This is a genomic window from Pseudomonas sp. GD03875, assembly GCF_029840585.1.
Lineage (GTDB): Bacteria > Pseudomonadota > Gammaproteobacteria > Pseudomonadales > Pseudomonadaceae > Aquipseudomonas > Aquipseudomonas paralcaligenes.
The window spans coordinates 1-55,349 of sequence record NZ_JAOCCV010000023.1; the positions used below are offsets into that span (position 1 = coordinate 1).

At 67.6% G+C, this 55,349-nt stretch carries 52 protein-coding genes, 1 pseudogene and 1 riboswitch (1 of these 54 running past the window's edge); of the genes and pseudogenes, 13 read left to right on the forward strand and 40 right to left on the reverse strand.

All coding sequences use genetic code 11. From position 1 onward, the window contains the following. Positions 1 to 28: 28 nt before the first annotated feature. From N5D30_RS18270 to N5D30_RS18370, 21 genes are all read right to left on the reverse strand, one after another. Entirely contained in the window at positions 29 to 1,612 is a 1,584-nt protein-coding gene (locus N5D30_RS18270; RefSeq protein ID WP_279910097.1) for an aldehyde dehydrogenase (NADP(+)), read from the reverse strand. 94 nt (positions 1,613 to 1,706) lie between these two features. Continuing rightward, the gene (locus tag N5D30_RS18275; RefSeq protein WP_279910099.1) at positions 1,707 to 2,642 is read right to left on the reverse strand and encodes a dihydrodipicolinate synthase family protein; all 936 of its coding nucleotides are present in this window, start codon (positions 2,640 to 2,642) and stop codon (positions 1,707 to 1,709) included. A gap of 216 nt (positions 2,643 to 2,858) precedes the next feature. Continuing rightward, positions 2,859 to 3,896 carry a proline racemase family protein gene (locus N5D30_RS18280; protein ID WP_279910100.1) on the reverse strand — a complete coding sequence of 346 codons (1,038 nt, stop codon included), beginning with the start codon at positions 3,894 to 3,896 and terminating at the stop codon, positions 2,859 to 2,861. Between the two features lie 70 nt (positions 3,897 to 3,966). Beyond that, positions 3,967 to 4,689 (reverse strand): amino acid ABC transporter ATP-binding protein, encoded by a 723-nt coding sequence (locus N5D30_RS18285; RefSeq protein WP_220812619.1) that lies wholly within the window; start codon positions 4,687 to 4,689, stop codon positions 3,967 to 3,969. Next, positions 4,682 to 5,332 (reverse strand): amino acid ABC transporter permease, encoded by a 651-nt coding sequence (locus N5D30_RS18290; RefSeq protein ID WP_220812618.1) that lies wholly within the window; start codon positions 5,330 to 5,332, stop codon positions 4,682 to 4,684. The genes N5D30_RS18285 and N5D30_RS18290 overlap by 8 nt, the downstream gene beginning before the upstream one ends. Before the next feature lie 13 nt (positions 5,333 to 5,345). Further along, positions 5,346 to 6,011: an amino acid ABC transporter permease gene (locus N5D30_RS18295; protein WP_220812617.1), complete on the reverse strand. Its 666-nt coding sequence runs from the start codon at positions 6,009 to 6,011 to the stop codon at positions 5,346 to 5,348. Between the two features lie 3 nt (positions 6,012 to 6,014). Continuing rightward, positions 6,015 to 7,784: an aconitase family protein gene (locus N5D30_RS18300; protein WP_279910101.1), complete on the reverse strand. Its 1,770-nt coding sequence runs from the start codon at positions 7,782 to 7,784 to the stop codon at positions 6,015 to 6,017. Between the two features lie 13 nt (positions 7,785 to 7,797). Then, complete coding sequence (locus N5D30_RS18305) at positions 7,798 to 8,616, reverse strand: transporter substrate-binding domain-containing protein (protein WP_220812615.1); 819 nt, start codon at positions 8,614 to 8,616, stop codon at positions 7,798 to 7,800. A 250-nt stretch (positions 8,617 to 8,866) separates the two neighbouring features. Then, positions 8,867 to 9,619: an AraC family transcriptional regulator gene (locus N5D30_RS18310; RefSeq protein ID WP_279910103.1), complete on the reverse strand. Its 753-nt coding sequence runs from the start codon at positions 9,617 to 9,619 to the stop codon at positions 8,867 to 8,869. A 77-nt stretch (positions 9,620 to 9,696) separates the two neighbouring features. Beyond that, the gene (locus N5D30_RS18315; protein ID WP_279910104.1) at positions 9,697 to 10,938 is read right to left on the reverse strand and encodes an FAD/NAD(P)-binding oxidoreductase; all 1,242 of its coding nucleotides are present in this window, start codon (positions 10,936 to 10,938) and stop codon (positions 9,697 to 9,699) included. Further along, on the reverse strand, positions 10,935 to 11,171 hold the full coding sequence (locus N5D30_RS18320; RefSeq protein ID WP_279910105.1) for a (2Fe-2S)-binding protein: 237 nt from the start codon (positions 11,169 to 11,171) through the stop codon (positions 10,935 to 10,937). The genes N5D30_RS18315 and N5D30_RS18320 overlap by 4 nt, the downstream gene beginning before the upstream one ends. Next, positions 11,164 to 12,273, reverse strand: a complete 1,110-nt coding sequence (locus N5D30_RS18325) for an FAD-dependent oxidoreductase (RefSeq protein ID WP_279910107.1) — start codon at positions 12,271 to 12,273, stop codon at positions 11,164 to 11,166. Before N5D30_RS18325 ends, N5D30_RS18320 begins: the two co-directional genes overlap by 8 nt. Further along, entirely contained in the window at positions 12,270 to 13,205 is a 936-nt protein-coding gene (locus N5D30_RS18330) for a 4-hydroxyproline epimerase (RefSeq protein WP_279910108.1), read from the reverse strand. Before N5D30_RS18330 ends, N5D30_RS18325 begins: the two co-directional genes overlap by 4 nt. Positions 13,206 to 13,328: 123 nt before the next feature. Beyond that, positions 13,329 to 14,444: a glycosyltransferase family 4 protein gene (locus N5D30_RS18335; protein WP_279910109.1), complete on the reverse strand. Its 1,116-nt coding sequence runs from the start codon at positions 14,442 to 14,444 to the stop codon at positions 13,329 to 13,331. Next, positions 14,444 to 15,574, reverse strand: a complete 1,131-nt coding sequence (locus N5D30_RS18340) for a glycosyltransferase family 1 protein (RefSeq protein ID WP_279910110.1) — start codon at positions 15,572 to 15,574, stop codon at positions 14,444 to 14,446. The genes N5D30_RS18335 and N5D30_RS18340 overlap by 1 nt, the downstream gene beginning before the upstream one ends. Next, entirely contained in the window at positions 15,555 to 16,952 is a 1,398-nt protein-coding gene (locus N5D30_RS18345) for a glycosyltransferase family 1 protein (RefSeq protein WP_279910111.1), read from the reverse strand. The genes N5D30_RS18340 and N5D30_RS18345 overlap by 20 nt, the downstream gene beginning before the upstream one ends. A 17-nt stretch (positions 16,953 to 16,969) precedes the next feature. Further along, a complete protein-coding gene (locus N5D30_RS18350; protein WP_279910113.1) occupies positions 16,970 to 18,208 on the reverse strand; it encodes an ABC transporter ATP-binding protein in 1,239 nt (412 codons plus the stop codon). Next, a complete protein-coding gene (locus tag N5D30_RS18355; RefSeq protein WP_279910114.1) occupies positions 18,208 to 19,005 on the reverse strand; it encodes an ABC transporter permease in 798 nt (265 codons plus the stop codon). The genes N5D30_RS18350 and N5D30_RS18355 overlap by 1 nt, the downstream gene beginning before the upstream one ends. Then, positions 19,005 to 20,432 carry a mannose-1-phosphate guanylyltransferase/mannose-6-phosphate isomerase gene (locus tag N5D30_RS18360; RefSeq protein WP_279910116.1) on the reverse strand — a complete coding sequence of 476 codons (1,428 nt, stop codon included), beginning with the start codon at positions 20,430 to 20,432 and terminating at the stop codon, positions 19,005 to 19,007. The genes N5D30_RS18355 and N5D30_RS18360 overlap by 1 nt, the downstream gene beginning before the upstream one ends. Positions 20,433 to 20,435: 3 nt before the next feature. Then, positions 20,436 to 21,410: a GDP-mannose 4,6-dehydratase gene (gene gmd, locus N5D30_RS18365; RefSeq protein WP_279910117.1), complete on the reverse strand. Its 975-nt coding sequence runs from the start codon at positions 21,408 to 21,410 to the stop codon at positions 20,436 to 20,438. After that, positions 21,407 to 22,321, reverse strand: coding sequence for a GDP-mannose 4,6-dehydratase (locus N5D30_RS18370; protein WP_279910118.1), 915 nt, complete (start codon positions 22,319 to 22,321; stop codon positions 21,407 to 21,409). The genes gmd and N5D30_RS18370 overlap by 4 nt, the downstream gene beginning before the upstream one ends. On the opposite strand from N5D30_RS18370, the gene N5D30_RS18375 reads away from it, so the two are divergent. Beyond that, positions 22,316 to 22,474, forward strand: coding sequence for a hypothetical protein (locus tag N5D30_RS18375; RefSeq protein WP_279910119.1), 159 nt, complete (start codon positions 22,316 to 22,318; stop codon positions 22,472 to 22,474). The two genes, N5D30_RS18370 and N5D30_RS18375, sit on opposite strands and share 6 nt — an antisense overlap. An 84-nt stretch (positions 22,475 to 22,558) precedes the next feature. Here the strand turns inward: N5D30_RS18375 and N5D30_RS18380 are convergent, their stop codons facing one another. Continuing rightward, positions 22,559 to 22,972: a divergent PAP2 family protein gene (locus N5D30_RS18380; protein ID WP_279910120.1), complete on the reverse strand. Its 414-nt coding sequence runs from the start codon at positions 22,970 to 22,972 to the stop codon at positions 22,559 to 22,561. Positions 22,973 to 22,985: 13 nt separating this feature from the next. Continuing rightward, a pseudogene (locus N5D30_RS18385) lies at positions 22,986 to 23,867 on the reverse strand (decaprenyl-phosphate phosphoribosyltransferase); the annotation flags it as partial. Between the two features lie 21 nt (positions 23,868 to 23,888). On the opposite strand from N5D30_RS18385, the gene N5D30_RS18390 reads away from it, so the two are divergent. From N5D30_RS18390 to aroE, 6 genes are all read left to right on the forward strand, one after another. Further along, positions 23,889 to 24,296, forward strand: coding sequence for a GtrA family protein (locus N5D30_RS18390; RefSeq protein ID WP_279910121.1), 408 nt, complete (start codon positions 23,889 to 23,891; stop codon positions 24,294 to 24,296). Further along, positions 24,290 to 25,591 (forward strand): FAD-binding oxidoreductase, encoded by a 1,302-nt coding sequence (locus tag N5D30_RS18395; protein WP_279910122.1) that lies wholly within the window; start codon positions 24,290 to 24,292, stop codon positions 25,589 to 25,591. The genes N5D30_RS18390 and N5D30_RS18395 overlap by 7 nt, the downstream gene beginning before the upstream one ends. A gap of 5 nt (positions 25,592 to 25,596) precedes the next feature. Then, positions 25,597 to 26,334 (forward strand): SDR family oxidoreductase, encoded by a 738-nt coding sequence (locus N5D30_RS18400; RefSeq protein ID WP_279910123.1) that lies wholly within the window; start codon positions 25,597 to 25,599, stop codon positions 26,332 to 26,334. Between the two features lie 5 nt (positions 26,335 to 26,339). Further along, complete coding sequence (locus N5D30_RS18405; RefSeq protein WP_279910124.1) at positions 26,340 to 27,776, forward strand: hypothetical protein; 1,437 nt, start codon at positions 26,340 to 26,342, stop codon at positions 27,774 to 27,776. Positions 27,777 to 27,846: 70 nt separating this feature from the next. Continuing rightward, positions 27,847 to 28,761: an oxygen-dependent coproporphyrinogen oxidase gene (hemF, locus tag N5D30_RS18410; protein ID WP_220812640.1), complete on the forward strand. Its 915-nt coding sequence runs from the start codon at positions 27,847 to 27,849 to the stop codon at positions 28,759 to 28,761. Between the two features lie 64 nt (positions 28,762 to 28,825). Continuing rightward, on the forward strand, positions 28,826 to 29,644 hold the full coding sequence (gene aroE / locus N5D30_RS18415) for a shikimate dehydrogenase (protein ID WP_279910126.1): 819 nt from the start codon (positions 28,826 to 28,828) through the stop codon (positions 29,642 to 29,644). A 104-nt stretch (positions 29,645 to 29,748) separates the two neighbouring features. On the opposite strand, the gene N5D30_RS18420 is transcribed toward aroE, so the two are convergent. The 4 genes from N5D30_RS18420 to N5D30_RS18435 all read right to left on the reverse strand — a co-directional run bounded on the left by N5D30_RS18420 (position 29,749) and on the right by N5D30_RS18435 (position 32,149). After that, the gene (locus N5D30_RS18420) at positions 29,749 to 30,975 is read right to left on the reverse strand and encodes a spore maturation protein (RefSeq protein ID WP_279910127.1); all 1,227 of its coding nucleotides are present in this window, start codon (positions 30,973 to 30,975) and stop codon (positions 29,749 to 29,751) included. A 365-nt stretch (positions 30,976 to 31,340) separates the two neighbouring features. Beyond that, complete coding sequence (locus N5D30_RS18425) at positions 31,341 to 31,502, reverse strand: DUF1328 domain-containing protein (protein ID WP_192313808.1); 162 nt, start codon at positions 31,500 to 31,502, stop codon at positions 31,341 to 31,343. A 17-nt stretch (positions 31,503 to 31,519) separates the two neighbouring features. After that, complete coding sequence (locus N5D30_RS18430; protein ID WP_220812637.1) at positions 31,520 to 31,672, reverse strand: hypothetical protein; 153 nt, start codon at positions 31,670 to 31,672, stop codon at positions 31,520 to 31,522. 33 nt (positions 31,673 to 31,705) lie between these two features. After that, positions 31,706 to 32,149, reverse strand: coding sequence for a PA2169 family four-helix-bundle protein (locus N5D30_RS18435; protein WP_279910128.1), 444 nt, complete (start codon positions 32,147 to 32,149; stop codon positions 31,706 to 31,708). Between the two features lie 233 nt (positions 32,150 to 32,382). Between N5D30_RS18435 and algB the strand changes: the two genes are divergently transcribed. Together algB and N5D30_RS18445 are read left to right on the forward strand one after the other, a co-directional pair. Further along, positions 32,383 to 33,735 carry a sigma-54-dependent response regulator transcription factor AlgB gene (gene algB, locus N5D30_RS18440; RefSeq protein ID WP_220812635.1) on the forward strand — a complete coding sequence of 451 codons (1,353 nt, stop codon included), beginning with the start codon at positions 32,383 to 32,385 and terminating at the stop codon, positions 33,733 to 33,735. A 13-nt stretch (positions 33,736 to 33,748) separates the two neighbouring features. Beyond that, a complete protein-coding gene (locus N5D30_RS18445) occupies positions 33,749 to 35,545 on the forward strand; it encodes an ATP-binding protein (RefSeq protein WP_279910129.1) in 1,797 nt (598 codons plus the stop codon). Between the two features lie 152 nt (positions 35,546 to 35,697). Here N5D30_RS18445 and N5D30_RS18450 read toward each other — a convergent pair whose 3' ends face one another. The 6 genes from N5D30_RS18450 to N5D30_RS18475 all read right to left on the reverse strand — a co-directional run bounded on the left by N5D30_RS18450 (position 35,698) and on the right by N5D30_RS18475 (position 42,479). Then, positions 35,698 to 35,883: a PA3371 family protein gene (locus N5D30_RS18450; RefSeq protein ID WP_220812633.1), complete on the reverse strand. Its 186-nt coding sequence runs from the start codon at positions 35,881 to 35,883 to the stop codon at positions 35,698 to 35,700. Positions 35,884 to 35,910: 27 nt separating this feature from the next. Continuing rightward, positions 35,911 to 36,213 (reverse strand): hypothetical protein, encoded by a 303-nt coding sequence (locus N5D30_RS18455; protein ID WP_220812632.1) that lies wholly within the window; start codon positions 36,211 to 36,213, stop codon positions 35,911 to 35,913. 173 nt (positions 36,214 to 36,386) lie between these two features. Continuing rightward, a complete protein-coding gene (locus N5D30_RS18460) occupies positions 36,387 to 37,574 on the reverse strand; it encodes a hybrid sensor histidine kinase/response regulator (RefSeq protein WP_279910130.1) in 1,188 nt (395 codons plus the stop codon). After that, on the reverse strand, positions 37,568 to 38,182 hold the full coding sequence (locus tag N5D30_RS18465; RefSeq protein ID WP_279910131.1) for a chemotaxis protein CheB: 615 nt from the start codon (positions 38,180 to 38,182) through the stop codon (positions 37,568 to 37,570). The genes N5D30_RS18460 and N5D30_RS18465 overlap by 7 nt, the downstream gene beginning before the upstream one ends. Then, positions 38,179 to 38,988: a protein-glutamate O-methyltransferase CheR gene (locus N5D30_RS18470; RefSeq protein WP_220812629.1), complete on the reverse strand. Its 810-nt coding sequence runs from the start codon at positions 38,986 to 38,988 to the stop codon at positions 38,179 to 38,181. Before N5D30_RS18470 ends, N5D30_RS18465 begins: the two co-directional genes overlap by 4 nt. Next, positions 38,988 to 42,479, reverse strand: a complete 3,492-nt coding sequence (locus N5D30_RS18475; protein WP_279910132.1) for a response regulator — start codon at positions 42,477 to 42,479, stop codon at positions 38,988 to 38,990. The genes N5D30_RS18470 and N5D30_RS18475 overlap by 1 nt, the downstream gene beginning before the upstream one ends. 126 nt (positions 42,480 to 42,605) lie before the next feature. On the opposite strand from N5D30_RS18475, the gene N5D30_RS18480 reads away from it, so the two are divergent. Together N5D30_RS18480 and N5D30_RS18485 are read left to right on the forward strand one after the other, a co-directional pair. Then, positions 42,606 to 43,001, forward strand: a complete 396-nt coding sequence (locus N5D30_RS18480; RefSeq protein WP_220812627.1) for a response regulator — start codon at positions 42,606 to 42,608, stop codon at positions 42,999 to 43,001. Between the two features lie 68 nt (positions 43,002 to 43,069). After that, complete coding sequence (locus N5D30_RS18485) at positions 43,070 to 43,726, forward strand: DUF3313 domain-containing protein (RefSeq protein ID WP_279910133.1); 657 nt, start codon at positions 43,070 to 43,072, stop codon at positions 43,724 to 43,726. Positions 43,727 to 43,802: 76 nt separating this feature from the next. On the opposite strand, the gene N5D30_RS18490 is transcribed toward N5D30_RS18485, so the two are convergent. The 4 genes from N5D30_RS18490 to N5D30_RS18505 all read right to left on the reverse strand — a co-directional run bounded on the left by N5D30_RS18490 (position 43,803) and on the right by N5D30_RS18505 (position 47,152). Next, positions 43,803 to 44,573: an N-acetylmuramoyl-L-alanine amidase gene (locus tag N5D30_RS18490; protein WP_279910134.1), complete on the reverse strand. Its 771-nt coding sequence runs from the start codon at positions 44,571 to 44,573 to the stop codon at positions 43,803 to 43,805. Between the two features lie 24 nt (positions 44,574 to 44,597). Continuing rightward, positions 44,598 to 45,191: a MarC family protein gene (locus N5D30_RS18495; protein WP_220812624.1), complete on the reverse strand. Its 594-nt coding sequence runs from the start codon at positions 45,189 to 45,191 to the stop codon at positions 44,598 to 44,600. Between the two features lie 283 nt (positions 45,192 to 45,474). Next, positions 45,475 to 46,146, reverse strand: a complete 672-nt coding sequence (locus N5D30_RS18500; RefSeq protein ID WP_279910135.1) for a GntR family transcriptional regulator — start codon at positions 46,144 to 46,146, stop codon at positions 45,475 to 45,477. 64 nt (positions 46,147 to 46,210) lie between these two features. Further along, complete coding sequence (locus N5D30_RS18505; RefSeq protein WP_279910136.1) at positions 46,211 to 47,152, reverse strand: LysR family transcriptional regulator; 942 nt, start codon at positions 47,150 to 47,152, stop codon at positions 46,211 to 46,213. A gap of 189 nt (positions 47,153 to 47,341) precedes the next feature. Here N5D30_RS18505 and N5D30_RS18510 point away from each other — a divergent pair, with 189 nt between their 5' ends. Next, positions 47,342 to 48,757 (forward strand): acetyl-CoA carboxylase biotin carboxylase subunit, encoded by a 1,416-nt coding sequence (locus tag N5D30_RS18510; RefSeq protein WP_220812607.1) that lies wholly within the window; start codon positions 47,342 to 47,344, stop codon positions 48,755 to 48,757. Between the two features lie 10 nt (positions 48,758 to 48,767). Further along, a complete protein-coding gene (gene oadA, locus N5D30_RS18515) occupies positions 48,768 to 50,573 on the forward strand; it encodes a sodium-extruding oxaloacetate decarboxylase subunit alpha (protein ID WP_279910137.1) in 1,806 nt (601 codons plus the stop codon). Between the two features lie 902 nt (positions 50,574 to 51,475). Here oadA and N5D30_RS18520 read toward each other — a convergent pair. Genes N5D30_RS18520 through N5D30_RS18530 form a run of 3 tightly spaced genes read right to left on the reverse strand, consistent with a single transcriptional unit; the run spans position 51,476 to position 54,997 of the window. After that, the gene (locus tag N5D30_RS18520; RefSeq protein ID WP_347881220.1) at positions 51,476 to 52,393 is read right to left on the reverse strand and encodes an ABC transporter substrate-binding protein; all 918 of its coding nucleotides are present in this window, start codon (positions 52,391 to 52,393) and stop codon (positions 51,476 to 51,478) included. Continuing rightward, the gene (locus N5D30_RS18525) at positions 52,390 to 53,103 is read right to left on the reverse strand and encodes a (2Fe-2S) ferredoxin domain-containing protein (protein WP_279910138.1); all 714 of its coding nucleotides are present in this window, start codon (positions 53,101 to 53,103) and stop codon (positions 52,390 to 52,392) included. Before N5D30_RS18525 ends, N5D30_RS18520 begins: the two co-directional genes overlap by 4 nt. Positions 53,104 to 53,110: 7 nt before the next feature. After that, positions 53,111 to 54,997, reverse strand: coding sequence for a TonB-dependent receptor (locus N5D30_RS18530; protein WP_279910160.1), 1,887 nt, complete (start codon positions 54,995 to 54,997; stop codon positions 53,111 to 53,113). Between the two features lie 146 nt (positions 54,998 to 55,143). Further along, positions 55,144 to 55,349: riboswitch (cobalamin riboswitch) on the reverse strand; it runs 4 nt beyond the window's last position.

A 55,349-nucleotide genomic window follows, 5' to 3' on the forward strand; every position in this document is an offset into this window, starting at 1 on the left:
GTCGCTGGTTGCTGAGCCGACACACTTTTCAGGCCAGCGATTCCCGCGTGGTGATGCCGTCGACCAGCCGGGCCAGGCCCAGCGGGTTGGCGTTCTTCAGGGCGTCCGGCAGCAGCGCGTCCGGGCAGTTCTGGTAGCACACCGGGCGCAGGAAACGGTCGATCGCCAGGCTGCCGACCGAGGTGCCGCGGGCGTCCGAGGTGGCCGGGTAGGGGCCGCCGTGGACCATGGCGTCGCACACTTCCACGCCGGTCGGGTAGCCGTTGAACAGCACCCGGCCGACCTTCTGTTCGAGCAGTGGCAACAGGTCGCCGTGGGCTTCCAGGTCGGCCGGCTCGGCGGTCAGGGTGGCGGTCAGCTGGCCGCGCAGGCCGTGCAGCGCGCGGACCAGCTCGGCCTTGTCGGCCACTTCCACCACCACGGTCACCGGACCGAACACCTCCTCCTGCAACAGCTCGTCGCCGCCCAGCAGCAGAGAGACGTCGGCCTGGAACAGTTGCGGACGCGCCTGGCGGCCTTCCTGTGGCTGGCCGGCCAGGTGCTTCACGCCCGGGTGGGTGTGCAGCGCGGCCAGGCCGTGCTGGTAGCTGGCCAGGGTGCCGGCGTTGAGCATGGTCTGCGCCGGACGCTGGCCGATCTCGGCGATCAGGCTGGCGGTGAACACGCTGAAGGCCGGCGAGGCGATGCCGATGACCAGGCCCGGATTGGTGCAGAACTGGCCGCAGCCGAGCACCACCGAGTCGGCCAGTTCGCGGGCGATCTTCTCGCCACGGGCTTCGAGGGCGGCGGGCAGCACCAGCACTGGGTTGATCGAACTCATCTCGGCGAATACCGGGATCGGCTGCGGTCGCGCGGCGGCCATGTCGCACAGGGCACGGCCGCCCTTCAGCGAGCCGGTGAAGCCGACCGCCTGGATCGCCGGGTGCTTGACCAGCCATTCGCCGACCCCGCCGCCGTAGACCATGTTGAACACGCCGGCCGGCATGCCGGTTTTCTCTGCCGCCCTGATGATCGCCTGGGCTACCAGCTCGGCGGTGGCCATGTGGCCGCTGTGGGCCTTGAACACCACCGGGCAGCCGGCCGCCAGCGCGGCGGCGGTGTCGCCGCCGGCGGTGGAGAAGGCCAGCGGGAAGTTGCTAGCGCCGAACACCGCCACCGGGCCGACGCCGGTGCGGTACTGGCGCAGGTCCGGGCGCGGCAGCGGCTGGCGCTCGGGCAGGGCGCGGTCGATGCGAGCGCCGAGGAAGTCGCCACGCCGCAGCACCTTGGCGAACAGGCGCATCTGCCCGCTGGTGCGGCCGCGCTCGCCCTGGATGCGCGCGGCCGGCAGAGCGGTTTCGCGGCATACCAGTTGGACGAAATCGTCGCCGAGGGCATCGATCTCGTCGGCGATGGCGTCGAGGAAAGCAGCGCGGCGCTCCGGGCTCAGCTGGCGATAGGCCGGGTAGGCGGCCTCGGCGGCGCAGGCGGCGGCGTCCACCTCGGCCTCGGTGGCCTGGTGGAAGCGGTAGGGCAGCACCTCGCCGGTGGTGGCGTCGAGGCTCTGCAGGATGATCTCGCCGGCGGCGCTGCGGCCGCCGGCGATGAAGTTGTGGCCGATGGTGGCGGGCATTGTTAGCTCCTGTCGGGGGCCTGTGAACAGATCAACGTGGCCATGGCATGCCAACGGCCGGATGCACTGGAAGCATCCGGTCGCAGTACAGCGATCAGGCGGCCGACCAGTTGGCGTACCACTGGCGGAACAGCGCGTACTGGGTTTCGGCGTAGTGGCGCTGGGCGTCGCTGAGCACATCGGTTTCGTTGAAGTGCAGGGTGTATTCCTGGTCGCCGTTGAGCACCATCAGGTACTTGTAGTAGAGGACCAGGTCGCAGCCTTCGTCGAAGGACGACAGCACGTTCAGCGCCTCGGACAGCTCCAGGGCGCGGCGGCGGGCAACGGCGTCGCCCTTGGCGGCCTGCTTGCTCAGTTCGACCAGTTGCAGCACTTCGCGCGGCAGGGCGTTGCCGATACCGGTGATGGCGCCGGTCGCGCCGCAATTGACGAAACCGTGCACCACCTGGGTATCGACGCCGGCCATGAGAATCACATCGTCATCCTGCGAGGTGATGTGTTCGGCGGCGTAGCGCATGTCGGCGGCGCCGCCGAATTCCTTGAAGCCGATCAGGTTGGGGTACTTGCGGCGCAGCTTGAAGAACAGGTCGGCGCGGGTGGCGAAGCCGTAGTACGGGCTGTTGTAGATCACCGCCGGCAGCTTCGGCGCCGCTTCGAGGATGGCAGAGAAGTGCGCTTCCTGGGCGGCCGGCGAAGCGCCACGGGACAGCACGCGCGGGATGACCATCAGGCCATGGGCGCCGACCTTGGCTGCGTGGGCGGCGTGGGATACCGCTTCGCGACTGTTCACCGCGCCCGTGCCGACGATGGTGGGGATGCCGGCGGCGACCAGGCGCGCCACTCCTTCCTGGCGTTCGGCCTCGGTGAGCAACGGCCAGTCGCCCATGGAGCCGCAGTAGACCACGGCGCTCATGCCGGCCTGGATCAGCTCGTGGCCCTTGCGCACCAGGGCGTCGAAGTCCGGCTTGCGCTCGGCGGTGCAAGGGGTCATCAGGGCGGGGATGGTGCCGGTGAAGATGTTGCTGCTCATGGTGTTGCCTCCTGGGCAGGGTCAAAGTATTTCGTATACGAAAACAAATGGCCGTTATAAGCCCTTGTTTCCATGGGTTGGGCCTGGGCCCGGTTCATAGCGCCGGCGAGGCGGCGGTTTTCAAGTTTTTCCGAGCATCTGTGGGGATGCTTGCGCCTGAAAGATCGCGGACAAGTCCGCTCCCACGATGATTGGCTCAGTTTTCCTGGCGCATTCCTACAGCTTCAACTCCACCGGCCAGGTATCCGAGAGGCGGTAACCGGTCGGCCACGGGTCGCTCGGGTCGAGCAGGTGCTGGTGGGTGCCGGTGATCCAGGCGCGCCCGGACAGGCAGGGGTAGATGGCCGCGCGCCCAGCGACTTCGGTCAGCGAGTCGATGCGGCAATGGAACTCCGAGCCGATGATCGAGCGGCCGATGAAGCGCTCGCCCACCGCCAGCTGGCCCTTGGTGTGCAGTACCGCCATGCGCGCCGAACAGCCGGTACCGCAGGGCGAACGGTCGATCTTGCCGGGGCGGATCACCACCGCGTTGGCGGCGGTCAGCACGCCGTCGATGCGCTCCACCGGCGCGGCGATCTGGCAGAACGAAATATGCGCCCAGTCCTTGTTCAGCGGATGCACGAAGCCGAGCTGCTCGTTGGCCGCGCGGGTGATCTTCAGGCCGGTGGCGACCAGGTCGGCGGCCTCGTCGGCGGTCAGGGCGAAGCCCAGGGTGCGCGCGTCGGCGATGACGAAGCTGTCGCCGCCGTAGGCGGTGTCGACCTTGAGGCTGCCGAGGCCTTCGACCTCGATCATGGCGTCCAGCCTGTCGGCGAAGGACGGCACGTTCTTCACCTCCACCCGCTGCACCTTGCCGTCGCGGCACTGGGCCACGGCCTCGATCAGGCCGCCCGGCGCCTCCAGCACCAGGCGGGTCTCCGGCTCGGTCATCGGCAGGATGCCGCTGTCGAGCAGCACGGTGGACACGCACAGCGAGTTGGAGCCGGACATGGGCGGCGTGTCGGCCGGCTCCATGATGATCCAGGCCATCTGCGCGCGCGGGTCCTTGGCCGGCACCAGCAGGTTGACGTGGCGGAATACGCCGCCGCGCGGTTCGTTCAGCACGAAGTTGCGCAGCTCCTCGTCGCGGGCGATCCAGCGCGACTGTTCCCAGACAGTGTCGCCCGGCGGCGGGGCGACGCCGCCGACGATGACGTCGCCGACCTCGCCCTCGGCGTGGCAGCTGACCACGTGGATGATCTTGCTCGAACGCATGTGTTTCTCCTGTATCGCGAGGGCCTGTAACACCCTCACCCCATCCCTCTCCCACAAGGGGAGAGGGGGCTTAAAGCACCGACTTCAGGAAGTCCGCGGTCTCCGGCTTCTGCGGGTTGCCGATGACCTGGTCGGGCGAGCCGATCTCGTGCACCAGACCGTTGCGGAAGAACGCCACGCGGTCGGACACGTCGCGGGCGAAGCGGATTTCGTGGGTCACCAGGATCATGGTCATGCCCTCCTCGGCGAGCAGGCGCATGGTGTCCAGCACCTCGCCCACCAGTTGGGGGTCGAGGGCGCTGGTGGCCTCGTCGAACAGCATGTAGTCCGGGCTCATGGCCAGCGCGCGGGCGATCGCCATGCGCTGCTGCTGGCCGCCGGAGAGCTTGCCGGGGAAGACCTTGAGCTTCTCCGCCAGGCCCACGTGGGTGAGCTGCTTGACGGCCATCGCCTCGGCCTCCTCCTTGCTCAGGCCGAGCACCTTGCGCGGCGCCAGCATGACGTTCTCCAGCACGGTCAGGTGGGGGAAGGCGTTCCACTGCTGGAACACGATGCCGATCTTCTGCCGCAGCTTGTTCAGGTCGGTGCCCGGGGCGTGCACCTCGGTGCCGTCGACGCGGATGCTGCCCTTCTGGATCGGTTCCAGGCCGTTGATGCACATCAGCAGGGTGCTCTTGCCGGAGCCGGAGCCGCCGATGATCGACACCACTTCGCCTTTTTCCACCGTCAGGCTGACGCCCTTGATGACTTCGAGGTCGCCGAAGGATTTATGGACGTTGTCGATCTCAATCATTTTCCTGCCACCTTTTCTCCAGCCGGGCGCCCAGCTGGGCCACCACCAGGCTCATGACGTAGTAGATGAGGCCGGCGATGCACAGCACCAGCAGCGGCTCCTGAATACGGGTAACGATGGTCTGCGAGGCGCGCAGCAGCTCGACGATGCCGATCCACATGACCAGCGCGGTGTCCTTCATCACGCTCAGCGCCAGGTTGAGCCAGCCGGGGAAGGCCACCCGGGTAGCGATCGGCAGCACGATGTAGCGCAGGTCCTGGAAGTAGCTCAGGCCCAGCGAGCGCGAGGCGCGGCGCAGGTTCGGCGGCACCGCCAGCACGCCGCTGCGGACCACTTCGGTGCAGAAGGCCGCGGCGTACACGCCGAGCACGACGCAACCGACGGTGAAGGCGCTGATGTTCAGCCCGGCGATGCTCTTGAGCGCGTTGAACAGGACGAACTGGATCAGCAGCGGTACGCTGCGGAACACATCGAGCACCCAGGCCAGCGGCAGGGTGAGGCGCGGCAGGGTGGCGCGCAGCAGGCCGAAGAGGACGCCGGCGACGGTGCCGATCAGCATCGCGCCGACGGTCAGCTTGAGGGTGATCCAGGCGCCCTGCAGCATGAACAGCAGGTCGTTGGAGGTGAGGCTGGTTTCGAACATGCCCGGCCCTCCCTCAGTAGCGGAACAGACGCCAGGCCATCAGGCGCGCGACGAGCACGATGGTCTTGGCGATCAGGTAATAGAGCACCGCCGCCATGGCGAAGTACTCGAAGGTGCGGAAGGTCTTCACGTTGTAGTCCTGGGTGACGCCGGTGAGGTCGTTGTTGAGGCCGACGATCACGCCCAGCGAGGTCATCAGCACGGCCCACACCATCTGGTTGGAAAGCGGGTGGAAGACGATGCGCAGCAGCTGCGGGACGATGATCATGCGGTAGGCCTGGAAGGCGCTCATGCCCAGCGAGCGGGCCGCCTTCATCTGCGTCTCCGGCACTGCCTTGAGGCCGCCGCGGAAGTTCTCCGCCAGGTAGCCGGCGTTGTTGAAGGTGATGCCGGCGAGCAGGGCGACCCAGGAGCTGACGTGCAGGCCGAAGCTGCCGAGGCCGAAGTAGAGGATGTAGATCTGGAACAACGAGGGCGTGTTGCGGGCGATGGAGACCCAGGTGTTGGCGAAGTGCCGGGGCACCGGGTTCTTCATCTGCCGCATCACCGTCAGCAGCAGGGCGATCAGGGTGCCGAGGAGCATTGACAGGGCTGCCGTCTCCAGGGTGACCCAGGCGCCTGCCAGCATGTCGGGCAGTGCCTTGAACGCCGAGCGCCAGTGGAAGGTGTAATCGAACATCGATCAGCGATTCCCTTGGGGTTGATGTTGACCCAGCCAGGCCGGGAGTTGTCCCTGGTTGCGCCCGGTGCAGGCGGCCTCGACGCAGGCGGCGAGGCTGCCGAAGTGCACGCGCCGGCCGACCAGGCCGGGGGCGTAGTGGGCGTACTTGCCCGAGTTGGTCATCAGGGTGGTGCTGCCCGGTGGCACCACCGGCTCGCCGAGCATGCACCAGCAGGTGTCGGTCACCAGGCGCGCGCCGAATGCTTCCAGCGTAGCCACATGGCCGGCCGCCGTTGCGCGCTCGTGCACGGCGCGCCCGCAGGTGATCACCAGGTGCGTGTCCGGGTGCCGGCGGCGGCCTTCGCAGAGCTGGGCCAGCACGGCCAGCTCCGCGGCGGAACAGTGCGGGTTGCCCAGGGCCACCAGCTGCACGCCGGGTGATTCGGCGCTGTTCAGTTCCCACCAGCTGTCGAGCAGGTCGGCGATGGTCACCCGCAGGTGCTTGGCTGGTGCCTTGCCGCCGAGGGCGCTGGCCACGTCCGGCGCCTCCGGGGTGATCCCGGCGATATGGAACATGGACGCCGCCGAGGTGGTGGCGAAGGCGGCGCCGAAGGCCTTGAGCGCGTCGGAGTCGGCGGCGCTCAGCTCCAGCCCGCAGAGCAGCGGGATGTCGCTGCCGGCGAGCAGGCCGACGTGGTAGCCGAGCAGCGGCCAGAAGCTGTCGTCCACCTGCCGGGGCGCCTCGACCTCGATCAGCAGGCTGGCGTGGCGGCCCTCGTCCAGGTGGCTGCCGCTGCGCGGCGCGCGGCCGGTGAGGGCGATGCAGATGTCCAGGTAGTCCGGGTACTTGAGGGTGCGCGCGCCGAGCACGCTGTTGGCGTAGACCACGGCGTTGGATTCGGCCCAGACGATCTGCTCGCCCAGCGCCGGCGCGCTGTCCAGCAGGTAGGGCGCGCAGGTGTAGCTGAGCGCCGCGCCCATGGCCATGTACACGTCGCCGAGGGCACTGGCCGGCTCGCCGAACGCCGGGTCGATGCCGAGGGCGCGCCATTGGCGCTGGTCCACCGAGATCGAGTTGAGCGTGGTCGGCACGCAGACCCTGGCGCTCCAGTCCAGCAACTGCTGGGCGAAGCGCAGGCAGGCCGGGCCGGTGTAGATGCAGCCGTCGATGTGCGCCTGGGTCACGTCGATCAGCTCGCGGGCGCCCTGCAGCTCGGCCATGCGCAGCACCAGCTGCATCGCCACCTGGGCGGCCCTGCCGTGTGCGCCGGCGAGGATGGCGCGGTCGCGCTCGCTCAGGGCGATGCTGCTCGGCTGGGTGTGGTCATGGGCGATCGGCTCGGCGCGCCAATCGTCGTCCGGCGTGTTAGGGAACAGTTGCAGATGCTCGCCGTCGACCCGGGCGATGGTGCCGGCGTGGCGCTCCAGCTGGGCGAAGGCCGCGTGGCCGATGCACAGCACCGGCAGCTGGACGTCGAACACGTGCTCGGCGACCAGGGCGCCGAGGGTGAGGATCTCGTCGGGTTCGGCCAGCACCAGCGCCGCCGGTGCCGGGCCGTTGAGGATCAGTTCCAGCAGGACGCTGCTGCCGGTGCAGGAGCCGCGTCCGCTGGGAATGGCCAGGACGCGCCCGGCCAGGGATTGCCCGCTCAGCGGGTGGTGACGGTCGATCACCTCGCCGCTGAACGGATCGACGCCGCCCCAGAAGCTGAGGCCCAGGTCGGCGTACAGCAGAGGCCCCTGGCCCCTGCCCGCCACCAGGCTGCGGCCGTCGATCCGGACTGCGGTCATCGTCATCGGCCTGTCAGTAGTACACGCCGGGAACGGTCAGGTTGGCCGGCTTGATCTCGTCGCCGACCCACTTCTTCCACAGCTCGTCGTAGCGGCCGTTGCGCACCTGCTGGTTGACGAACAGGTTGAGGTAGTTGATCAGGCCGTACTCGTTGCGCTTGGCGGCCAGGGACACGTAGTCGACCACATAGGGCGCGTCGCCGGCGACCTTCAGGCCCTTGTACTTGCCGGACTTGAGGGTGGCGGCGGCCACGGTGTTGGTCACCACGGTGGCGTCGATGTGGCCCTGGGCCACGGCGAGGATGGTGTCGTTCTGCGACTGGTAGGCGCGGAAGCTGCCCTCGCCCCAGGCCTTCTGGTCCTTCTCCAGGGCGATGGCCTCGTAGGTGCCGCTGGTGTTGCCCAGCTTCTTGCCCTTGAGGTCGGCGTAGCTGTTCACGCCGGCGTCCTCGCGGGTCAGCACGACCATCTGGAAGGCGAAGTAGGGCACGGTCATGCCCACGGTCTTGGCGCGCTCCAGGGTGTCGGAGGTGGAGGCGACGATCACGTCGGCGCGGCCGGAGACCAGCGCGGGGATGCGGTCCGGGAACGGTGTCTCGACCACTTCGGCATCGACGCCGAGGACCTTGGCCAGGTCGTTGCAGTAGTCCACATCGAAGCCGGCCGGCTTGTTGCTCTCGTCGCGGAAGCCCATGGGCGGGAAGTCGAGGGTCACGGCGCAGCGCAGCTTGCCGGATTCGATGATGTCGTCGAGCTTGTCGGCCTGGGCGGTGGCGGCGAGAGATGCGCTTAGGGCAGCGCCCAGGGCGATGGCGAGGGTCTTTCTATTCATGTGCAGCCTCATGATGTGATGGTTGGCAGATGAAACAGAGGTATCTTGAATTTCGTATACGATATTTACTTTGCAAGCCCTATGCCGGATCGCTCGCCGCAGGCGCGCGAATGTTCCAGCCCCCGCCGCGCCGGGCCGGGGCATCATGCGAAGGGGTGAGAATCAGACTAGTCGGGCGCTTTCGTGACCGCTCGGTGTTACATAACGAAGCATGGGCGCACCCGCGTGCCCCCAAACGGAACACGCAGGCTCAGCGGGTGCGGTGGGAGTCGCGGTACTGGCTGGGAGAGAGGCCGGTGAGGGCCTTGAACTGGCGGCTGAAGGCGCTGTGGTCGGTGTAGCCGCAGCGCAGGGCGATCTCGGTGATCGGCAGCTCGCCCAGCAGCAGCTGCGAGGCGGCGCCGAGGCGTGCCTTGTGGATCATCTGCCGCGGGGTGAGCTGGAAGATGCGCTTGCAGTGGCGTTCCAGCTGCGCCACCGAGAGCCCGGCGATGGCGGTCAGCTCGGCCAGGCTGATGGGCTGGGCGTAGTGGCGGCGGATGTGCTCGTCCACCGCCGCCAGCTTCTGGTAGGCCGGGTGCGCCGCCTGGGCGGCCTGCAGGTCGCAGGAGATGCCGGCCATGCCGATGATGGTGCCGTCGGCATCGCGCAGGGCCAGCTTGTGGGTCAGGCACCAGCCGGGCTGGCGGCCGGGATAGAGGTGCAGCTCCAGCTGGTCCTCGAGGCCGCCGCCCTCGCCCAGCACCTGCAGGTCCTGGGCGGTGTAAAGCGGGCCGAAGCGCGAGGGGAAGACGTCCTCGGCGGTGCGTCCGAGCAGTTCGCGCTTGTCCTTGAAGCCGCAGCGGGTGGCCAGGGTCTGGTTGACCAGCACGTAGCGCGCCTGCGGGTCCTTGACGAAGAACACCACGCCGGGCATCGCGTCGAGCAGCGGCGCGATGGCGCCGAGGCTGGCGAGCAGGCTGGGCAGGTCGGCGGGGGCGGATGGCGGCAGCAGGTCGAGCATGAGGTGGTCGCGTGCGGGCCCGGGGCGCCCATTGTGCGCAGCGCGGTGGACAGCGGACAAGCGCCCCGCCCGCCGCCTCATTCTCCGCCGAGCCGCAGCAGGGTCTCGATGCGCGTCGGGCTGAACGGTGGGCGCGGCGCCGGCGGTTGCCAGCCGAACAGGACCTGGGCGGCGGCGCCGCAGACGCGGCCCTGGCAGGCGCCCATGCCGCAGCGGCTGGCCATCTTCGCCTGGCTCCAGCCGCCATGATCGGCGAGGGCGGCCAGCGGCACGTCCTCGCAGCGGCAGATCAGGGTGTCCGGCCGGGCCAGTCGCTTCACCTCGTCGCCCAGGGCGAAGGCGGCGTTCAGTGTCTTCGCGAAGCCGTGCCAGCGCCTGCGCTGTGGCCACAAGCGCTGCGCCGCCTTGCGCTCGCCGACCGCCGCGTGGCCGGCGATGGCGCCTTCCACCAGGGCCTTCTCGCTGCCGCCGAAACCGGTGCTCTCACCGGCGGCGTAGACCCCGTCCAGGTCGGTGGCCTGCCAGGCGTCGACGGCGATAGCGCTATTGGTGATGCGACAGCCCAGGGCCTGGCCGAGCTGCAGGTTGGGGACCAGGCCGAAGCCGCAGGCCAGGCGCTCGCAGGCAATTTCCCTGATCGTTCCGCCGATGCTCAGGCGCACCGCTTCGAGATGGCCGTCGCCCAGCGCTTCGACAACATGGCTGCCGACCCGGTAGCCGGGATGGAACAGGCCGAACGACTGCAGCAGCTTGTTCGGCCAGCGCGGTAGTTGCGCGGCGAAGCCGGCCACGGCCGACCAGCTCGCCTGTTCGGCGATGTGCAGTACCCGTGCGCCGTTGTCCCTCGCCGTGGCGGCGCTGGCCAGCAGCAGCGGGCCGCTGCCGGCGATGACGATACGCTCGCCCGCCACCGGCATGCCGCCCTTGATCAGCGCTTGCAGGCCACCGGCACCGGTGACGCCGGGCAGGGTCCAGCCGGGAAAGGGCAGCAGCAGCTCGCGGGCGCCGGTGCAGAGGATCAGTGTGTCGTATTCGATGACGCGGCCCTGCTCGGGGTCTTCCACCAGCAGCGCCCGAGGCCCGGCCAGGGCGACCACGCGGGTGGCCGGCAGCAGCTCGATATTGGCCTGCGCCTCCAGGCGCCGGCGATGCTCGCGGGCCAGCGGTGGCAGGTGCGCCTGCGGGCCGTCGCGCCAGATCTGCCCGCCGGCGGCGGGGTTGTCGTCGAGCACGGCGATGCGCGCGCCGCTCGGCGCGGCGGCCAGCGCCGCGGCCATGCCGGCGGGGCCGGCGCCGACGATCAGGATGTCCACCTTCATGGCCGGCTCTCCACGCGCATGCCGTCGCGGCACAGGGTCTGGCAGGCCAGGCGGCGCTGGCCGTCGATGGTCACCCGGCACTCCTGGCAGATGCCCATGCCGCACACCGGTGCGCGGCGCTGGCCGCTCACCGAGGTGCGGCTGGTGCCGTCGCCGCCGAGCATCAGCGCGGCGGCCACCGTGGAGCCCTCGGCCACCCGCAGCGAGCGGCCGTCGAGAATCAGTTCAGGCATGCGCGCGCACTCCTGGGAAGCGTTGCGGCAGGTAAGGCTCCGGCGCCAGCGGCGCGGCTTCGCCGAACAGTTGGGCGACCAGCAGGTCGGCGCTGCCCGGCGCGGTGGTGACGCCCAGGCCCTCATGGCCGACCGCCAGCCACAGGCCCGGCCGCTGGGGATGCTCGCCGAGCAGCGGCAGGCCATCCGGGCTGGCGGCGCGAAAGCCGGTCCAGGCGCGGATGCCGTTGAGCCTGGCCAGCCCCGGCATGTAGTCGACGGCGCGCTGCAGCAGCTTCGCCAGCATCCACGGCTCGACCTCGGGGTCGCTGGTGCCGAACTGGCGTGAGGCGCCGATGAACAGTTGGCCCGTCGGCCTGGGCTGGATATTGGCGGCGGTCGAGGGGCCGCTGGCGTTGTGCGCGCTGGTCACGTAACCCAGCTCGACCAGGGTGTGGTCGATGCGCCCGGGATAGCGGTCGGTGATCAGCAGGTGGCCCTTCTTCGGTTCGATGGGCAGTTCGGGGCACAGCTCGTTGGCATGGATGCCGCCGGCCAGGATCACCGCCTGGGCGCTCAGCCAGGCGCCGTCTTGCAGACGCACGCGGGTGCCATCGACCTCGGTCGCGCGGCCCTGGCGGACTTCGATAAGCGGATGGTCGAGCAGCCAGCGCGCGGCGTTGGGTGCGTAGAGGATGCCGTCGCCGATCACCCGCAGGCCGCCGTGCAGGCCGTCGCGCAGCTCCGGCTCGGCGCTGCGCAGGGCCTCGGCGCCGAGCAGCTCGCAGTCCAGGCCGTGCTCGCGCAGCACCTGGTACTTGGCCTCGGCCACCGCCATCTCCTCGGCGCTGGCGGCCAGCCACAGGGTGCCGTTCTGCCGGTAGGCGCAGTCCTCCGGCATGTCGCGGGCCCAGTCGCGCCAGCGCTGCACCGAGTACTGGCTGAGTGCGAGCTCGGCCGGGTTGTCGTCGAGCACGATCAGGTGGCCCATGCCGGCGGCGGTAGCGGCGCGCAGACCGGCGTCCAGCACCAGCACGCGCTGGCCGCGCAGGGCCAGCTCGTGGGCGCAGGCGGCGCCGACGATGCCGGCGCCGATGACGATGACGTCGGCGCCGTCACTCACAGGCGGATGCCCCAGGCGAAGGGGTCGTCTGCCTCGATCAGCAGAGTGGCCTCGGCGCTGATGTGCGCGCGGCCGCGGATGGTGGGGATGATGCGGCCGCCTTCGGCGTGCTCGTAGCTGCCCTCGAACTGGCTGCCGATCACGCTGGCCTGGCGCCACAGCTGGCCCGGCTGCAGCTTGCCGTCGGCCGCCAGGCAGGCCAGCTTGGCGCTGGTGCCGGTGCCGCAGGGCGAGCGGTCGTAGGCCTTGCCGGGGCACAGCACGAAGTTGCGGCTGTCGGCCTCGGTGTCGTCGGCGAACAGCTCGATGTGGTCGATCAGGCCGCCGTCCTCGCCGCGGATGCCCTGGTCTTCCAGCGCCTGCTGCACGGCCACCGAGTAGGCGGTGAGCACGTCCAGGTTGTCGCCGGCCACGCGCAGGCCGTGGTCGCTGATCAGGAAGAACCAGTTGCCGCCCCAGGCGATGTCGCCGACCACCTTGCCGTGGCCCGGCACCTCGACTGCGACCGCCTTGCGGTAGCGGTAGGCCGGCACGTTGCGCACGCTCACCGAGCGGTCGTCGTGCAGGGTCGCCTCGACGGTGCCGACCGGCGTCTCGATCCGGTGCACGCCCGGGCCGATACGCCCGAGGTGGGCCAGCGACACCACCAGGCCGATGGTGCCGTGGCCGCACATGCCGAGGTAGCCGGTGTTGTTGAAGAAGATGACTCCGGCACAGGCGCCCGGGTCGACCGGCTCGCACAGCAGGGCGCCGACCAGCACGTCGCTGCCACGCGGCTCCAGAACGCTGGCGGCGCGCCACTGATCGAAGCGTTCGGCCAGCAGCTGGCGGCGTTCGGCCATGTTGCCCTTGCCGAGGTCGGGAAATCCTTCGAGGACCAGGCGGGTGGGTTCGCCGCCGGTGTGCGAGTCGAGTACGCGGATGCGCTGCATGGGAGCTGTCCCTCGGAGCCTGGATGATGGCTAAGGGTGCGACTCAGGGGAGGGGCTAGGCTTGAGGTATTTCCGTCTTCGCCATGACGATATCGGCACAGCGAGGGGCTGAGCGCGAGGTTCTCAGCGGCCCTGCAGCAGCGAGCGATAGAGCTCCGCCATCTGCCCGCCCATGCGATCCGCGGTGAACAGCGCCTGGTAGCGCTCGGCGGCGCGCTGCCCCATGACCGCGGCGCTTTCGGGGTCTTCCCAGATCGTGCGCATGGCCTCGCGCAACGCCTTGGGATCGCTCGGCGGCACGACCAGGCCGGTTTCCCCGTGCAGGTTGATGTAGCTGGTGCCGCTGCCGATTTCGCAGGAGATCAGCGGTTTGCCGTACATCGCCGCTTCCAGCAGGGAAACCCCGAAGGACTCCGAGCGCAGGTGCGAGGGAAACACGAACGCGGTGCACAGCTGCAGCAGCGCGGCCTTGTCCTCTTCGTCGATGCGTCCGGCGAAGTGGATATCTTTCAGCCCCAGGCGTTCGGCCTGGCGCAGCAGCTCCCGCTTCATCGGCCCGGTGCCGGCGATGACCAGGGGATAGCCCGTTCCGGCGATCGCCTCCAGCAGCACGTGCAGCCCCTTGTAGTAGCGCATGACGCCGACGAACAGGAAGAAGCGCGGCCCGCAGCGCTCGGTCCAGTGTTGCAGGCGTTGTGGGTCGGGCTCCGGGAAGGTCGCCTTGTCCAGGCCGTAGGGGATGACTTCGACCTTGTCGCGGTAGCGTTGCAGCACCTCGCTGGTTTCCAGGTAGTTGGGCGAGGCGGCGACTATCTTCCCGGCCTTGCCGAGGAAGCGGCTCATCAGAGGGCGGTAGAGGGCCAGCAGGTACTTCTGGCGGACGATGTCCGAGTGGTAGGACACGACATAGGGCTTGTCGATGTCCGCCACCAGGTGCAGCAGGTCCATGAAGGGCCAGGGGAAGTGGTAATGCACGATGTCCGCCTGGGCGGCCAGCTGCTTGAGGCGCGCGGGGGCGCCGAAGGAAAAGCCGGTCGAGGCCAGCTGCAGGTCCAGCTTGACCCTGTGCACCAGATGATTGCCCACCCGCAGCTGCGCGGGATGCGGGTCGGGGCTGAGCGTCAGCACCTCGCTCTCGACGCCGTGGACCTCGGTGCTCTGGCACAGCTGGTAGATGACCTGTTCGATTCCACCGATGCTTTCCGGCAGGTAGGTCTTGAAAACATGCAGTATGCGCATCAGGACTTCACGGCCTCGCGATAGACTCCGGCGGTGATTTGTGCGCACCGCTGCCAGGAAAAGTCCCTGGCTCGCATCAGACCCGCTTCGCGCAGCGAAGTCCACTTTTCCTGGTCTTCGATCAGCGACTCGATGGCAGCGGCCCAGGCCATATCGTCTTGCGGATCGATGAGCAGGCCGGCCTGGCCAATCACTTCCGGTAGCGCGGAGCGGTCACCTGCGATCACGGGAGTACCGCTGGCCATGGCCTCCAGGACCGGCAGGCCGAAGCCTTCGTAGAGCGAGGGGAACAACAACAGTCGAGCGCCGGCGAACAGTTCGGCCAGTCCGAGATCATCCTGATAACCGAGCAGACGAACCTGCCCACCGGCCAAGGCCCGCTGCAAGGGCTTCTCCAGCTGTTCCGCCCGCCAGCCGGGCATTCCTGCCAAGACTAATGGATATTGTTCGCGCAGTGTAGCCGGTAGGCGCTCGTGGGCGTGCAGCGCCAGCTGCAGGTTCTTGCGCGGCTCCAGGGTGCCGACGCACAGCAGGTAACGTCCGGGTTGCAGTCCCAGCGGGGCCAGGCGGGGAGCCAGCGCCGCCGGCTCGCGCGGCTGGAAGCGTGGCGCATGCCCCAGGGGCGCGACCACGATGCGTTCGGTTGGCACGCCGTAGTGCCGGCGGACCTCCTCGGCGATGAAGTGGGAGTCGACCAGGATGCGCCGTGCCCGTTCCACGCCACGCTCCGAGTAGCGCCGGATCGCGGCGAGGCGGTCCGTCGGCTGGGTCTCGGGGTAATGGACATGGGTCAGGTCGTGCAGGGTCATGACCATCGGCCCCTCGAACTCGAAGGGCCACAGGCTGGGCTCGTGATAGAGGTCGAGCCCAGCGGCCCGCCGGTCGAAGCGCCGTTGCTCGACCGATCTGCGCAGGGTGTAGGCGCCGGGCAGGCGCTTCAACAGCGGGCTGAGGCGGGAGTAGCCGGGCATGGCCGCGGCCGGCAGATCGGCCTGCCAGCTCCAGCCATTGAACAGTTGCAGATCGAACTCGGAATGGGCCGCCAGAGCACGTACCAACTCGGCCAGGTAATGGCCGATACCAGTACGTGGTGCGCGCAGGATCGAGGCGTTAACGGCAACCGAGTACATCGGTGTCGGGAGTGGGCCCCGCAAGGAGAGGCTTGTTGGAAGTGTGGTAGCGCACGCGCCCGATCAGCTGCACGGCCGAGTCTTTCCAGGATAGCCACGACCATTTGCTGACGGCTGTCTGCGCGGGGAATTCGCCGCTGCCTTCGAAGCGGCGCACGAGACGGCACAAAGATTCGGGCTCGGACAGGCCGAAGTAGGCCATCGAGGTGCCGCCGATTTCCCGGAACACCGGGATATCGCTGGCCATCACCGGCAGCCCGCGCTGCATCGCTTCTACCAGTGGCAGGCCGAAGCCTTCCACGTACGAGGGGAAGACCAGGGAGCGCGAATGGCTGTAGCAGTATTCGAGTTCGCGATCGCTGAGGTCGTTGAACATGAACAGACGCTTGTTGATCTGGGGATGCTGTTTGATGCGCTCGATCAGCTTCTCCGTCTTCCAGCCGATCTTGCCGACAAAGCAGAGTGCCACTTCGCTACCCTCGCCCCAGAGACGCTCGAAGGCGTTGAGCAGATAGACGTGGTTCTTGCGCGGCTCGATGGTACTCACCATCAGGTACACCGAGCGGGCCTTGCACATCCGCTTGACCTCGTGGCGCACGGCCTCCCCGGGACGGGACTGGTCCAGTTCGCTACCCAGATAGAAATGGTCGAACCAGCGCAGCTCGGCCTCTTCCCTGCCGAGGCGCCACTGGACCTCGCTGCGCACTTGGTCGCCGATGGTCTTGGAGATGGCCATGAAACCGTCGGCGGTACGGACGATCCAGTCGAACCACTGCTCGAACACCCGGACCAGTCCTTCATCGCAGAACTGCGGATGAGTCAGGGGGATCAGGTCGTAGATGACCGAGACGATACCGATACCCTCGCGCTTCAGGCGCTCGGCGACGGGAAAGAAGTCGGCGTGCCAGGAGGAATCCAGCAGCACCAGGACATCGCCCGGCTGGCAGGTCATTTCCACGGCTCGCGACTTGTCCACGTAGTTCAGGGAGACCTGCGCCAGCAGCTTCTGCGGTATTGCCAGAGAGAAGCTGAGTGCTTTGCACAGCAGACGGAGCAGAAAACGCGACGTGGGCGAACCTTGGAAAGGCCATTTGCGCTCGCGCTTGGCATAGGACAGCCAGATCCTGTTGCGCATCCGGCCCAGGCGATCATGGGTGAGAGACAGCCAGGTCTGGTAATTGCCGGTCCAGCTGCCTCTTCGGCTCGGACTGAGCTGGGTCACGCTGTAGACCTTGCCGTTCTTCAGGATGACTGGAATGCAGACGGCGTCGCGACCTAGTGCGTCCAGGTTCCTGACGATATTGCGCACGACCCGCTGGATACCCGAGTTGTCCTGCGGGTGCTCGTAGACATAGGTGCATTCAATGAGATAACGCATGGGATTCTCGAGAAGGCTCAGACTTCGGCCGTTGCCTGACGTTGGATGCTGAGCTCGGCATCCAGTGAGGCACAGCCGACGAAGTCGGGTTTGTTGATGTTGATAACATGGAAGACCAGAGCGAAGTCGCGCCACTCGTAGTTGGTGTCCAGGTGCGAGTCGAAGCGCGACAGGGATAGGGCGATGGAGTAATTGCCCTTGCCCAGGTTCGCCGGGAAGGCGAAGCGGTAGACCACGCGCTCGCCGGCCGAGAGGTTCTCGAGCTCCCTGTGGATCCGATGGGTGTTGATGCCGTAGATCGCCTGCCCCATGCGGTCCTTGATCATGAAACCGAGGATCAGTCGCGGAATCGGCTTGTGGATGTCGACCGTCACCTCCAGCGTGGTCTGGCTGCCGACTTCCACCACGTCCACGCGCTTGCCTTGGGCGTTGAGCAGGGCGACATCGGCGAAGCCGGCCTCGCCGGTGCCCGAGATGGTGCGGATCTTGCCGTTGTCGAGCCGCTCCTGACGCACGGTCTGTTGCTCCCGTTCGGCCAGCATGGCGCTGTAGAAGTCCATCACCTCTTCGGGGGCGCCTTCCAGGGCGAGACGACCCTGGGCCAGGAGGATGGCCCGGTCGCAGAGATTCTGGATGGCCTGGCGGTCGTGCGAGACGATCAGCAGCGTGGTGCCCAGGCTGCGGAATTCGCGGATGCGCCCGAAGCTCTTGTGCTGGAAGTAGGCGTCACCCACCGACAGTGCCTCGTCGATGATCAGCACGTCTGGACGGCGCGCAGTGGCGACGCTGAAGGCCAGGCGCATCTGCATGCCGCTGGAGTAGGTGCGCACCGGCTGGTCGATATAGGCGCCGATCTCGGCGAAGGCCTCTATCTCCGGCATCAGCGCCTGCAGCTCCTCGACGGTCAGCCCCAGCAGCTGCCCCGCCATGAACACGTTCTGGCGCCCGGTGAAGTCCGGGTGGAAGCCCATGCCCAGTTCGAGCAGACCAGCCACGCGGCCCTGGATGTGAATCTGGCCGGCAGTGGGCTGGGTGGTGCCGGTGATCATCTTCAGCAAGGTGCTCTTGCCCGCGCCGTTGATGCCGACGATGCCCAGTGCCTGGCCGGGTTCGACGCTGAACGATACGTCCTGCAGGACCCACTTCAGCCGATGGCGTTGCTTCGAGAAGGGCACCAGCCATTCCGCCAAACGAGACCAGCGGTTGGGATATTCCTTGTATGCCTTGCCCAGTTGGGCGACTTGAATGCTGCCCATCAGAGTTCATCCACCATTTCGCCGGAGCGCTTGCGGAACAGGCGCAGGCCCAGTGCGCACAGCACGACGGCCAGCAGGGCGGAGGGCCAGAGCGTCGACCAGTCCGGCCACTGGCCGTAGACGAAGATGCCCTGGTAGGCGGAGATCAGCGGGAACATGGGGTTGGCCTCGATCACCGGGCGGATGCCCTCGGGCAGGATCGAGGCGGGGTAGACGATGGGTGTCAGCCAGAACCAGAACTGCAGGAGGATGCCGACGAACTGCCCGACGTCGCGGAAGAAGACGTTGAGCACACCGAGGATGATGCCCAGGCCGATGGCGAAGGCAGTCTGGATCAGCAGTACCGGGATCACGCCCAGGATCGACCAGCCGGGAAAATTGTTCGTCACCAGCAGGAAGCCCAGGAACAGGGCGAAGATGATGGCGAAGTTGAGGCTGGCGTTGAGCATCACGATCAGCGGCAGGCAGATGCGCGGGAAGCTCAGTTTCTTGATGAGGTTGGCGTGTTCCAGGAAGACCGACTGGCTGCGCCCTATGACCTCGGCGAAGAAGCCCCAGGCGAGAATGCCCGCGCACAGGTAGATGCCATAGGCCAGGCCGTTGTCCACGCCGGGCAGGCGTGCCTGCATCAGCTGGGAGAAGATGACCGTGTACACGATGATCATCGACAGCGGGTTGAGAATGGTCCAGGCCGCGCCGAACAGGGAGTTGCGGTAGCGGGTCTGGAACTCACGCTTGACGCTGCCAATGACGAAACCCCGGTAATTCCATACCGAGCGAGCCATGCCGACGGCCATCAGTTGGCCCTGCCGTATCGATCCTCGAAGCGGACGATGTCGTCCTCTCCCAGGTATTCGCCGCTCTGCACCTCGATCATCACCAGGTCGATCACGCCCGGGTTCTCCAGGCGGTGCTTGTGCCCTGCAGGGATAAAGGTCGACTCGTTGCAGCTGATCAGCAGCGGGTCGCCGCCGTTGACCACCCGGGCCATGCCCTGCACGACGATCCAGTGTTCGCTGCGGTGATGGTGCATCTGCAGGGACAGGGACGCCCCCGGCTTGACCACGATCCGCTTGATCTTGAAGCGCGGGCCTTCCTCGAGGACGGTGTAGGTGCCCCAGGGGCGCGACACGGTCCGGTGGAGGCGGTAGGCCTCGTGATTCTCCAGCTTCAGGCGCTTGGCCACCTGGCGCACTTCCTGGGCGCGGTCGGCGCGGGAAACCAGGACGGCATCGGGGGTCTCGACCACGATGAGGTCGTCCACGCCGACGGTCGCGACGAGCCGGCCTTGGGTCTGCACGTAGGTGTTACGGCTGTCGACGAAGAGGCAGGCGCCTTGGGCGCGGTTGCCGTCCGTGTCGGGCTCGACCAGCTCGGCCAGCGCCTTCCACGAGCCGATGTCGCTCCAGTCGAAGCGGGCCGGCACCACCGCGACCCGTGCGGATTTTTCCATCACCGCGTAGTCGATGGAAATGTCGGGCAGCGCGGCGAAGCTGGCGCCGTGCAGCTCCTGCCAGGCATCGTTCGTGCCGCTCTGGGCCACGCATTCGCGGGCCTGGGCGAGCAGCTCGGGAGCGTGTTCCTGCAGTTCGCGGATCAGGCTGCCGGCGGTGAAGCAGAACATGCCGGAGTTCCACAGGAAGCGACCGCTGTCGAGATAGGTCTGGGCAGTGGCGGCGTCGGGCTTCTCGACGAAGCGCAGCACCTTGCAGCCGCAGTTCTCGTCCAGCGCTTCGCCTGCCTCGATGTAGCCGAAGCCGGTTTCGGGAGCGGTCGGGCGGATACCGTAGGTGACCAGGTAGCCTTGCTCGGCCAGCTGCACGGCGTGCCGGCTGGCCGCCTTGAAGCCATCCAGGTCATGGATCAGGTGATCGGCCGCCATCACCACCAGCACGACATCCTCGCCATGCGAGGCGGCCAGCACCAGGGCGGCGACCGCCAGGGCCGGCGCCGTGTTGCGTCCCTGGGGCTCGAGCAGGAAGCGCGAACGGCATCCCGCCAGCCTGGCCTCGGCGAAGTGGTCCTTGCTCTCGAAGTAGTGTTCGCGGTTGGTGACCGTGACGATCTCGCCGCTCGCGCCGATCAGCTCGGCGGCCCGCAGGTAGGTCTTGAGCAGCAGCGACTGGCCGTCAGGCAGGCGCATGAAGGGCTTGGGATGGTCCTCGCGCGAGACCGGCCACAGGCGGGTGCCTGCGCCTCCGGAGAGAATGACGGGAACGATCATGCCTCACTGCTCCCGGTCGACGCGGCGCAGGTCGGCCTCGACCATCATTTCGATCAGGCTGGAAAGGCTGGTCCTGGGCTTCCAGCCCAGCTGGCGCTCCGCCTTGGCCGGGTTGCCCAGCAGGATGTCCACCTCGGCCGGGCGGAAGAACTGCGGGTCGATGACCACGTGATCCTCGTAGTTTAGGCCCACGTGGCCGAAGGCCAGCTGGCACATGTCACGGACCGTGGTGGTGACACCGGTGGCCACCACGTAGTCATCCGGCTTGTCCTGCTGCAGCATCAGCCACATCGCCTCGACGTAATCGCCGGCGAAGCCCCAGTCGCGCTTGGCGTCGATATTGCCCAGGCGCAGTTCGCGCTGCTTGCCGAGCTTGATCCGGGCCACGGCATCGGTGACCTTGCGGGTCACGAACTCGATGCCGCGCAGCGGCGATTCGTGGTTGAAGAGAATGCCGCTGGAGGCGTGCAGGTCGAAGCTCTCACGGTAGTTCACGGTGATCCAGTGGCCGTAGAGCTTGGCAACGCCATAGGGGCTGCGCGGATAGAACGGCGTGTTCTCATCCTGCCGCTCGGCCTGGATCAGGCCGAACATCTCACTGGTGGAGGCCTGGTAGAAGCGGGTCTGCGGGCTGAACTGGCGGATGGCTTCCAGCAGGTGGGTCACCCCCAGACCATCGACCACGCCGGTGGTGACCGGCTGATCCCAGGAGCTGCCCACGAAGCTCTGGGCGCCCAGGTTGTAGAGTTCGTCCGGGCGGGACTTGATCACCGCTCGCTGCAGCGAGGTGGCATCGGCGAGATCGCCTTCGAGGTAGGCGATTTCCGACTCGATGCCCAGCTCGCGCAGGCGCCAGCGCGTGTCGCTGCTGCGCCGGGCCACCAGCCCGTGTACCTGATAGCCCTTGTCGAGCAGCAGTTTGGCCAGATAGGCGCCATCCTGGCCAGTAACGCCGGTGATCAATGCTGATTTTGTCATTCTTCTATTACCCGTTCTGCCCAGTCCGACAGGATCGTCGTCAGGGTCTCTTCCATCGAGATTGCTGGCGACCAGCCGGTGGCTTCCGCCAACCGGGCATGGCTGCCCTTCACTTGGCGCTGTTCCGAACGGCGCATGCGCGCAACGTCCTGGACCAGCTCTATTCTGACATCGGCCAATTCCGCCATCTGGCCGATCAGTTCCCGGACCGAGCGCTCGACTCCGGAGCAGACGTTGTAGGTCTCGCCACCCCGCCCTTTGGCGAGCAGTGCGAAATAGGCGGCGATCACGTCGCGTACATCGAGAAAATCGCGTGTTACGTCCACGTCGCCAACCTCCACAAGGGGGGGCTGTAGCCCGCGCTGCACACGGGCGATCTGGCGGGCCACACTGGAGAGCACGAAGTCCGGCTTCTGGCCGGCGCCGACATGGTTGAACGGACGGGCCACCATGACGCGCCATCCCTCGCTGATGCCCCATTGCAGGCACAGGTGCTCGGCCGCCAGCTTGCTGACCGCATAGGGGTTGCGGGGCACGGGCAGCTGGGTTTCGCGGATGGGCAGGTCTGCTGGCTCGACCTGTCCATAGACGTCGCCCGAGCTGACATACAGGAAGGTGCCGTCGAAGCCGCCGGCCTTGAGGGCCTGGAGCAGGTTGAGTGTGCCGAGGAGATTGACTTCGAGCGTGCGTGCCGGATCGCGGAAGGCCTCGGGTACGAATGTCTGGCCGGCCAGATGGATGACCGCATCGGGGCGCTGGGCGCACCAGTCAGCGAGGCTCTCCGGATGCGTGAGATCGAAGTCTTCGGGCGGTGGCAGCAGGCGCCATGCGGAGTCGGCAGACTCCAGATGCGCTTGCAGATGCCCGCCGACGAAGCCGGTGAGTCCGGTAAGCAGTAATTTCTTTTGCACGACGACCTCTTTGCTCCGACCATCCTGGCGGGAATGGATCATTCAGCAGCGTTTGCCCGACTGGAACACCAGAATCCCTCGGTGGGCCGCTCTTTTAATTTTGCGCAACAATCTGAAAGAAAAGACGCGGCGACACAACTGGAAAAAGCGTGACCGGCCAGTTCTGTGGCTTGGCGCTCTTTTCCAGCAGAATCGGCGCCAGATTGCCGGCGCTTCGGAACATGTTTCATGGATTGATCAGAGCAGCCTTTGCACCGCGAAGGCCACTGCCGCGCCTACCGCCAGGCCGGCGATGATCTCGACCTTGCTGTGGCCCATTCGTTCACGCAGCACTTTCTTTTCCGGCTCGCTCTTGCCCAGCCGATTGATCGCCTCGGCGTGCAGGCCGACCTGGCGCCGCAGGCTGTTGGCGTCCAGCAGGACGATGAAGGCCAGGGTCAGGGCGACGCCGAAGGCAGGATGGCCGATGCCTTCGCGCAGGGCGATCAGGGCGGCCATGCTGCTCACGATCGCGCTGTGGTTGCTCGGCAACCCGCCGTAGCCGATCAGGCCGAAGGCCGGTCGACCGGCCTTCAGGCTGTTGATGGCGAACTTCAGCGAGCCGGCCGTCAGCCAGGCGGCAAAGGGGGTGATCAGGTAGGCAAGATCCATGGACGGCCTCCGCTTACAGCGACCAGGCGCAGGCGCCGGCCCACAGCAGGGCGACCAGCATCAGCTGCCAGTCAGTGAGGAGCGCGTCGGTGGGCGACTCGCCACCGCCCTGTTCCACCACAAACCAGTAGCGGAACAGGCCATAGAGCACCAGGGGAATACTGATGATCAGCTCGGGGCGGCCGGTGATGACGAACAGGCTGTAGAACAGCAGGGCACCGATGGCCGACATCTCGGCATAGCGGTCCACCAGCGTAATGGAATAGTGGCGCAGGACTTCCCGGCTCTCGCTGCCGTTGCTGCTCAGCTCCTGGCGGCGCTTGATCGAGGCCAGGTAGAGGGCCAGGCACAGAGTGGTGACGAACATCCACCCCGACACCGGCACCGACAGCGCCATGGCGCCGGCATACACACGCAGGACGAAACCCAGGGCGATGGTGAAGATATCCAGCACCGGCTGGTGCTTGAGCACGAAGGTGTAGGCGAGGTTGAGCAGCAGGTAGCCGAGGATCACATGGACCACTTCGGGGAAGTGGAACCAGGCGGCCACCAGGGCTCCATACAGCACGGCCAGCAGGACCAGGGCGGCCTGGGGCGTGACCAGACCCGAGGCCAGCGGGCGGGTCAGGGATTTGCGCGGGTGTCGGCGGTCGTGCTCGATGTCGTGCAGATCGTTGACGATGTAGGTCGCCGAAGACGCGATGCAGAACAGGCCAGCCGCAATCAGCGCCGCAACGATGGAGTCGGGGTCGTGGAACTCGCCGGAAAACAACAGGGGCGCGAGGACGAACGCATTCTTCACCCACTGGCGTGGGCGCATCAGCGCCAGGAGTCCTTTCAGCCGGGCTAGAGGGGAGTGGGTCCGTGAGGTAGCATGCATGCCATTTAACTCCGCATGGCTTCTAGTTGGTTCTTGATGAGAATTGCGCTGATCTACTCGTTACTGGCCGCGATCGCAACCGTAACCAATATCTTTTCCCAGGATCTGGTCGTCAGGGCCTATCACGGCCCCTATGCCATCCTGCTATCAGTGCTGGTGGGGACGGGGGTGGGGCTCATTGTCAAATACGTGCTGGATAAACGCTACATCTTTAGTTTCACCGCGCGAAATATCGCGCACGATGGGCGCGTTTTCCTTATGTATACGCTCATGGGACTGGTCACCACCGTGATCTTCTGGGGCTTCGAGTTCGGTTTCCATCATCTGTTCGAGAGCAAGGAAATGCGTTATCTCGGCGGCGTCATCGGCCTGGCCATCGGCTATTACGCCAAATACCTGCTGGACCGTCGGTTCGTGTTTCCCAAGGAGTCGACGCCATGCTGATCAGCGGCTGGGGGCGATACCCGACCATCGACGCGCAGCTGCAGGAGCTGACCACCCCGACCCGCGCCGCCGAGCATCTGGCGGCCGATGGTCCGGTGATCGCCCGCGGCATGGGGCGCAGCTATGGCGACAGCGCCCTGGCTCCCCATATTCTCTCGACCCGCTCGCTCGACCGTCTGCATGCGTTCGACCCTGACGAGGGCACGGTCGATTGCGATGCCGGGGTGACCCTGGCCGAGCTGATCGATGTCTTCCTGCCGCGCGGCTGGTTCCTGCCGGTGACGCCCGGGACGCGCTTCGTCAGCGTCGGCGGCGCCATTGCCAGCGACGTGCATGGCAAGAACCACCACCTCGACGGCTGTTTCAGCGCCTTCGTCGATTCCTTCGACCTGCTGACCGCCAGCGGTGAGGTGCTTACCTGCTCCGCCGACAGCCACGCCGAACTGTTCCGCGCCACCTGTGGCGGCATGGGCCTGACCGGCGTGATTCTGCGGGCCCGCCTGCGCTTGCGTCGGGTGCACAGCGCCTTCATCGACCAGGTCACGCTCAAGGCCGCCAACCTGGACGAAGCGCTCGACCTCTTCGAGGCCCATGGCGCCAGCACCTATTCGGTGGCCTGGATCGACTGCCTGGCGAGCGGCGAATCGCTGGGGCGCTCGCTGCTCATGCTGGGCGAGCACGCCCGTAACGGCGCCCTCGACCTGGCGCCGTCGCGAACCCTGGGGGTGCCGGTCGACATGCCCGGCATGCTGCTCAACCGCCATTCGATCAGGGCGTTCAACAGCCTGTATTTCCACCGCATCCGCCAGCCCCGCACGGAGCAGCGCATCGACTACCGGCCGTTCTTCTACCCGCTGGACGGCATCGCCCAATGGAACCGTCTGTATGGCCGCGACGGCTTCCTCCAGTACCAGTTCGTGATCCCCCGCGAGGCGGGACGCGAGGGCATGAGGGCGATTCTCCAGCGCATCGCGGCCTCGGGGCGCGGCTCGTTCCTGGCCGTGCTCAAGGCCTTCGGCGCGGCCAACGACAACCCGCTGTCATTCCCGATCGAGGGCTACACCCTGGCGCTGGATTTCAAGAACGAGCGCGGCCTGACGGCACTGCTGGACGAGCTGGACCGCATGGTCCTGGCCCACGGTGGCCGCCTCTACCTCACCAAGGATGCGCGGATGAGCGCGGAAACCTTCCGCCAGAGCTATCCGCGCTGGGAAGAATTCCAGGCGCTGCGCGAGCGCTACGGCGCCCTGGGCAGATTCGTATCGCTGCAAGCACAACGACTGGGACTGGAATGACCACCATGCAGAAACTGCTGATCATCGGCGCCACCTCCGCCATTGCCGAGGCCACCGCTCGCCGCTTCGCCCGGCGCGGCTGCCACCTCCACCTGCTGGGGCGCAACGGCGAACGCCTGGCCAGCCTGGCGGAAGACCTGAAGGTACGTGGCGCCGGCGCCGCGAGCCACGCCTTCTTTGACGCCAACGATCTGGACAGCCATCCCGCCGTGCTGGAAGCCGCCATCGCCGAACTGGGCGGGCTGGACATGGTGCTGATTGCCCACGGCACCTTGGGCGACCAGAAGGCCTGCGAGCAGAGCGTCGAGCTGACGCTGCAGGAGCTGAAGACCAACGCCCTGAGCGTGATCGGCCTGCTCACCTCGCTGGCGAACCATTTCGAGAACCAGGGCCACGGCACCATCGCCGTGATCGGCTCGGTGGCCGGCGACCGCGGCCGCCAGTCCAACTACGTCTACGGCACGGCCAAGGGCGCGCTGGCGCTGTTCCTGCAGGGACTGCGCAACCGCCTGAGCAAGCGCGGCGTGCAGGTGCTGACGATCAAGCCCGGCTTCGTCGACACGCCGATGACCGCGGCCTTTCCCAAGGGGCCGCTGTGGGCGACCCCGGACAAGGTCGCCGGAGACATCGAGAAGGCCATCGACAAGCGCCGCGACGTGCTCTACACGCCGGGCTTCTGGGGCCTGATCATGCTGATCATCAAGAGCGTTCCGGAGACGATCTTCAAGCGACTGTCGCTTTGATCCCGATGAGAAGGGCCGCGTTCGGCCTGCTGCTGCTCGCCTGGTTGCTGGTGCTGGTCAAGATCGCCGCGCCGCAGCTGACCCAGGCCTTCCAGCCGGACGGCGACCTGGCCGCCGACATGCTGCTGGTGAACCAGCTGCACGCCGACGGCTACCTGTTCACCGGGCACTACTCGCGCTTCGGCTTCAATCACCCCGGCCCATCTTTCATCTATATGAACGCGCTGTTCGAGCAGATCGGCGCTGCCGTGGGCATGCCGCGGGCGAACGCCTGGTTCCTGTCCAGCCTGGCGTTCAACTTCGGGTTCCTCCTGCTGATTGCCTGGGCGACGGCGCGACTGTTCGAGCGTCGCCTGTCGCTCGCGGCCCTGGCCGCCGTGGTGCCGCTGTCCATCCTGCTGGGAAGCACGCTGGCCAACTTCTGGATGCCCTATCGGCTGGTCCTGCCCTTTGCCGCCTTCTTCCTGACGGTGGTGTTGGTCGCCGCCAGGGGCACACGTTTCCTGCCGCTGGCGATGGCCCTGGCCTGCCTGCTGATCCATGGCTACGTCACCATGCCGGTCTTCACCTTGCCACTGGTACTGCTGGCGACCCTGTTCCAGCTGTGGCAAACGGATTGGCGGCTGGCGCCGCATGGGCGCTGGCTGCTGATCGCCCTGGGCATCGGCGCGTTGTTCCTCCTGCCCCTCGTGCTGGACAGCCTGGTCAGTCCGCAGCCCAACCTGCAGCGTATCCTCGAAACGCAATCCCATCTTGCGGGAGCCGAACATCCCACCCTGGCAGAGTCGCTGGCCTATGCCCTGTCGTACTGGCAAGCCACCCTGCTCTTTCTCGTTCCTGCCGCCCTGGCGTTTCTGCTCCGGGTCCGCAGGATCAGCCGCGCCGACCGCAGGCTACTGCTCTACGCGATAGCCCTGGCGGCGCTCGTCAGCGTTCTGTTTGTCCTGTATCACCTGACCGTACCCCGGCCGCTCCACCCCTTCATGGGCAGCTACTACCAGGGCGTGCCCCTGGCGATCACCGTGCTGCTGCTCTATGTGGCGCTCTGCAGCCTGCCACGACCGGGCGCGAGTGCATTGCTCGCGGGAGCGCTGCTGGTGTGGCTGTCGACCCTGCAGATCCAGCTCATGGCACCGCGGGAAGACATACGCGAGCTTGGCGATTTCCTCGCGTCGCATTCGGGCCAGCGCGTCGTGCTCGATTATCCCGAGGGTGGTGAGCCGTTCTGGATAACGGCGGGAGGCCTGCTGCTGTACCTGAAGGACAAGGGAGTGGACGCGTGCATCGCCCGGCCCGATCTGGATTTCCTGTACACCCCGAAAGGGGTATGCCGCGAGAAGGCCGATGTCCGCCTGCAGCGGGCCGATCAGTGCGCGCCCGGTTGCCTGGTCACCAGCGGCGGACTGGCACTGGCGCCAGCCGTTCCCCGCCAGGGCGGATGACGCCCGGGGTCGGCAAGCGCTGCACCAGTGGTATGCTGCCCGCCTCTTCTGACCCGCCCGGAACCATGCCGTGACCGAACGCACCCAGGCCGTGAAGGCCTACCTGCTCGACCTGCAGGACCGTATCTGCGCCGCCCTCGAAGCTGAGGACGGTTCCGCCCGCTTCTTCGAGGATGCCTGGGAGCGCCCCGCCGGTGGCGGCGGGCGTACCCGGGTGATCGAGAACGGCGCCCTGATCGAGAAGGGCGGCGTCAACTTCTCCCATGTCTTCGGCGACAGCCTGCCGCCGTCGGCCAGCGCCCACCGGCCCGAACTGGCCGGCCGTGGCTTCGAGGCCATGGGCGTGTCGCTGGTGATCCATCCGGAAAACCCGCACGTGCCCACCTCCCACGCCAACGTCCGCCTGTTCAGCGCGGAGAAGGCCGGCGAGGAGCCGGTCTGGTGGTTCGGCGGCGGTTTCGATCTGACGCCCTACTACGCCGTCGAGGAAGACTGCGTGTACTGGCACCAGGTCGCCCGTGAGGCCTGCGCGCCCTTCGGCGCGGATGTCTATCCACGGTTCAAGGAGTGGTGTGACCGCTATTTCCACCTCAAGCACCGCGGCGAGCCGCGCGGCATCGGCGGGCTGTTCTTCGACGACCTCAACGAGTGGGACTTCGATACCAGTTTCGCCTTCCTGCGAGCCGTGGGCGACGCCTACATCAAGGCCTACCTGCCGATCATCCAGCGCCGCAAGGCCACGCCCTTCACCGAGGCGCAGCGCGAGTTCCAGGCCTTCCGCCGCGGACGCTACGTCGAGTTCAACCTGGTGTTCGACCGCGGCACCCTGTTCGGCCTGCAGTCCGGCGGGCGCACCGAGTCCATCCTCATGTCCCTGCCGCCGCACGTGCGCTGGGGCTATGACTGGAAGCCCGAGCCGGGCACCGCGGAAGCGCGCCTGACCGACTACTTCCTCCAGGACCGCGACTGGCTGGCCGGCGCGTAGAGCGGGTGCAACCCGCGTATCCGTGGCGCGGGTTGCACCCGCCCTGCTCACAGAAGGACATGCAATGGACCGTTACGGCGTGTTCGGCAACCCCATCGGCCACAGCAAGTCGCCGCTGATTCATCGTCTGTTCGCCGAACAGACCGGCCAGGACCTGAGCTACGAGGCGCTGCTGGCGCCGCTGGACGACTTCGCCGGCTACGCCCGCGCGTTCTTCGCCACCGGGCTGGGCGGCAACGTCACCGTGCCGTTCAAGGAGGAGGCCTTTCGCCTGGCCGACGAACTGGCCGAGCGGGCCCGCCGCGCCGGCGCGGTGAACACCCTGAAGAAGCTCGACGATGGCCGCCTGCTCGGCGACAACACCGACGGCGCCGGCCTGGTCCGCGACCTGACGGTGAACGCCGGCATCGACCTGGCCGACAAGCGGATCCTCCTGCTCGGCGCCGGTGGCGCCGTGCGCGGCGTGCTGGCGCCGATGCTGGCGCACCGGCCGCAGGCGCTGGTGATCGCCAACCGCACGGTGGAGAAGGCCGAGCAGCTGGCCCGCGAGTTCGCCGACCTGGGGCCGGTCGCGGCCAGCGGTTTCGACTGGCTGAGCGAGCCGGTCGACCTGATCGTCAACGGCACCTCGGCCAGCCTGGCCGGCGAGCTGCCGCCCCTGGAACCGAACCTGATACGGCCTGGCCACACCCTCTGCTACGACATGATGTACGGCCGGGAACCGACGGCCTTCAACCGCTGGGCGGCCGAGCAGGGCGCCGCGCGCTGCATCGACGGCCTGGGCATGCTGGTGGAGCAGGCCGCCGAGGCCTTCCTGCTGTGGCGCGGCGTGCGCCCGGACAGCGCGCCCGTGCTGGCGGAGCTGCGGCGCCAGCTGGGCTGAGCCGTAGGAGCGGGCGCTGCCTGCGAAGCGCCTTGCGGGTCTGATTCGCGGACAAGGTCCTCTCCCACAAGGTTTCGGGCAGCGGAAGAAGCGCAGGCGGGCGCTCAGCCGAAGAACCAGTAGCACACCAGGATCGAGGCAACGACGCCGACCATGTCGGCGAACAGGGCGCAGCCCACCGCGTGGCGGGCACGCTGGATGCCCACCGCGCCGAAGTACACGGCCAGCACGTAGAAGGTGGTCTCGGTGCTGCCCTGCATGGTCGCCGCCACCAGCGCCGGGAAGCTGTCCACGCCCTGGCTCTGCATGGTCTCGATCAGCATGGCCCGCGCCGCGCTGCCGGAGAAGGGCTTGACCAGGCCCGTCGGCAGGGCCTCGACGAAGCGGGTGTCCCAGCCCAGGCTCTGGACGCACCAGCGGATGCCGTCGAGCAGCACGTCGAGCGCGCCAGAGGCCCGCAGCACGCCCACCGCGCAGAGCATGGCGACCAGGTACGGCAAAAGATTTTTGGCGACCTCGAAGCCCTCCTTGGCGCCCTCGACGAAGCTCTCGTACACCGGCACCTTCTTCAGCGCGCCGAGCAGCAGGAAGCTGAGGATCAGGCCGAACAGGGTCAGGTTGCCGAGCAGCGAGGACAGGGCGGTCAGCGCCGTGGCCGAGAGGCCCGCCAGCACCGCCATGAAGGTGCCGATGGCCAGCGCGGCGCCGCCGAGCCAGGCCAGCAGTACCGGGTCCCACAGGCGCAGGCGCTGCATCACCGCCACCGACAGCAGGGCGCTGGCGCTGGACACGGCATTGGCCAGCAGGATCGGCAGGAACACCAGCGCCGGGTCCTCGGCGCCCTGCTGAGCGCGGTACATGAAGATCGACACCGGCAGCAGGACGAAGGACGAGGCGTTCATCACCATGAACAGCACCTGGGCGTTGCTCGCCGAGGTGCTGCTCGGGTTGAGTTCCTGCAGGGCCTTCATCGCGCGCAGGCCGATCGGCGTGGCGGCGTTGTCCAGGCCGAGGCCGTTGGCGGTGAAGCTGAGGGTGACCAGGCCGAGGGAGTGGTGGCCGCGCGGCACTTCCGGCATCAGCCGGGCGAACAGCGGGGACAGCAGGCGGGCCAGCATCTCGACCAGGCCGGCCTTTTCGGCGATGCGCAGGAAGCCCAGCCAGAGGGTGAGGGTGCCGAACAGCAGGATCATCACGTCGACCGACGTCCTGGCCATGGTGAACAGGCTCTCCACCATGGACGCCCACACTGTGGGGTCGCCGCCGATCCAGCGCAGCGCGGCGGCCAGTGCGGCCACCACGAAGAATCCCAGCCACAAGCCATTGAGCATCGTCAGTCCCCCCGGTCGGAGGCCGATGATAGCGGCCATGCCGGGGCGGGGCGAGCGATGCGCGGGCTGCAGATCATGAAACGAGACGTGGAAATGAACGTGGCGGAAGCGTCGACCCTCGTGAGGTGACGGCGCTTCCGCCATCGTTGCTGCCTGACCCGGTCCTTGCGGAGGCACTCCCTGTACCCCTAGGTCGCTCCGTCGGCAGAGCATCCCGACCCCCTGGTCACGCGCCTGTCCCCGCGCGGTTTTTCAAAACAAGACCTGTTGACGCATTGTCGCTCCCCGGATTGCCGCACCAACGTCACCGTTCGTGCACAACCCGTCACGTGCGTGACAAGGCGTCGACAGGCCCTGGTCGAGCGTCAGGGCGCCCGACGACCGAAGACCATGGATACGATGAACATCACCAGGAAGACCACGAAGAGAATCTTCGCGATACCCGTGGCGGTGCCGGCGATACCACCGAAGCCCAGAACCGCGGCGATGATGGCGATGATCAGGAATGTAATGGCCCAACTCAGCATGATGACGTCTCCTTCTTCTATTCAACGTTCCGGAGGCCGGCCAGGCGGTCAACCGCTGGCTCGTCCTCGGATTCGGTATCCAGACTGAAGAACATGGCCCGGCCCAGACTCAGCGCACTGCCCAGGACACCTAGCACGGCGATCAGCAACGCAAAGATCAGGGTGAGCATTTCCATTTCTCCTCTGAATGATTGGGGGCGCTTTCACGCGCCTTGGTTCAAGCTTCTTTTCAGTTCACGCATACGGTCGTGGCAGGCCCGCACCGTCGGCATCTCGGCCTCCAGCAAGGCGCGCTCCTCGGGAGCGGCTTCCGGCAGGGCCTCTTCGAAGGCTTTCAGCAGGCGGTCTTCCGTCGATTCCAGTTCGGCGACATAGGCGGCGTCGCCATCGCGGGAAAGACGCGCCTTGGTGTCCGCGTACAGCTGGCGCAACGCACCGCTGAGGGTGCCGCCTTCGGCGGGATGCTCGCTCTCCTCCGCCACTTTCAGCGCCAGCGCCTGGAGAATCCGGGTCTTGGCCTCGGCCATGTCGTGGAACACAGCCTTCAGCCGCGGGTCCTGCACCTCGGCTGCGGCGTGCTGATAGAAGCGCTCACCGTCTCGGGTGATCTCTATCAGCTCGTTGAGCACGTTGGACTGGCTGTTCATCGCGGTCTCCGCTATCCGTCTTTCGCATCGCGGGAATTTCCCGGTCTGTGATCTTTCTTTCTCAAATTGCGTGCCAGCCGTATTCGACTTAATTTTCCTTATATTTCAATAAGATAAATATCATGCAAACCAGGTGGGGCGTGCAGCATGCAGGATTGCGCAAAAATTTCCGTGCAACTTGCACGAAACTTACGACACTAACCCTCCAGGCCGACGCACCAAGAGAAGAAACGATGCAAGAAGAAGCTGCCGCCAAGGGACGCATCCTGCTGGTGGATGACGAGTCCGCGATCCTGCGTACATTCCGCTACTGCCTGGAGGATGACGGCTACGTGGTCGCCACGGCCGGCAGCGCCGCCCAGGCCGACAACCTGTTGCTGCGCCAGGTGTTCGACCTGTGCTTCCTCGACCTGCGCCTGGGCGAGGACAACGGGCTGGACCTGCTGGCGCAGATGCGCATCCAGGCGCCCTGGATGCGGGTGGTGATCGTCACCGCCCACTCCGCCGTGGACACCGCCGTCGATGCGATCCAGGCCGGCGCCGCGGACTACCTGGTCAAGCCCTGCTCGCCGGACCAGCTGCGCCTGGCCGCCGCCAAGCAGCTGGAAGTGCGCGCGCTGGCGGCGCGGCTGGAGGCGCTGGAGGGCGAGGTGCGCAAGTCCAAGGACGGCCTCGACTCGCACAGCCCGGCGATGATGGCGATCCTGGAAACCGCCCGCCAGGTCGCGACCACCGACGCCAACATCCTCATCCTCGGCGAGTCCGGCACCGGCAAGGGCGAACTGGCCCGCGCCATCCATGGCTGGAGCCGCCGCGCCAAGCGCACCTGCGTGACCATCAACTGCCCGTCGCTGACCGCCGAGCTGATGGAAAGCGAGCTGTTCGGCCATGCCCGCGGCTCCTTCACCGGCGCCAGCGAGAGCACCCAGGGCCGAGTCAGCCAGGCCGACGGCGGCACCCTGTTCCTCGACGAGATCGGCGACTTCCCGCTCACCCTGCAGCCCAAGCTGCTGCGCTTCATCCAGGACAAGGAGTACGAGCGGGTCGGCGACCCGGTCACCCGGCGCGCCGACGTGCGCATCGTCGCCGCCACCAACCTGGACCTGGACGACATGGTCCGCGAGGGCCGCTTCCGCGAGGACCTGCTCTACCGCCTCAACGTCATCACCCTCAAGCTGCCGCCGCTGCGCGAGCGCCACGAGGACGTGCTGTCCCTGGCCGAGCGCTTCCTCGCCCGCTTCGTCAGCGACTACGGCCGCCCGGCCTGCGGCTTCAGCCCAGAGGCCGTGGCCGCCCTGCAGGCCTACCACTGGCCGGGCAACATCCGCGAGCTGCGCAACGTCATCGAGCGCGCCAGCATCATCTGCCAGCAGGAGACGGTGGAAATTGTCCACCTCGGACTCGGTGGCGGTGGCGAGGCACCGAGCGGCGCCGTGCGGGTGGGGGCCTCCATGAGTCTCGAAGAGCTGGAGAAGGCCCACATCGCCGCCGTCCTGGCCAGCAGCAACACCCTGGACATGGCGGCCAAGACTCTGGGCATAGATGCTTCGACCCTCTATCGCAAACGCAAGCAGTACAACCTTTGACCATGGGGTCACCATGAAGCTGCCGATGAAGCTTCGCACCCGTCTGTTCCTGAGCATTTCCGCGCTGATCACCGTGGCGCTGATGGGCCTGCTGCTCGGGCTGTACAGCGTCACCCAGATGGCGCGCGGCCAGAGCGAGCTGATCCAGCGCGGCTTCACCGCCGTGCAGGTCGGCCAGAAGCTGCGCCAGCACCTGGGCGACGAACTGATCGTGCTGATCGACCAGAACCCGGACCCGGACGGCCTCGCGAGCATTCGCCAGGCCTTCCGCTCGACCCTCGCCGAGGGGCTCGGCGCCGACCTGGGAGAGCGCTACAAGCGTGGACTCGAGGAGGCCGCGACGCTCTACGACCAGATGGAGCAGGCGGCCGCCAGCGGTACGCCCGCCGGCGAGACGCCGCACAACCTGGCCACCCACAAGCCTTTCACCGAGGCCTTCAAGCGGTTGCGCAACCACCTGCTCGACGAGCAGGACCAGGTGGTGGAGCGGGTCATCGAGGCCGAGAAGAAGGCCGGCGAACGTTCCCAGCTGATCGCCGTGCTGCTCGCCCTCATGGGCCTGTCGGTGCTGGCGATCGGCGTGCTCACCGCCAACGGCATCGCCCGCCGCTTCGGCGCCCCCATCGACCTGCTGGCGCGGGCCGCCGACCAGGTCGGCCGCGGCCAGTACGACGTGGTGCTGCCGGTATCGCCGGTGGTCGAGCTGGCGGTGCTGAGCCGGCGCTTCGGCCTGATGACCGAGGCCCTGCACCAGTACCATTCGAGCAACCTCAACCAGCTGCTCAACAGCGAGGGCCGCCTGAAGGCGGTGCTCGACAGCATCGACGACGGCCTGGTCATCCTCGATGCCCAGGGCCGCGTCGAGCACGCCAACCCGGTGGCGCTGCGCCAGCTGTCGTGGAGCATGGAAATCCAGGACCAGCCCATCGGCCCGCTGCTGCCCGGCCACGCGGTGGACGAGGCGCTGCGCCAGGTGCTCGCCGGCGAACTGATGCGCGAGCCGCCGGCCGATCTGCAGATCGGTCGCGACGGCGAGGTGCGCCTGCTGGCCTGGGCGCTGACCCCGGTGCAGCTGCGCGAGGGCGGCAGCGTGGGGGCGGTGATGGTGCTGCGCGACGTCACCGAGCAGCGCACCTTCGAGCGGGTGCGCAACGAGTTCGTCCTGCGCGCCTCCCACGAGCTGCGCACGCCGATCACCGGCATGCACATGGCCTTCAGCCTGCTGCGCGAGCGGCTGTCGCTGGAGCCGGGCGGGCGCGAGCAGGAGCTGATGCGCACCGTCGACGAGGAAATGCGCCGGCTGGTGCAACTGATCGACGACCTGCTGGAGTTCTCGCGCTACCAGAACGGCCTGCAGACCCTGCAGCGCAACCCGTACGACCTGACCACCATGGTCGATCAGACCCACGAACGCTTCGCCGAAGAGGCGGCGGAGCGCGGCGTGACCCTCGTCTGCGAAGCCCACGAGCCGCTGCCGCGCCTCAACCTCGACGCCGGGCAACTGGAGCGGGTGCTCAACAACCTGGTCAGCAACGCTCTGCGCCACAGCAACCCAGGCGGCAAGGTGCAGCTACAGGCGCGCCGCCATGGCGAGCAGGTGATCGTCAGCGTGCAGGACGAGGGCGAAGGCATCCCCTTCGGCCAGCAGGCGCGCATCTTCGAGCCGTTCGTGCAGGTGGGGCGGCGCAAGGGCGGGGTCGGGCTGGGGCTGGCGCTGGCGCGGGAGATCGTGCAGTTGCACGGCGGCCGGCTGGGCGTCTACTCGCGTCCCGGCGAGGGCGCCAACTTCTACTTCAGCCTGCCGGTGTAACGGTCGGCGAAAGGCTGCCTGCGGCGCGATGGGTTGGGATTGCGGTGTAGGGTGTCGCGGGGCCGTCCAGGTTGTGCGCACCGGGAAGACCTTGTGAGGTGCGCATAGCGCACCCTACGGGACAGAGGGGTCGGGGCGTTCCGGGATTGGTTTCAGCGCAGGATCGGATCGAACTTGAAGCGGCGGCCCGCCATCAGAGCCACCAGGAAGGCCAGGCCGAAGAAGCCTGCGGCACATTTGAGCGCCAGCGCGGGGATCTCTTCCAGGCCGGGGTTCAGCCACAGAGTGAACAGGCTCAACAGAGTCATGATCAGCAGGAAGATGGCGCTTCTGGACATGGCGGGATTCCTGGTCGGTCAGAGTCGTCAGAACACCCAGCGCGGGGTGCTGTCTGCGGGACTCGGCTGGCGCGTGGCGGTGTCGGTCTCGCCCTGGTCGGAAATGCGCAGCCACTGGCCATCCTCGCGAGCGGCGCGGGAGGCCTGCCGGCGCAGCTCGCCGAAGCCTTCCAGCAGCGCGCTGGTGCGAGTGTCACTGACCATGGAGGTGGAGACGGTAAGTTCGGCGGTCTTGGCGGCGGCGCCGGCCGAACCGGTGAGATCGGTGGCGTAAGCTCCGTTGACCAGCAATGCAGCGGCGCAGAACAGGCTCAGTCGGACAGTGTGCATGGCGCTTCTCCATTAGCGATCAGTCGGGGCTTACGTGACTGATGTTGCAGCGCTCGTGCCAGTCTTTTGCTGGTATTAATCTCCTTTAAAATCAAGTAGTTATGTTTATGCGCGCCAGCATGTGCCATGCGCTTTGCAAGATGCACGATGCATGGCGCATGCAATTTGCACGATCAGGCCCGGTGCGGCAGCACGACGGTGAAGCACGACCCCTCGCCGAGGCGGCTGCTCAGCTCGATACGCCCGCCGTGGGCCTGGACGATCTGTTCGCTGATGAACAGGCCCAGCCCCAGCCCCTGGGCAACGCTGGTACCGGCCACCCGCTCGAACTGCTCGAACACCCGCCGCTGGTCCGCCTCGGAGATGCCCATGCCCTGGTCGCGCACCTCGGAGCGGACGAAATCGTCCTCCACCTTGACCCGCACCGATACCGGCTTGCCGTCACCGTAGCGCAGCGCGTTGGTCAACAGGTTGGCCAGCACCTGCTCGATGCGGAACTCGTCCATCAGCACCGGCGCGGGCCCTTCCACTTCCAGTTCGATATGGCTGCCGGCGCTGGCGAACTGCGCGGCCAGGCTTTCCACCACGTTGCCGGCCAGCACGCCGAGGTCGGCCGGCTGCGGGCGTACGGACAGCTTGCCAGTGCGGATGCGCGAGACATCGAGCATGTCGTCGATCAGCCGGGTCAGGCTGCGGATTTGCCGCTCGTCGCGGGCGACCATCTCGCGCAGCTTCTCCAGGGTGAAGGCGTCGTCGCGGCCCTGCTGCAGGCGCAGCTTGCGCAGCTGCACGTCGAGGATCAGGCCGTTGAGCGGCGTGCGCAGTTCGTGGGAGGCGATGGACATGAACACGTCGCGCATCTGCACCGCCTTCTGCAGCTCGGCCTGGGTCTCGCGCAGCTCGGCGAGCAGCGCTTCCTGCTCGCGGCGCCCGGCCTCCAGGTCCTCCAGCTGCAGGCTCAGGGCCTTGCGGTGGCGGTACAGCTCGACGAACATTGCCACCTTGCTGCGCACCTCGTAGGGCGACAGCGGCTTGTGCAGGAAGTCCACCGCGCCGCTCTCGTAGCCCTTGAAGGCGTAGTCCATCTCGCGCCCGACGGCGCTGACGAAGATGATCGGGATGTGCTTGGTCTTCTCCGTGCCGCGCATCAGCTCGGCCAGCTCGAAGCCGTTCATGCCCGGCATCTTGACGTCGAGGATGGCCAGGGCGAACTCGTGTTCGAGCAGCAGCGACAGCGCCTCGTCGGCGCTGCTGGCCTGGAACACCGTGCGGTCCTCGCCCTGTATCAGCGACTGCAGGGCCAGCAGGTTCTCCGGCAGGTCGTCGACGATCAACAGCTTGGCTTCAATCTTCCTCAGCATGGCATGGCATCCAGTTCGGCCAGCAGCGGGCGCATGGTGGCGATGGGCAGGAGAAAGTCCGGTTGCAGCAGCGCCAGCGCCGCCTCCGGCATGGTGGGTACCTGAGCGTCGGACGGCTCCTGCACCAGAGTCAAGCCGCCGGCTCGCTGGATGGCCAGCATTCCGGCCGCGCCATCCTCGTTGGCGCCGGTGAGCAGGGCGCCGGCCAGCCGCTCGCCATAGGCGTCGGCGGCGGATTCGAAGAGGATATCGATCGACGGGCGCGAGAAATGCCGCGGCTCCTCGCGGCTGAGCGAGAAGCTGCGGTCGGTCTCGATGGACAGGTGGTAGCCGGCCGGCGCCACGTAGACCACGCCGCCGCGCAGGCCTTCCTTGTCCTCGGCCTCCTTGGCCGGCAGCGCCAGGCGCTGGGCGAGCAGCTCGGCGAGCAGGCTGTCGCTGCGGTCCGGCAGGTGCAGCAGGCAGACCACCGGCAGCCGGTAGTCCGCAGGCAGCTCGGCGAGCAGCTGCAGCAGCGCTTCCACGCCGCCGGCCGAGGCGCCGATCACCAGCGCCTCCAGCGGGGCCCGGGTCTGGCCGCGCAGGATGATCCGCCGCTGGCCGTTCATCGCTTGCGGAAGATCCGCTCGGGGCGCGCAAGCGCCTCGAACTGCTTGGCGTAGGCGGAGAAGTCGATGCTTTCCTTGCTGCCCAGGCCGAGGAAGCCACGGTGGCAGAGCGAGTCGTGGAACAGGCCGAGCGCGCGGTCCTGCAGGTCGCGGTTGAAGTAGATCAGCACGTTGCGGCAGGACACCAGGTGGGTCTCGGCGAACACGCTGTCGGTAGCCAGGCTGTGATCGGCGAAGGTCACGTTGGCGCGCAGCGACTTGTCGAACAGGACCCGGTCGTAGGCCGCCGAGTAGTAGTCGGAGAACGCCCGCTTGCCGCCGGAGAGCTGGTAGTTCTGGGTGTAGGTGCGCAGGTTGTCGAGGGCGAAGATGCCCTGCTCGGCCTTCTCCAGCGAGTGCGGGTTGATGTCCGTGGCGTAGATCATGGTGCGCTCCAGCAGGCCTTCCTCGCGCAGCAGGATGGCCAGCGAATACACCTCCTCGCCGGTGCTGCAGCCGGCCACCCAGACCTTCAGCGAGGGGTAGGTGTGCAGCAGCGGCACCACCTGCTCGCGCAGGGCCAGGAAGTAGCTCGGGTCGCGGAACATCTCGCTGACCGGGATGGTGAGGTACTGCAGCAGCTGCATGAACGCCTTGGGGTCGTGCAGGATGCGCTCCTGCAGCGCCGAGATGGTCGGGCAGTCCAGCTGGGCCTGCGCCTGGCGCACCCGGCGCTTCAGCGAGGCCCCCGCATAGTCGCGGAAGTCGTAGCTGTAGCGCAGGTAGATCGCCTCGATCAGCAGGCGCAGTTCGATCTCGTCGGGCATCAGAGGCGTTCCAGCTTGGGCATCCATACGCGGATCAGGGAGAACAGGCGGTCGAGGTCGATGGGCTTGGCCAGGTAGTCGTTGGCGCCGGCCTCGCGGCAGCGTTCCTGGTCGTCCTTCATCGCCTTGGCCGTCACCGCGATGATCGGCAGGTTCTTCCAGCGCGCCTCCTGACGAATCTGCCGGGTGGCCTCGTAGCCGTCCATCTCCGGCATCATCACGTCCATCAGCACCAGGTCGATGTCGTCGTGCTCGCGCAGCTTGGCCAGCGCCTCGATGCCGTTGCGCGCCACCTCCACCGCCGCGCCCTTCTGCTCCAGCGCGCTGGACAGGGCGAAGATGTTGCGCACGTCGTCGTCCACCAGCAGCAGGCGGCGGCCCTCGAACACCTTGTCGCGGCTGCGCGCGGTCTTGAGCATGCGCTGGCGCTCGCTGGACAGCTCGGCCTCGACCTTGTGCAGGAACAGGGTGACTTCGTCCAGCAGCCGCTCCGGCGAGCGCGCGCCCTTGATGATGATCGAGCGCGAGTACTTGAGCAGCTCGGCTTCCTCGTCGCGGGTCAGGTTGCGCCCGGTGTAGACGATCACCGGCGGCAACGAGCAGATGTCCTCCTCGGCCATGCGTCGCAGCAGCTCGTTGCCCTGCATGTCGGGCAGCTTGAGGTCGATGATCATGCAGTCGAACACCGTCTCGCGCAGCTTCTCCAGCGCCTCGCCGGCGAACGCCACGGCGGTGATCTCGATGTCCTCGTCGCCGATCAGGCGGGCGATGCTGTCGCGCTGCAGCGGGTCGTCCTCCACCAGCAGCACGCGCTTGACCTGCTGGTTGAGCTTGGCCTCGAGCTTGCCGAACACCTCCTTGAGCTGCTCGCGGCTGGTGGGCTTGAGCGCATAACCCACCGCGCCCAGGAGCAGGGCCGCCTCGCTGTGGTCTTCCACCGACACCCCGTGGACCGGGATGTGGCGGGTCTGGGCGTCGTCCTTCAGGCGTTGCAGCACGCCGAGGCCGGAGCCGTCGGGCAGGTGCATGTCGAGCAGGATGGCGTCCGGGCGGAACTGGCGGGCCAGCTCCAGGCCCTCGTCGGCGCAGGTGGCCACCAGGCAGGCGTAGCCCAGCTCGTGGGCCAGGTCGAAGAGGATGCGGGCGAAGCGCTCCTCGTCCTCCACCACCAGCACGCGCCGGCCGCCGCGTTCGGCCAGGTGCTCGCGGTCGTCCTCGAACGGCGCCTGCGGGCGCGGCGCGGCGGGCACCGCAGCCGGCGCGGCTGGCGCGACCGGGGTCGGCAGCGGGGCCAGGGCGAGTGGCGCCGGCTCGGCATGGCGGCCCTCCACCAGCCGCTCGGGCAGCAGCAGGGTGAAGGTGCTGCCCTCGCCGGCCACGCTGCTCACGCCGATGGAGCCGCCGAGCAGGCGGGCCAGGTCGCGGGAAATCGACAGGCCCAGGCCGGTGCCGCCGTAGCGCCGATTGGTGGTGCCGTCGGCCTGGCGGAAGGCCTGGAAGATCACTTCCTGCTGGTCCGCGGCGATGCCGATGCCGGTATCGCGCACGGCGAAGGCCAGGGTCTGGTCGTCGTGGCGCGACACGCTCAGGGTCACGCCGCCGTGCTCGGTGAACTTGAAGGCGTTGGCCAGCAGGTTGCGCAGGATCTGCTCGGCGCGCTGGCGGTCGGTGAACAGCACCTCCGGCACGCCGGCGTGCAGCTCCACCTCGAAGGTCAGGCCGCGCTCGCGGGCCTGCGGCCCGAACACGTCGCGCAGGCCTTCGAGCATGCTGGCCAGTGGCGTGCGCTCGGGGCGCACCTCGAGCTTGCCGGCCTCGACCTTGGCGATGTCGAGGATGTCGTTGATCAGGTTGAGCAAGTCGTTGCCGGCCGAGTAGATCGACTCGGCGAACTTGACCTGCTCGGCGTCCAGGTTGCCCTGCGGGTTCTCCGCCAGCAGCTTGGCCAGGATCAGCGAGCTGTTCAGCGGCGTGCGCAGCTCGTGGCTCATGTTGGCGAGGAATTCGGACTTGTAGCGGCTGGCGCGCTGCAGTTCCTCGGCGCGCTCCTCCAGCTGGGCCTGAATGCGGCCGAGGGTGGTGTTGCGCTGGTCCAGCTCGTCGCGCTGGTCGGCCAGCACCTGGGTCTGCTCGGACAGCTTCTCGTTGGTCTGCTCCAGCTCGGCCTGCTGGGTCTCCAGATGGGCCTGGGACTCCTTGAGCACGCGGGCCTGCTGTTCCAGTTCCTCGTTGGCGGCGCGCAGCTCCTCCTGCTGGGTCTGCAGCTCCTCGTTGAGCTGCTGGGTTTCGGCCAGCACTTCCTGCAGGCGCTGGCGATAGCGCGAGGCCTCCAGCGAGGTGCCGACGCTGCCGGCGATGGCTTCGAGGAACTCGCGCTCGCGCGGCTCCAGCACGCGCATGAAGGCCAGCTCGACCACGCCGTTGACCCGGTCCTCCGATTGCAGCGGCACCAGGGCGACGCTGACCGGCTGGCCTTCGCCGAGGCTGGAGGCGACCTTGATGTAGTCCTCCGGCAGGTTGTCCAGGCACACCAGGCGGCGACTCAGGGCGACCTGCCCGACCAGGCCCTCGCCGCGGTAGAACTGTTCCTTGAGGGTGGCGTCGCCGCTGAAGCCGTAGCCGGCGACGCGCTGCAGGTCGCCGGTCTGGGCGTCGCGCAGGTACAGCGCGGCCACCACGCAGCCGAGGTAGTCGGCGAGGAACTCCAGGGAGCGGTCGGCCAGTTCCTGCACCTGCTGCTGGCCGAGCAGACGCTCCGACAGTTGCGTCTGGCCGCCGCGCAGCCAGGCGCGCTGGCGCTGTTCCTCGGCGTAGTCGGCCTGCTTGGCCATGGCGATCGAGTAGGTGCGCGACAGGTTCAGCAGCTCGCGGCGGCCGAACAGGGCCAGCAGGCCGCTGAACAGGATGCTGACCAGCAGGTAGGCGCCGGTGCCCCAGGTGGTGGTGGTGCTGACTTCGGTGCTGCGCTGCTGGCGCAGGTCGCGCTCGGTGCCGATGAAGTTGTCCAGCTCGCGGCGCATGCCGTCCGTGAGGCTCTTGCCGCGGCCGCGACCCACTTCCTCGAGGAAGTCGCCACCACCGCGCCGGCTGCCGATCACCTCCTGGGCGTACAGGTCCCACTGCTCCTGCAGGGCCAGCACGCGCTGGGCGCGCTGTACCTGGGGCGGGTTGTCGGCCACCAGTTCGGCGAGCTGTTCGGTCAGCGGGCGGAACTTGCCGCGGGCCAGCTCGTAGGGCGCGAGGTAGTCCTCGTTGCCGCTGAGCAGGAAGCCGCGCATGCCGGTCTCCATGTCGAGGCTCAGCTTGTACACCTCGCTGGCCTTGTTCAGCACCTGGTCGGTGTGCTCGACCCAGCGGATCACATTGAGCAGGTAGCCGATCACTGCGGCGAAGAACAGGGCGCCGACCAGTCCCAGGCCGAGCGGCAGCCCGACGTTGCGGCTGAGAATTCGGCGGAAACTTTCCTCGTCCATTGCGGACTCATTCGACATTGGGACGTCCATTCACTGATTGTCTCGCTGCTTCTTATCCGGGGTGCGTGTGGCACACTGACAGCGTGCGTCTCCCGAAAGTTTGCCAAACATTTGCGCATTCCGCGCGCCGAAACAGAGAACCCCATGACCGAGACCGACTCCACCGCCGCAAAGACCGTTCTGCTGGTCGAAGACGATGACGTCGTCCGCCAACTCACCGTGGAGGTGCTCGAAGAGTTCGGCTACCGCGTCCATGCCCTGCGCGACGGCCCCAGCGCGCTCGAAGTGCTGCGCGGGGACCAGCCGTTCGACCTGCTGATGAGCGACATCGGCCTGCCCGGCATGGACGGGCGCGCGCTGGTCGAGGCCGCGCGTCAGCTGCGGCCGACCCTGCCGGTACTGTTCGCCAGCGGCTACAGCGAGCGCGAACTGCTCGATGAGGTGCGTGCCCGCGACACCGCCGCCGCCACCGACAGCATCGTCAAGCCCTACGATCTCAACCTGCTGGCCAGTCGTCTGGGCGAACTGGCCGGCGGCTAGCCGCGCCTGGCGGGGCGGCGGAGCGGCATCTAGGCTGGACGGACGCCCCCGGACAGGAGAGTCCGCCGATGCACCACGCCAATCCGCTTTGCCTGGGTCTGCTCGCCGGCGTTCTGCTGGCCGGCTGCGCCAGCCAGACCACCCAACCCTCCCAGTACTCCGGCTTCCTCGCCGACTATTCGCAGCTGCGGCCAACGACCTCGGCCAGCGGCGCGCCGGTGATGCGCTGGGTCTCGCCGGACTTCAAGGACGCCGACTACCGCTCGGTCTACGTGGAGCAGCCGGTGTTTCACCCGGCGCCGAAGCCCAGCGACCAGGTCAGCCAGGACACCCTCGACCGGGTTGCCGACTATCTGCGGCAGGCCATCGCGCGCGAGGTCTCCCAGCGTATGCCGGTGGTCGACACACCCGACCGGGACAGCCTGGTGCTGCGCAGCGCCATCACCGGGGTGGACGTCTCGGCCGAGGGCCTGCATGCCTACGAGGTGATCCCCATCGCCCTGGTGCTGGCCGCCGCCAACACGGCCGCCGGCACGCGGGACCGCGACACCGTAATCTATGTGGAAATGGAAGCCGTCGCCGCGCGCGACGGCCAGCCCATGGTGCGCGTGGTACGCAAGGGCCACGGCCTGCAGCTGGAGAACAGCGACACGAGGCTGACCCTGGACGACCTCAGGCCGGCCCTCGATACCTGGGCCCGGGACGCGCGCAGCTTCAAGCCCTGATCAATTCCACGTAGGGTGCGCCGCGCGCACCGCCTCGGCGTCATCGCGGTGCGCGCGGCGCACCCTACCGGTGGGGCTAGGGCTGCAGCACCTGCAAAATCGCCGCGCTCTCCGCGTCCGGCTCGCCGTCGTAGCGCGCCGGGCGGTACTTCATCTGGAAGGCGATCAGCACGTTGCGGGTGGCCTGGTCGAGGATGCCGGTGCGCGGCACCGCGTAGCCGAGCTTGTGCAGCTGCTCCTGGAACCAGATCACCTCCGGCAGCGCGGCGGCGAAGCGGGCCTGCTCGCGGGCCACCGCGGCGGGCTCCGGCCAGCGGATCAGGCCGGCGTCCGCCAGGCGCTTCCAGGGGAACAGCGGGCCCGGATCGACCTTGCGCTGGGGAGCGATGTCGCTGTGCCCGATGATGCTGTCGACCGGCAGGTCGTGGCGCTTCACCAGGTCCTTGAGCAGGGCGATCAGCGTTTCGATCTGCGCCTCGCCATAGGGTTGCCAGTAGCGCCCGGCCGGGCCTTCGTAATAGCCCTGGTTGACCAGCTCGATGCCGATGGTGCTCGCATTGAGCCAGGTGCGGCCCTGCCATTCGCTGTCGCCGGCGTGCCAGGCGCGGCGGTCCTCGTCGACCAGGCGGTAGATCCTCGCCGAGCCGTCGTCGATCAGGTAGTGCGCGCTGACCTCGCCCCGGGTCAGCAGCGCCAGGGAGCGCAGCAGGTCGGTGGAGGTGTAGTGCAGCACGATGTACTGCACCCGGCTGCTCTGGCCCTGGGCGCGCAGGCTGTCGTCGATGCGCAGGCCGCTGGCGCAGCCGGCGAGGAGCAGGGCGGAGAGGACGAGGGCGACGGCTTTCATCGGCAACGGGTCATCTGTTCGGTATCAGGGGGCGATGTGCAGGATGCTCTGCAGGTTGTCCAGCAGCATGTCGACGCTGAGCATGATCAGCAACATGCCGGTCAGCCGCTCCACGGCGGTGAGGCCGCGCGGGCCGAGGAACTTCTGCAGCCAGGAGGCCTGCAGCAGGATGCTGGCGGTGGCCAGCCAGGCCAGGCCGACCGCCAGGTACAGCTCCCAGATCGGGCCTTCGTAGGTGCTGCGCAGGGTCATCAGGATCGCCAGCGCCGAGGGGCCGGCCACCGCCGGCGTGGCTAGCGGCACCAGCAGCGGCTCGCCGTCCGGCAGGTCGCCCAGCACGCCCTCCGGGCGGGGGAAGATCAGGCGCATGGCGATGACGAACAGGATGATGCCGCCGGCGATGGCCGTGGCCTCGCGCGACAGGCCCAGGCCGCTGAGCAGCTTCTCGCCGAAGGTGAGGAAGATCATCAGCAGCACCAGCGCCAGCAGCAGCTCGCGCAGCGCCACGCGCACACGCCGCTCCGGGGCGACGTTCTTCAGGGCGGCCAGGAAGATGGCGATGTTGCCGAACGGGTCGGTGACCAGAAACACCAGTACGGCGATGCCGAATAGATCCATGGGTGACTCTCGGATGATGGACGGAGGCCGGCGGGGCGATAGGGGTGGCCGGCACGGAACGGGATGCAGTTTACCGGCTGGGGCGCGTCCGGGGTCCGACTTTACATCGTAGGTTGGTTTTTGAGCTGCCTGTACGGCAGTGAAGGGCCTGTCCGCCCAACGTGACACCCGAGGTCTTTTCTGAGCTGCCTATACGGCAGTGAAGAAGTGATCGCCCAGGCCACCGTGGCGCGTAACTTTCTGAGCTGCCTATACGGCAGTAAAAACGGTACACGCAGCGTATCTAGGCCCGGTTGGGCAGGTGCTCGTACAGGGTCTCGCAGACGCCGTTGATGTGCTCCTCGATCAGCCGGGCGGCGGCCTCGGCGTCGCCCGCGCGGCAGGCGGCGATGATGTCGCGGTGCTCGTGGTCGGCGCGGTCCTTGCCTTCGGACAGGCTCATCTGCATGCGCAGGTAGCGCTCCAGCTTGTCGTGGATCGAGCGGATCAGGTTGACCAGGAAGGGGCGCTGCGCCGGCTCGTAGAGACAGGCGTGCAGCTGCCAGTTGAGTTCGGCCCAGCGGCCGACGTCCTCCTCGCCGAGGAAGGCCTCGCAGATGCGTTCGGCGGCGGCGAAGGTCTCCTCGGTCATGTTCGGCACCGCCAGACGGATGGCGCGCATTTCCAGCAGCACCCGCACCTCGAACATCTGCGCCATCTCCGGCTCGGAGATGCGCGTGACCACCGCGCCCTTGTTGCGCTGGAACATCACCAGCCCTTCGGCTTCCAGGCGCTTGAGCGCCTCGCGCACGGGAATCTTGCTGACGTTGAACAGCTGGGCGATGTCGTCCTGGCGGATCGGCTCGTCCTCGGCGAAATGGCCGGAGATGATCGCGTCGCGCAGGTGTTTGGCGATGACCTCGGATGCGGCGGGAACTATCCCCAGATTGGGAGCGTTGAATCGAGGTAGAGGCACGGCGCGTCACCGAGTCGGGCTGGCTGATGCGAATATCATATACGAAATTCCCCTGACTGCCGGCTCAGCCCGCCCGGCCGAAGCGCTGTTCCAGTTCGGCGATCTGCGCGCGCTCGCCGCGGATGAAGTCGCGGAAGGCCTGGGCCACCGGCGACAGGCGCTTGCCGCGGCCGTGCACCACGCACCAGCTGCGTTGCAGCGGCAGCTCTTCGACCGGCAGTTCACGCAGCAAGCCCCGGGCCAGTTCCAGGCGCACCGCGTGGCGCGGCAGCAGGGCCAGGCCGAGGCCGGCGATGGTCGCCTCCACCTGGGCTTCGGTGGAACCTATCTCCACCGTCTGGGCGAAGTGTGCGCGCTTCTGGTGACAATACTCCTCGCAGGCCCGGCGAGTGCCCGAGCCGGGCTCGCGGACCAGCAGCGGGAACGGCGTGAGGTCGCTCAGGCGCAGCTTCTCCAGGGCGCACAGCGGGTGCTGCGGCGGCGCCACGGCGACGATCGGGTTGTTGAGGAAAGGGAAGAAGTCCAGCGGCTGGTCGCCGGGCGGCTGGGACATGATCAACAGGTCGTCGCGGCTCGCCGACAGGCGGCGCACCGCCTGGCCGTGGTTGACCACCACCAGTTGCAGGCCGACCTCCGGGTGCTGCGCGCGGAAGGCGGCGAACAGGTGCGGCACCAGGTACTTGGCGCTGGACTCCACGGCTAGGGTGAGCTGGCCCTGCAGCGAGCCCTGCAGGTCGGAGAGCTGCATGTCCAGCGCCTCCAGGCGGCCGAACACGTCCTCGCTGGCGCGCAGCAGGGCCTCGGCGGCGGGGGTCAGATAGAGCTTCTTGGCGACGTAGTCGAACAGCGGCTGGCCGACTAGCTCTTCCAGCTGGCGAATCTGCAGGCTCACCGCCGGCTGGGTCAGCGCCATTTCCTCGGCGGCGCGGCTGTACGAACGGCTCTCGCACACCGCGCGGAAAATCTGTAGTTGGCGAAATGTCATTCGCATCAATGACTTGCGCATTTCTATCGACCCGGAAGCGGCTCATTTCGCCACGACTATAAGTCTTTGCTAATGGTCATCCAAATGATTATTGATTTTGGGTAATTCATCGACGGCGCTACCTTGAAAGCAAGACCGCCTCGGGCTGCGCGGTCATTCGTGGACCGCTCTGTCGCGGTCCTTTGCTCACGTGATCGAGGAACCAGGCTCGTGATCAAGAAGATTCTCATCGCCAACCGGGGCGAGATCGCGGTGCGCATCGTGCGCGCTTGCGCCGAGATGGGCATCCGCTCGGTGGCCGTCTACTCCGAGGCGGACCGCCAGGCGCTGCACGTCAAGCGTGCCGACGAGGCACACAGCGTCGGCGACGACCCGCTGGCCGGCTACCTCAACCCGCGCAAGCTGGTGAACCTGGCCGTGGAAACCGGCTGCGACGCCCTCCACCCGGGCTATGGCTTCCTCTCGGAGAATGCCGAGCTGGCGGAAATCTGCGCCGAGCGCGGCATCAAGTTCATCGGCCCGAGCGCGGAAGTGATCCGCCGCATGGGTGACAAGACCGAGGCGCGGCGCAGCATGATCGCCGCCGGCGTGCCCTGCACCCCGGGCACCGAGGGCAACGTCGCCGACATCGCCGAGGCGCTGTCCGAGGCCGAGCGTATCGGCTATCCGGTGATGCTCAAGGCCACTTCCGGCGGCGGCGGCCGCGGCATCCGCCGCTGCAACAGCCGCGAGGAACTGGAGTCGGCCTTCCCCCGGGTGATCTCCGAGGCGACCAAGGCGTTCGGCTCGGCCGAGGTGTTTCTGGAGAAGTGCATCGTCAATCCGAAGCACATCGAGGCGCAGATTCTCGCCGACAGCTTCGGCAACACCGTGCACCTGTTCGAGCGCGATTGCTCGATCCAGCGCCGCAACCAAAAGCTGATCGAGATCGCCCCCAGCCCGCAGCTGACCCCTGAGCAGCGCGCCTACATCGGCGACCTGGCGGTGCGCGCGGCCAAGGCGGTGGGCTACGAGAACGCCGGCACCGTGGAGTTCCTGCTCGCCGACGGCGAGGTGTACTTCATGGAGATGAACACCCGGGTCCAGGTGGAGCACACCATCACCGAGGAAATCACCGGCATCGACATCGTTCGCGAGCAGATCCGCATCGCCTCCGGGCTGGAGCTGTCGGTGAAGCAGGAGGACATCTTCCACCGCGGCTTCGCCCTGCAATTCCGCATCAACGCCGAGGACCCGAAGAACAACTTCCTGCCCTCGTTCGGCAAGATCACCCGCTACTACGCCCCCGGCGGCCCCGGCGTGCGCACCGACACGGCGATCTACACCGGCTACACCATCCCGCCGTACTACGACTCCATGTGCCTGAAGCTGATCGTCTGGGCGCTGACCTGGGAGGAGGCGCTGGACCGAGGCCTGCGCGCGCTGGACGACATGCGCGTGCAGGGCGTGCGCACCACCGCGCCCTACTACCAGGAAATCCTGCGCAACCCCGAGTTCCGCAGCGGCCAGTTCAACACCAGCTTCGTCGAGAGCCACCCGGAGCTGACCCAGTATTCGATCAAGCGCGAACCGTCGCACCTGGCCCTCGCCATCGCCACCGCCATCGCCGCGCACGCCGGCCTGTGAGGAACGAACAATGAGCAAGAAGATCACCGTTACCGACACCATCCTGCGCGACGCCCACCAGTCGCTGATCGCCACCCGCATGCGCACCGAGGACATGCTGCCGATCTGCGACAAGCTGGACCGGGTCGGCTACTGGTCGCTGGAGGTCTGGGGCGGCGCCACCTTCGACGCCTGCGTGCGCTTCCTCAAGGAAGACCCGTGGGAGCGCCTGCGCCAGCTCAAGGCGGCGCTGCCCAACACCCGCCTGCAGATGCTCCTGCGCGGGCAGAACCTGCTCGGCTACCGCCACTACAGCGACGACGTGGTGCGCGCCTTCGTGGCCAAGGCCGCGGTCAACGGCATCGACGTGTTCCGCATCTTCGACGCGATGAACGACGTGCGTAACCTGCGCGTCTCCATCGAGGCGGTGAAGGCCGCCGGCAAGCACGCCCAGGGCACCATCAGCTACACCACCAGTCCCGTGCACACGGTCGAGGCTTTCGTCGCCCAGGCCCGGGCCATGCAGGCCATGGGCATCGACTCCATCGCGATCAAGGACATGGCCGGCCTGCTCACGCCCTACGCCACCGCCGATCTGGTCAAGGCGCTCAAGGCCGAGGTCGACCTGCCGGTGTTCGTGCACAGCCACGACACCGCCGGCATGGGCTCGATGTGCCAGCTCAAGGCCATCGAGGCCGGCGCCGACCACATCGATACGGCCATCTCCAGCTTCGCCTGGGGCACCAGCCATCCGGGTACCGAGTCGATGGTCGCCGCCCTGCGCGGCAGCGAGTACGACACCGGCCTGGACCTGGCGCTGATCCAGGAGATCGGCATGTACTTCCACGCCGTGCGCAAGAAGTACCACCAGTTCGAGAGCGAATTCACCGCCGTGGACACCCGCGTGCAGGTCAACCAGGTGCCGGGCGGGATGATGTCCAACCTGGCCAACCAGCTGAAGGAACAGGGCGCGCTCAACCGCATCAACGAGGTGTTCGCCGAGATTCCGCGCGTGCGCGAAGACCTTGGCTTCCCGCCCCTGGTCACCCCGACCTCGCAGATCGTCGGCACCCAGGCGGTGTTCAACGTGCTCGCCGGCGCCCGCTACAAGACCATCACCAACGAGGTGAAGCTGTACCTGCAGGGCCGCTACGGCAAGGCGCCGGGCAAGGTCAACGAGGCGCTGCGCAAGCAGGCCATCGGCAGCGAGGAAGTGATCGATGTGCGCCCGGCCGACCTGCTCAAGCCGGAGATGGCCAAGCTGCGCACGGAGATCGGCAGCCTCGCCAAGAGCGAGGAGGACGTGCTGACCTTCGCCATGTTCCCGGACATCGGCCGCAAGTTCCTCGAGGAACGCGCCGCCGGCACCCTGACCCCGGAAGTGCTACTGCCGATCCCCGAGGCGGGTGGCGTGACCGCGCCCGGCGGCGAGGGCGTGCCGACCGAGTTCGTGGTCGACGTGCACGGCGAGAGCTACCGCGTGGACATCACCGGCGTGGGCGTGAAGGGCGACGGCAAGCGCCACTTCTACCTGTCCATCGACGGCATGCCGGAGGAGGTGGTGTTCGAGCCGCTCAACGACTTCGTCGCCGGTGCCGGGGGCAAGCGCAAGCATGCCAGCGAGCCGGGCGATGTCAGCACCACCATGCCGGGCAACATCGTCGATGTGTTGGTGAAGGAGGGCGACCAGGTCAAGGCCGGCCAGGCCGTGTTGATCACCGAGGCGATGAAGATGGAAACCGAGGTCCAGGCGCCGATCGCCGGCACCGTCAAGGCCATCCACGTGGCCAAGGGCGACCGGGTCAACCCCGGCGAGGTGCTGGTGGAGATCGCCTGACGGCGCAGGGTTCGTCCCATTGGGGGGAGCATCGGGCTCCCCCTTTTTTATGGCGTTGTCCCCGTTACGTATTGCGCGATCAGGCCCTCTATCTGAGCGCTGCAGCTGCCGGCCCCTGGATTCCCGCCTTCGCGGGAATGACGGTTCCGGAAGAATTTCACCCCTACCTCGTCATCCCCGCGCAGGCGGGGATCCAGAAGGGCATGACAACATCGTAGCGGCTGGCAAAAAGCGTCAAGCAACTCGGAGCCGGGGGCCCCGTCAGGAGGCCGAGTGGAGGTGTTGCGCAGGAGGATGAGCCGCATGGATGCGGCGAGAGAACCAGGCGTCCCCCGCTTGAAGATCTATGGATGGTCCTTCAAGCCGGCCCCCAGAGGGCTCCGGAAGAATTTCACCCCTACCTCGTCATCCCCGCGCAGGCGGGGACCCAAAAGAGGTCAGGGCACGACAACATCGTAGCGGCTGGCAAAAAGCGTCAAGCAACTCGGAGCCGGAGTCCCCGTCAGTAGACCGAGTGGAGGTGTTGCGCAGGGGGATGAGCCGCATGGATGCGGCGAGAGAACCAGGCGTCCCCCGCTTGAATATCTATGGATGGTCCTTCAAGCCGGCCCCCGGAGGGCTCCGGAGGAAGGGCAGTCCGTGCCGCCCGGACCCGGATGCCGGAGTGGCCTTCTCTTTGGTTGCTTTCTCCTGGTCCGGGCGGCAATCCGCAGGCAAGAGCAACGAAAGCGGAGTAACAGCCGCAGGGGCGAGCGTAGCGAGTCAAGCGACTCGCGCGGGAGGGCGAAACCAAGACTTTCACTCAGTTGGATAAACAGCTGAGCATCGGTTTGCCAGCTTATCGGTGCGCGCGGCGCACCCTACGATCACATGCCTCCATCTAGGGCTGATACATAGCCTTCTCATGGACCGTAGAGCGCCTCGGCCAGGCGACGGGCCGCCTTGGCGCTGTGCGCGCCGGGGAACAGGTGGGCGATGGGTACCGAGACGAAGCGCTCCTCGCGCACCGCGCGCAGCCTTGAGAGCAGCGGGTCGGCGCGCAGCGCGGCGATCTTTTCCGGCGCCGGCGACCACACCGCATCGGCCAGCAGGATGACGTCCGGGTCTTCCGCCAGCAGCAGCTCCGGGCTGACCACGAAGCCGCGCCGGGCGATGTGGTCGAACGGGTTGCGCGCCCCGGCCGCGCGCATCAGCTCGCCGATGAAGCCTTGCCCGCCCTGGGTGTCCAGGCCCTGGTCCAGGCTGTCGAGGTAGAACACCCGCAGCGGTTCGTGCCCCCGTGACAGCTCGGCGGCGCGCGCCAGTTCCCGCTGTTGCTCGGCGATCAGCACCCGAGCCCGCTCCGCTTGGCCGACCAGGCGGCCCAGGTGGGTCAGGTCCCGCTCGATGCCGGCGAAGAAGGTCTCCGCCCGCTGCGGGCAGGCCGCGTCCAGCAGGTAGCTGGGCATGCCGTTGGCGGCCAGTTCGCCGCGCGACAGCAGGCCCTGGCCGAAGGCCGAGGCGAAGCCGCCGATCACCAGGTCCGGCCGCAGGGCGTAGACGATCTCGGCCGAGGGGTATTTCTCGGCGATCACCGGGATGCCGTGGTAGCGCCCCTGGCGCAGCGCCTCCGGGTCGTCGTCGATGTAGGCCACGCCCAGCACCTGGCGGCTGGCGCCGAGGGCGATCAGCAGGTCGGCGGCGTGCTGGTTGAGCACCAGGATGCGCTGCGCCGGCGCCGCCAGGGTGGCGTCCTGGCCGCAACTGCTGAAGGCGATGGCCGCCTGCAGCGGCGGGCAGGCCAGCGCGAGCAGCAACGCCAGCAGGGTGGGCCTGATCATTCGACTTCCACCAGCAGTTCGGCCACCGGTCGGCCTGCCTCAAGGTGCTCCTGCACCAGGCGCCGCACCTGTTCGGGGTCGCGCAGCGAGTACCAGCAGCGGTCCGGGTACACCGTGAGGATCGGCCCCTGGTTGCAGGGGAACTGGCAGCCGCTGCGGCTCATCAGCACGCCGTGCGGGGTTTCGATCAGGTCGCGGCTGGCCAGCTCCCGGCGCAGGGTCTTCCACAGCGGCAGGGCGCCGCGCCGCACGCAGCGCGGGCCGGTGCAGAGGAACAGGTGGCGCCGGTGCGGTGGCGGCCGCGACCAGTCGGGCTGCGCTGGAATCTCGCCGATGTCCCGGCAGTCCAGCAGCTGGCTCTCGTCCTCCAGCGCGGCGCAGGCAGCGCGGGCGTCCAGGCCCTGGCGGCCCAGCGCCGAGCCGGTGACGCGCAGGCGTGGCGCATGCTCGAACTCGGCGGCGATCGCCGCCAGTTCGCCGCGCAGCCAGTCGAGGTAGGCGCTGTCCGCCGCCGGTTCCAGGTCCGCCACCCGCAGCTCGGTCGCGCCCGCCGCGAGGCAGGCGCGGACCCGTTGCCACAGGGCGTCGAAGGCGTCGCCGGTGTCCACCACGTCCTCGGCGGCAGCCGGGCCGCGCAACTCCAGCAGCTGGCGGCGGAAGGCCTCGCCCTGGGCGCCGCCGAGCGGGCCGGCGAAGATCAGGTTGCGCACGCCGGCCTCAGAAGCGGTAGGTGTAGCGCAGCTCGGCGGTGCGCGGCCGGCCCAGGTTGTCTACCTGGCGGGTGCCGTTGGTGATCCGGCTGGTGGCGTAGTCACGGTCCAGCAGGTTCTCCAGCAGCAGGCTGACGCGGTGTTGCTGGGCGGCGTCCAGGTAGCGGTAGGCGTCGGCGTCCAGCACGGTGTAGTGGCCGTAGTCGTCGCCGGCCGCGCTGACTACCGCGCGCACGTAGCGGGCGGCGGCGCCCACGCCCCAGGCGTCGGCGTCGTAGCCCAGGCGGGTGCGGGCGAAGAAGCTGGGGATGTTGTGGAGGGTCACGCCTTCCCGGGTCTCGATCAGGTTGCGCGTGGCGTCGCCGCTCCAGCTCCAGCCGGGGGCGAAGCGCCACTGGGCGTCGACTTCGAGGCCGCGCACCTCGATCTCGCCGTCGCCGTTGACCCATTGCTCGCCGTGCAGGCTGATCAGGTCGGTGATGTCGCGGCGGAACAGGGTGGCGCTGGCGGTCAGCGGGCCGCCGTCGAAGTCCAGGCCCAGTTCGGCGTTGCGGCTGCGTTCCGGCTTGAGGTCGGGGTTGCCCATCTCCGAGCCGGGCTCGTTGACGTAGAGCTGCTCGGCATTGGGCAGCTTGAAGGCGGTGCCGAACTGGCCGCGCAGCTTCCACTGCTCGTTCAGGTCGTACAGCGAGGTGAGCATCCACACGGTGGCGCCTTCGCCGCCGGACATCTTCTCGCGGCGCACGCCCAGGCTGGGGTGCCAGTCCGGTAGCGCGTCGATCCGCGGGCGCAGCTGGGCGTAGAAGGCGTGGGCCTCGGCCTCGTTGTTGTCGATGATCAGCACGTCGTCCTGGCCCTCGAACCACTGGTTGTCGTTGCCGAATACCAGTTCGTGGCCGCCGGCCAGGATGGCCTTGCCCTCGATCTGCGCGCCCCAGTCGGTGAAGCCCCAGTAGTCGTTGCGGTTGAGCGTACGGGTGCCGCCGCCCTGCAGGTTGTAGATCCGCGTGTAGCGGGTGTCCCAGTCGTTGATGTGGGTCTTGGCGAACCAGCTGAAGTCGTCGCTCAGGCGCTGCTGGAAGGTGGCCGTGGCGATCTGGTGGACGCGGTCGTTGGTGGTGCTGCGGTTGGAGGTGGGGCGGGCGAAGTCCAGGTCGGCCTCGCTGTACTGGTAGAACAGCTCCAGCCGCGCGTCCTCGCCGAAGGCCTGGATCGCCTTGCCGCCCAGGGTGGTCACGTCGTAGGAGCGGCGCTCGTCGCTGACGGTGGCGGTCATGTCGCGGTCGCGGTAGGGCTGGTAGCCCTGCGAGCGGTGGCGGCTGGCGTAGCCGAGCAGGCCCAGGTCGCCGAAGCCGTTGGCGAGCACCCTCTCCACCCGCGCGTCGCCGTTGCGGCCCTTGAAGCTGTCCAGGCCGAGGTTGACCTCGCCGCTGGCGTCGCGGCTCTGCGGACGCCGGGTGACGATGTTGATGACGCCGGACACCGCCTGGGTGCCGAACAGGATGCCCTGGCCGCCCTTGAGCACCTCGATGCGCTCCACCGCGGTGGTCGGCAGGGTGTCCAGATAGATGCCGCCGTACAGGCGGTTGTTCAGGCGCACGCCGTCCAGCAGGATCAGGGTGTCGTCGTTGCGGCCGCCGAGCAGGGAGAAGGTGCCGGTGTCGAACGGGCCGTTCTTTGGCGCCACGTACAGGCCGGGGATGTACATCTGCAGGACGCGGGACAGGTCGGCGCTGGGGCCGGCGCGTTCGATCTGCTCGCGCTCGATAATGTTCAGGTGGCTGCCGTAGCGGGCCATTTCCGCCACGGCGGTGGATTCCACCGAGGGCGCGCTGATGGTCAGGGTGTCCAGGCCCAGGGGCTGCGCCGCCAGGGGCGCGGCGAGGCCGCACAGGAGGATGCCGGTCGCCAGCGGCGCACGGCGGAACAGGGATGAACGGGAAAGAGCCAAGGTGATCGCCTCGAAACGGGTTTCGCAGGCGCGCGCAGACAAGGGCCTCCCGTGCGGGCGGACCATCGGTTACGCCCGCCCACCGCGGGTTTGCCAACAAGGGTCCAGGCCGGTCTCCGGGCTTGCGAGACTTGGGGCGTTCGCCTTCCCATGCCGAAGCACAGTGGCAGAGTGAACACCCGGCTCGCATACCGTTGCGGGGGCAGCGCCGGACTGGCTCGCCGAGGGGCGGAGCATTACCGGCTTCCCGTTTAACTTCGCGCGCGGCGGCGCGAGACACCTGGATCGGCGCGCA

What these genes read in the sequence shown, in the direction of transcription:
- N5D30_RS18470 (WP_220812629.1), bottom strand. Translation starts at nt 38,988, where the DNA reads ATGCCCGACGAGATCGAACTGCGCCTGCTGATCGAGGCGATCTACCTG.
- N5D30_RS18285 (WP_220812619.1), bottom strand. Translation starts at nt 4,689, where the DNA reads ATGATTGAGATCGACAACGTCCATAAATCCTTCGGCGACCTCGAAGTC.
- N5D30_RS18345 (WP_279910111.1), bottom strand. Translation starts at nt 16,952, where the DNA reads ATGCGTTATCTCATTGAATGCACCTATGTCTACGAGCACCCGCAGGAC.
- N5D30_RS18290 (WP_220812618.1), bottom strand. Translation starts at nt 5,332, where the DNA reads ATGTTCGAAACCAGCCTCACCTCCAACGACCTGCTGTTCATGCTGCAG.
- oadA (WP_279910137.1), top strand. Translation starts at nt 48,768, where the DNA reads ATGAGCAAGAAGATCACCGTTACCGACACCATCCTGCGCGACGCCCAC.
- N5D30_RS18460 (WP_279910130.1), bottom strand. Translation starts at nt 37,574, where the DNA reads ATGCTGAGGAAGATTGAAGCCAAGCTGTTGATCGTCGACGACCTGCCG.
- N5D30_RS18400 (WP_279910123.1), top strand. Translation starts at nt 25,597, where the DNA reads ATGCAGAAACTGCTGATCATCGGCGCCACCTCCGCCATTGCCGAGGCC.
- N5D30_RS18450 (WP_220812633.1), bottom strand. Translation starts at nt 35,883, where the DNA reads ATGTCCAGAAGCGCCATCTTCCTGCTGATCATGACTCTGTTGAGCCTG.
- N5D30_RS18490 (WP_279910134.1), bottom strand. Translation starts at nt 44,573, where the DNA reads ATGAAAGCCGTCGCCCTCGTCCTCTCCGCCCTGCTCCTCGCCGGCTGC.
- N5D30_RS18360 (WP_279910116.1), bottom strand. Translation starts at nt 20,432, where the DNA reads ATGATCGTTCCCGTCATTCTCTCCGGAGGCGCAGGCACCCGCCTGTGG.
- N5D30_RS18300 (WP_279910101.1), bottom strand. Translation starts at nt 7,784, where the DNA reads ATGACCGCAGTCCGGATCGACGGCCGCAGCCTGGTGGCGGGCAGGGGC.
- N5D30_RS18380 (WP_279910120.1), bottom strand. Translation starts at nt 22,972, where the DNA reads ATGGATCTTGCCTACCTGATCACCCCCTTTGCCGCCTGGCTGACGGCC.
- gmd (WP_279910117.1), bottom strand. Translation starts at nt 21,410, where the DNA reads ATGACAAAATCAGCATTGATCACCGGCGTTACTGGCCAGGATGGCGCC.
- N5D30_RS18355 (WP_279910114.1), bottom strand. Translation starts at nt 19,005, where the DNA reads ATGGCCGTCGGCATGGCTCGCTCGGTATGGAATTACCGGGGTTTCGTC.
- N5D30_RS18445 (WP_279910129.1), top strand. Translation starts at nt 33,749, where the DNA reads ATGAAGCTGCCGATGAAGCTTCGCACCCGTCTGTTCCTGAGCATTTCC.
- N5D30_RS18395 (WP_279910122.1), top strand. Translation starts at nt 24,290, where the DNA reads ATGCTGATCAGCGGCTGGGGGCGATACCCGACCATCGACGCGCAGCTG.
- N5D30_RS18390 (WP_279910121.1), top strand. Translation starts at nt 23,889, where the DNA reads ATGAGAATTGCGCTGATCTACTCGTTACTGGCCGCGATCGCAACCGTA.
- N5D30_RS18280 (WP_279910100.1), bottom strand. Translation starts at nt 3,896, where the DNA reads ATGCGTTCGAGCAAGATCATCCACGTGGTCAGCTGCCACGCCGAGGGC.
- algB (WP_220812635.1), top strand. Translation starts at nt 32,383, where the DNA reads ATGCAAGAAGAAGCTGCCGCCAAGGGACGCATCCTGCTGGTGGATGAC.
- aroE (WP_279910126.1), top strand. Translation starts at nt 28,826, where the DNA reads ATGGACCGTTACGGCGTGTTCGGCAACCCCATCGGCCACAGCAAGTCG.
- N5D30_RS18485 (WP_279910133.1), top strand. Translation starts at nt 43,070, where the DNA reads ATGCACCACGCCAATCCGCTTTGCCTGGGTCTGCTCGCCGGCGTTCTG.
- N5D30_RS18335 (WP_279910109.1), bottom strand. Translation starts at nt 14,444, where the DNA reads ATGCGCATACTGCATGTTTTCAAGACCTACCTGCCGGAAAGCATCGGT.
- N5D30_RS18475 (WP_279910132.1), bottom strand. Translation starts at nt 42,479, where the DNA reads ATGTCGAATGAGTCCGCAATGGACGAGGAAAGTTTCCGCCGAATTCTC.
- N5D30_RS18305 (WP_220812615.1), bottom strand. Translation starts at nt 8,616, where the DNA reads ATGAATAGAAAGACCCTCGCCATCGCCCTGGGCGCTGCCCTAAGCGCA.
- N5D30_RS18520 (WP_347881220.1), bottom strand. Translation starts at nt 52,393, where the DNA reads ATGATCAGGCCCACCCTGCTGGCGTTGCTGCTCGCGCTGGCCTGCCCG.
- N5D30_RS18295 (WP_220812617.1), bottom strand. Translation starts at nt 6,011, where the DNA reads ATGTTCGATTACACCTTCCACTGGCGCTCGGCGTTCAAGGCACTGCCC.
- N5D30_RS18340 (WP_279910110.1), bottom strand. Translation starts at nt 15,574, where the DNA reads ATGTACTCGGTTGCCGTTAACGCCTCGATCCTGCGCGCACCACGTACT.
- N5D30_RS18495 (WP_220812624.1), bottom strand. Translation starts at nt 45,191, where the DNA reads ATGGATCTATTCGGCATCGCCGTACTGGTGTTTCTGGTCACCGACCCG.
- N5D30_RS18435 (WP_279910128.1), bottom strand. Translation starts at nt 32,149, where the DNA reads ATGAACAGCCAGTCCAACGTGCTCAACGAGCTGATAGAGATCACCCGA.
- N5D30_RS18480 (WP_220812627.1), top strand. Translation starts at nt 42,606, where the DNA reads ATGACCGAGACCGACTCCACCGCCGCAAAGACCGTTCTGCTGGTCGAA.
- N5D30_RS18330 (WP_279910108.1), bottom strand. Translation starts at nt 13,205, where the DNA reads ATGCAGCGCATCCGCGTACTCGACTCGCACACCGGCGGCGAACCCACC.
- N5D30_RS18425 (WP_192313808.1), bottom strand. Translation starts at nt 31,502, where the DNA reads ATGCTGAGTTGGGCCATTACATTCCTGATCATCGCCATCATCGCCGCG.
- N5D30_RS18275 (WP_279910099.1), bottom strand. Translation starts at nt 2,642, where the DNA reads ATGAGCAGCAACATCTTCACCGGCACCATCCCCGCCCTGATGACCCCT.
- N5D30_RS18270 (WP_279910097.1), bottom strand. Translation starts at nt 1,612, where the DNA reads ATGCCCGCCACCATCGGCCACAACTTCATCGCCGGCGGCCGCAGCGCC.
- N5D30_RS18430 (WP_220812637.1), bottom strand. Translation starts at nt 31,672, where the DNA reads ATGCTCACCCTGATCTTTGCGTTGCTGATCGCCGTGCTAGGTGTCCTG.
- N5D30_RS18455 (WP_220812632.1), bottom strand. Translation starts at nt 36,213, where the DNA reads ATGCACACTGTCCGACTGAGCCTGTTCTGCGCCGCTGCATTGCTGGTC.
- N5D30_RS18320 (WP_279910105.1), bottom strand. Translation starts at nt 11,171, where the DNA reads ATGCCTGAACTGATTCTCGACGGCCGCTCGCTGCGGGTGGCCGAGGGC.
- N5D30_RS18315 (WP_279910104.1), bottom strand. Translation starts at nt 10,938, where the DNA reads ATGAAGGTGGACATCCTGATCGTCGGCGCCGGCCCCGCCGGCATGGCC.
- N5D30_RS18465 (WP_279910131.1), bottom strand. Translation starts at nt 38,182, where the DNA reads ATGAACGGCCAGCGGCGGATCATCCTGCGCGGCCAGACCCGGGCCCCG.
- N5D30_RS18310 (WP_279910103.1), bottom strand. Translation starts at nt 9,619, where the DNA reads ATGCTCGACCTGCTGCCGCCATCCGCCCCCGCCGACCTGCCCAGCCTG.
- N5D30_RS18405 (WP_279910124.1), top strand. Translation starts at nt 26,340, where the DNA reads ATGAGAAGGGCCGCGTTCGGCCTGCTGCTGCTCGCCTGGTTGCTGGTG.
- N5D30_RS18420 (WP_279910127.1), bottom strand. Translation starts at nt 30,975, where the DNA reads ATGCTCAATGGCTTGTGGCTGGGATTCTTCGTGGTGGCCGCACTGGCC.
- N5D30_RS18350 (WP_279910113.1), bottom strand. Translation starts at nt 18,208, where the DNA reads ATGGGCAGCATTCAAGTCGCCCAACTGGGCAAGGCATACAAGGAATAT.
- N5D30_RS18505 (WP_279910136.1), bottom strand. Translation starts at nt 47,152, where the DNA reads ATGCGCAAGTCATTGATGCGAATGACATTTCGCCAACTACAGATTTTC.